Origin of the sequence: Kitasatospora sp. NPDC059408 (assembly GCF_042751525.1) — a bacterium.
In the GTDB taxonomy this organism is placed as follows: Bacteria; Actinomycetota; Actinomycetes; order Streptomycetales; family Streptomycetaceae; genus Kitasatospora.
The window spans coordinates 19,503-60,035 of the sequence record NZ_JBHYWI010000054.1; the positions used below are offsets into that span (position 1 = coordinate 19,503).

24 protein-coding genes and 1 pseudogene are annotated in these 40,533 nt (G+C 74.1%); 12 read left to right on the forward strand and 13 right to left on the reverse strand.

The window, feature by feature from the left end; all coding sequences use genetic code 11:
• Window positions 1-204: 204 nt before the first annotated feature.
• Window positions 205-3,480, forward strand: a complete 3,276-nt coding sequence (locus ACFXDE_RS29805) for a hypothetical protein (RefSeq protein WP_380497776.1) — start codon at window positions 205-207, stop codon at window positions 3,478-3,480.
• A 231-nt stretch (window positions 3,481-3,711) separates the two neighbouring features.
• Entirely contained in the window at window positions 3,712-11,277 is a 7,566-nt protein-coding gene (locus ACFXDE_RS29810; protein ID WP_380497778.1) for a LamG-like jellyroll fold domain-containing protein, read from the forward strand.
• 141 nt (window positions 11,278-11,418) lie between these two features.
• Here the strand turns inward: ACFXDE_RS29810 and ACFXDE_RS29815 are convergent, their stop codons facing one another.
• From ACFXDE_RS29815 to ACFXDE_RS29830, 4 genes are all read right to left on the reverse strand, one after another.
• The gene (locus tag ACFXDE_RS29815) at window positions 11,419-12,882 is read right to left on the reverse strand and encodes a SulP family inorganic anion transporter (RefSeq protein WP_380497779.1); all 1,464 of its coding nucleotides are present in this window, start codon (window positions 12,880-12,882) and stop codon (window positions 11,419-11,421) included.
• A gap of 44 nt (window positions 12,883-12,926) precedes the next feature.
• Complete coding sequence (locus tag ACFXDE_RS29820; protein WP_380497781.1) at window positions 12,927-13,517, reverse strand: carbonic anhydrase; 591 nt, start codon at window positions 13,515-13,517, stop codon at window positions 12,927-12,929.
• A gap of 217 nt (window positions 13,518-13,734) precedes the next feature.
• Entirely contained in the window at window positions 13,735-14,085 is a 351-nt protein-coding gene (locus ACFXDE_RS29825; RefSeq protein ID WP_380497783.1) for a hypothetical protein, read from the reverse strand.
• A 321-nt stretch (window positions 14,086-14,406) separates the two neighbouring features.
• The gene (locus ACFXDE_RS29830) at window positions 14,407-14,679 is read right to left on the reverse strand and encodes an HPr family phosphocarrier protein (RefSeq protein WP_380497785.1); all 273 of its coding nucleotides are present in this window, start codon (window positions 14,677-14,679) and stop codon (window positions 14,407-14,409) included.
• 357 nt (window positions 14,680-15,036) lie between these two features.
• On the opposite strand from ACFXDE_RS29830, the gene ACFXDE_RS29835 reads away from it, so the two are divergent.
• The 4 genes from ACFXDE_RS29835 to ACFXDE_RS29850 all read left to right on the forward strand — a co-directional run bounded on the left by ACFXDE_RS29835 (window position 15,037) and on the right by ACFXDE_RS29850 (window position 19,715).
• Complete coding sequence (locus ACFXDE_RS29835) at window positions 15,037-15,798, forward strand: DeoR/GlpR family DNA-binding transcription regulator (RefSeq protein WP_380497787.1); 762 nt, start codon at window positions 15,037-15,039, stop codon at window positions 15,796-15,798.
• Entirely contained in the window at window positions 15,795-16,739 is a 945-nt protein-coding gene (gene pfkB, locus ACFXDE_RS29840) for a 1-phosphofructokinase (protein ID WP_380497789.1), read from the forward strand. The genes ACFXDE_RS29835 and pfkB overlap by 4 nt, the downstream gene beginning before the upstream one ends.
• Before the next feature lie 154 nt (window positions 16,740-16,893).
• Window positions 16,894-18,942 (forward strand): fructose-specific PTS transporter subunit EIIC, encoded by a 2,049-nt coding sequence (locus ACFXDE_RS29845; protein ID WP_380497791.1) that lies wholly within the window; start codon window positions 16,894-16,896, stop codon window positions 18,940-18,942.
• Window positions 18,943-19,040: 98 nt separating this feature from the next.
• The gene (locus tag ACFXDE_RS29850; protein WP_380497793.1) at window positions 19,041-19,715 is read left to right on the forward strand and encodes a hypothetical protein; all 675 of its coding nucleotides are present in this window, start codon (window positions 19,041-19,043) and stop codon (window positions 19,713-19,715) included.
• Between the two features lie 109 nt (window positions 19,716-19,824).
• On the opposite strand, the gene htpG is transcribed toward ACFXDE_RS29850, so the two are convergent.
• Both htpG and ACFXDE_RS29860 read right to left on the reverse strand, forming a co-directional pair.
• A complete protein-coding gene (gene htpG, locus ACFXDE_RS29855) occupies window positions 19,825-21,768 on the reverse strand; it encodes a molecular chaperone HtpG (protein WP_380497795.1) in 1,944 nt (647 codons plus the stop codon).
• A gap of 145 nt (window positions 21,769-21,913) precedes the next feature.
• Entirely contained in the window at window positions 21,914-22,528 is a 615-nt protein-coding gene (locus tag ACFXDE_RS29860) for a hypothetical protein (protein WP_380497796.1), read from the reverse strand.
• A 209-nt stretch (window positions 22,529-22,737) separates the two neighbouring features.
• On the opposite strand from ACFXDE_RS29860, the gene ACFXDE_RS29865 reads away from it, so the two are divergent.
• The 5 genes from ACFXDE_RS29865 to ACFXDE_RS29885 all read left to right on the forward strand — a co-directional run bounded on the left by ACFXDE_RS29865 (window position 22,738) and on the right by ACFXDE_RS29885 (window position 27,924).
• Window positions 22,738-23,511, forward strand: a complete 774-nt coding sequence (locus tag ACFXDE_RS29865; protein ID WP_380497798.1) for a glycosyltransferase family 2 protein — start codon at window positions 22,738-22,740, stop codon at window positions 23,509-23,511.
• Between the two features lie 295 nt (window positions 23,512-23,806).
• Entirely contained in the window at window positions 23,807-24,175 is a 369-nt protein-coding gene (locus ACFXDE_RS29870; protein WP_380447741.1) for a hypothetical protein, read from the forward strand.
• Between the two features lie 299 nt (window positions 24,176-24,474).
• Complete coding sequence (locus ACFXDE_RS29875; protein ID WP_380497800.1) at window positions 24,475-25,506, forward strand: SDR family NAD(P)-dependent oxidoreductase; 1,032 nt, start codon at window positions 24,475-24,477, stop codon at window positions 25,504-25,506.
• Window positions 25,507-25,621: 115 nt separating this feature from the next.
• Window positions 25,622-27,415 carry an FAD-dependent oxidoreductase gene (locus tag ACFXDE_RS29880; RefSeq protein ID WP_380497802.1) on the forward strand — a complete coding sequence of 598 codons (1,794 nt, stop codon included), beginning with the start codon at window positions 25,622-25,624 and terminating at the stop codon, window positions 27,413-27,415.
• Between the two features lie 158 nt (window positions 27,416-27,573).
• Window positions 27,574-27,924 carry a hypothetical protein gene (locus tag ACFXDE_RS29885; protein WP_380497804.1) on the forward strand — a complete coding sequence of 117 codons (351 nt, stop codon included), beginning with the start codon at window positions 27,574-27,576 and terminating at the stop codon, window positions 27,922-27,924.
• Between the two features lie 96 nt (window positions 27,925-28,020).
• Here the strand turns inward: ACFXDE_RS29885 and ACFXDE_RS29890 are convergent, their stop codons facing one another.
• Window positions 28,021-32,346, reverse strand: a complete 4,326-nt coding sequence (locus tag ACFXDE_RS29890) for a tetratricopeptide repeat protein (RefSeq protein ID WP_380497806.1) — start codon at window positions 32,344-32,346, stop codon at window positions 28,021-28,023.
• 3 nt (window positions 32,347-32,349) lie between these two features.
• The gene (locus ACFXDE_RS29895; protein WP_380497807.1) at window positions 32,350-32,676 is read right to left on the reverse strand and encodes a CU044_2847 family protein; all 327 of its coding nucleotides are present in this window, start codon (window positions 32,674-32,676) and stop codon (window positions 32,350-32,352) included.
• A gap of 348 nt (window positions 32,677-33,024) precedes the next feature.
• Between ACFXDE_RS29895 and ACFXDE_RS29900 the strand changes: the two genes are divergently transcribed.
• The gene (locus ACFXDE_RS29900) at window positions 33,025-33,999 is read left to right on the forward strand and encodes a hypothetical protein (protein ID WP_380497808.1); all 975 of its coding nucleotides are present in this window, start codon (window positions 33,025-33,027) and stop codon (window positions 33,997-33,999) included.
• 1 nt (window position 34,000) lies between these two features.
• Here the strand turns inward: ACFXDE_RS29900 and ACFXDE_RS29905 are convergent, their stop codons facing one another.
• The 5 genes and pseudogenes from ACFXDE_RS29905 to ACFXDE_RS29925 form a co-directional block, all read right to left on the reverse strand.
• On the reverse strand, window positions 34,001-36,517 hold the full coding sequence (locus tag ACFXDE_RS29905; RefSeq protein WP_380497809.1) for an AAA family ATPase: 2,517 nt from the start codon (window positions 36,515-36,517) through the stop codon (window positions 34,001-34,003).
• Window positions 36,514-37,893, reverse strand: a complete 1,380-nt coding sequence (locus ACFXDE_RS29910) for a hypothetical protein (RefSeq protein ID WP_380497810.1) — start codon at window positions 37,891-37,893, stop codon at window positions 36,514-36,516. The genes ACFXDE_RS29905 and ACFXDE_RS29910 overlap by 4 nt, the downstream gene beginning before the upstream one ends.
• Entirely contained in the window at window positions 37,890-38,540 is a 651-nt protein-coding gene (locus tag ACFXDE_RS29915) for a 4Fe-4S single cluster domain-containing protein (protein ID WP_380497811.1), read from the reverse strand. The genes ACFXDE_RS29910 and ACFXDE_RS29915 overlap by 4 nt, the downstream gene beginning before the upstream one ends.
• Window positions 38,537-40,093, reverse strand: a complete 1,557-nt coding sequence (locus ACFXDE_RS29920) for a vWA domain-containing protein (RefSeq protein ID WP_380497812.1) — start codon at window positions 40,091-40,093, stop codon at window positions 38,537-38,539. Before ACFXDE_RS29920 ends, ACFXDE_RS29915 begins: the two co-directional genes overlap by 4 nt.
• Window positions 40,090-40,533, reverse strand: a pseudogene (locus tag ACFXDE_RS29925) (hypothetical protein); the annotation flags it as partial. The gene ACFXDE_RS29920 and the pseudogene ACFXDE_RS29925, both read right to left, overlap by 4 nt.

Here is a 40,533-nt window from a genome sequence, read left to right on the forward strand (position 1 = left end):
GTCCGGATCCCCCTGGCGAAGCGCCGTAGACGCCGCCGACCGCAACCCGGTCGGGGGGGCGGCGCGCCGCCCCCCCCCGACCCCCGGCCCCCGCAGACCACGTCCCTCCTCGCGACCATCCCTTGCCGGCCTGCGGAGCCGCAGCAAAGTGCGCCGCGGAAAACCGGGTGCCCGCGCGGTGTCCGCCGGGCACAATCGTCGGCGATGCCTCAGCTGACTGCCGACCGGCTGCTCGCCGCCGTCGAACCGTTGCCTCACCCGCTCCGGCTGCGCGAGGTGGCCCGCACCGCCGCCTCCCTCGCCTCCTCCGAACTGCTGTCACTGATCGCCGAGTTGGACGGCCGTGGGCCGTACGAACGTCGGCTCGCCGCGTTGGCCGCCCTCGCCGGACGGCAGGCGCGCCATCTGATCGACCGGATCGACGACCCCGACCCGGTGGTGCGCCGCTACGCGCTCCGGGCGGTCGGGAAACTGCCCGTCCCGGGCGACGACCTCGAGTTCGCGATGCTCACCGCCTCGAAGGCGGTCCGTGCGGAGGTGGCCCGCGCCATCCTGCGGGCCGGGCGTACGGCGGTGGCCGACCGGCTGGTGCCGGTCGTGCGCAGGCGCTGGGGCGTGGCCGAGGCGGCGCGGCTGCTGCCGGTCTGCTCGGCCGAGGTCGTTGCCGCCGAACTGCCGCTGCTGGCGCATGCGATCACCCTCTCCACCTCGCTCGGCCGCCGCCACCCGGTCGTCGTGCTGGACGAGTCCGGGCGTCAACTCGCCGACTTGCCATACGGGTTGAGGCAGGGCTTCTGGGAGCGGAACGCCCTCGGCCTGGCGGCTGCCGCCACCCGCGAACCGGCCCGGGTGCTGGAGCTGCTGGAGCGCCACCCCGTGGGCGCCCTCCCCCATCCACTGCGGGACCGGCTCGCCGACCTCGCCGCCGTCTCCACCGCCGCCGCCGAACGGACCGTCCGCCTTCTGCTCGCGATCGGCCGTCAGCGCTACGACCCGCCGCTGCGGGCGGACTTGGCCCGCCGACTGGCCGCCGCCCGGCCGCACGGCCTCGCCGCGCTCGCGCACCGAGACGGCAGGGACCACCTGACGTTGCTGCGCCTGATGCCCCCGGCCCGACGGGCCGCCTTCTACGACGAGGTGGCGGCGCTGCCGGGCCCGAACCGCGCCTGGGACTCCGTCGACGTCCTCGCCGTGCTGCCCGCGAAGGAGCGGCACGCGCGGGCGCGGGCCCGGCTGGCCGCGGACAGCCAGGACGTCGGCCGGCTCGTCCTGCTGCCGGTCGCCGAGGCACGGGCGGCGCTGCTGGCCGAGACCCGCACAGCCGATGTCCTGGACCGCGGCTGGGCCTGGGCGCAGCTGGTCCGCCAGGCGGAACTCTCCGGGGAGCCGGGCGCGTTGTACGAAGCGCTCGAACTGCTCGTACGACTGCGCAACGAGCAGGACCTGGTCCGCCGTGAGGCGCTGGACGCGGTCGCGGCCGTCCCGCCGCGGCTCTTCGACGATGCCACCGCCGGGCCTCTGGAGCGGCTCACCGACGACGCCTTGACGGCGCGCGACTGCTCGGCGGTCACCCGCGCCGCCCTCGTGCGGCTCGCGGGGGCCGTCCTCGGCGAGCACGCGGGCGGGCCGGCCCGCGAGCTGGTCGCCTGGGCCGTCCGCACCGTCGAACGGACCGGCGGCATCGGCCTGACCCTCCCGCCACGGCGCGAAGGGGCGGCGGTCGACGAGCTGTGGGAGGCCTTGGAACGCTCGGCCCGGACCCGGGACGCCGCACTGCTGCTCACGCTGGCCGAGACGCTCGGCGCCCGGTCACGACGAGTCCCCGCGCTCGGCGAGCTCCTGGAACGCGTCCTGCACGCGGGCGGCGACACCGCCGTCGAAAGGGCCGTCGCACAGCTGCTGCGCAACCCCGCCGCCGGCCCCGAACTCGTGGCCCGGCTGCTGGCGCTGAGGCCGTCGGCCATCACCCTGGCCCCGGTCCGGGCCGCACTGGCCAGGGTCCGCACCGATCTGCTCGACCTCCTGCTCGCGACTCCCCTGACCGAGGGGGACCTCGCCGACGCCGGCCGCTGGCTCCCCGCCCACCAGCACGCGGCCGTCGAACAGCTCACCCGTACGGTCGACGACCCCGCGCGGACCCTGGACGAGCGCGCCGCAGCCCTGCGCGCCGCCGCCCGGATCCCCGTCCACGGCGAAGCCCTGCTGTATCGGTACGCGGACTCCGCCGAGACCGTCCTGGCCGAGGCCGCGCTCGCCGCGCTGCCCTGGACGGAACGTCCAGCCGGTGCGCTGCCCGAGTTGCTCTCCCACGCCGCGGACGACCGGGCCCGGGTCGCCCTGTACGCGGCGGGCCGCGCCGCCCGGTTCGCGCCGAGCGCCGGACTCCTCCCGGGGCTGCGCCGCATCGCGCTCGACCCGGGGACGAAGGCGACCAGCCGCAAGCAGGCCGTCCGGCTCGCCGCCGCACACCTGGTCCTGTCCGACGCGGCCGCCCTGCTGCGCGAGGCGTACGCCGCGCCCGAGCAGCACCCGGACGTCCGTGCCGCCGTCCTGGCGACGATCGGCGAACGGATCGCCGACCTGCCGTTGTGGGACGTGCTCGATGACGCGGCCGACGGACCGCCGGATCTGCACACGATGCTCGTCCAGCACCTGCGCCCGCACGAGGTGCCCGCCGGGCAGCGCCCCGAATTCGCGCGCCTGATGGCCCGGTTGGCTACTGGCGACGGCCTCTTCACCGCCGTACCCGCGCAAGGACACCTCGTCTCCTGGGGACGGTACGCGCCGGAGGCCGTGCGGGCACTCGTCCCTCTCGTGACCGATCTTGCCGAGCGGGACCGCTGGCAGGGGGCGGCCCGGACGCTGACCGGGATGGCGTTGTCGGACGCCCCGCACCCGCTCGGCGGCTGCGCGCCGGGCAGCGTCCTGGCGGACGCGCTGAGCGCGCTGATGGAGTCCGTGCACGCCGGGGACCCGGCCCTCCCCGGCCGCGACCAGCCGGCCCGGCAGCGGATCGCCAAGCTCACCGGCTCGCTCTGGAGCAACGACGCCCCCGCGGAAACCTTCCGGGCCACCGTGCGCGAGGTCGCCGCACTCCTGCTGACCGAACCCGCGCTCCTGCCCGAGGCCACTGCCCAACTGGTCACGGCGCTCGACCTGGACGCCCCCGACACGGGCGAGCGCCTCGCCGAACTGGCCGCGCTCGTCGCCGACCGCCCGGCGCTCGCCGTGACCACCGCCGAGGCGGTGCGCCGACGCGGCTACGGACGACCCGAGGCTCCCGAGCACGCCTTGGCGGCCGCCCGCCGGCTGGCCGCCGAGGACGGACTCGCTCCCGGCCTGTTCGCCGTCGCACTGACGACGGTGGGGGCGCAGCTCGGCTGGCCCGCTGCCTGGCGGGAGGTGCTGCACGGCCTGCGCCGCCACCCGCGGCCGGACGTCCGCGACGCCGCGCGGGCGGTGTTCACCGATCCGGCGTGAGCGGACGTCGTGGGGACGCGCGGCGCGGAGGGCGCCCGAGCCGGACTGCGAGCGATGACCCGGCGACCGACTCGCCGTCCCGTGGTGTCCGGGGCGGATGGCGTGATCGGTCATGTGCCGTGGCCCGAAAGTGTCTTGATGGACAGTCACATCCGGTGAAAGCGTGGACACGTTCCGTGTTGATCGCGTGGCCGACGGCAGCCCTTCGGTCACCCGGCATGAGGTGGCAGCTTGAGGGAGACGCAGCACCTGGCGAAGGTCTACAGCGACCGGGCCTACGTGCACACCACGACCGTGCGGCACCAGGGCAGCACGGTCGCGTTCGCGATGGACGACCAACGGCGCATCGTCTACAGCGTCCTGGACCTGTCACAGCACGACGAGGCGAAGGGGGAGGCGGACGCGGCCTACTGGTCGGAAGACCCGTTGCCGCTGCGCTTCCCCTCCGAGGTGGCGCGGGTCGGCTACGCGGTGGCGGGGACCGTGCGGATGCCCGTCGTCAAGCGCGGCGGGCGGGTCGAGGCGGACGCGGCGGAGCGGCTGGACGACCAGGAGCTGGACCGGTTCCTGTCCAGCACGGCACGGCTCGGCGCCGCCGCCCCCTTCCACGTCCTCTCCGACGGCACCCACCTGTACGTGCTGCGCCAGTCGGTGCGCGCCGACCACCCGGACGCGGTGTTCCGGCTCACCGACGGCACCCGCTCCTCCGGCGACCCGGCGCGCACCGACTACCTGGCCACGGGCGGTCGGGCCAAGGTCCCGGCGGTCGACGCCACCCTGCTGTGCGACCGGTTCGTGCTGGCCGGCGGCGAGTTGAAGCCGGTGCTGGAGGTCCGCTACCGGCGCAGCCGGCACAAGGGCCGCCCGGACTCCGCCAAGGACAGCCTCGGCACGCAGGACATGGAGGGCCGGCCGTTCGTCGAACCGACCCAGGAGCTGTCCTTCGTCCGCAACCTCTCCGAGGGCCGGTTCACCGCCCTGCTGGTACCCACCGCCGTGCACGGCCGGGAGCGCTGGCAGATCTTCGCGCACAACGACGCCACGGGCCGGATCGACGGCTTCAGCGTCGAGCGCGGCCGGGACGGCCTGTTCAACACCCAGGGCGCCCAGGCCTGGACCAGCCCCGACCCGCGCCACCGGGACGCCGTCTACGAGAGCTCGCCCGGCACGTGCCCGTTCACCGGCCGGCCGCTGGTCCCGGCGGCGAGCGAGAACGGCCGGGCCGGGACGGCCCTGCGCTTCGACGGCGTCGACGACGTGGCCGAACTGCCGAGCAGCGCCCTCGACCTGGCCGACTCCGACTTCACCGTGGAGTTCTGGGCCCGGCGCACCGCCACCGGCGGCCGCGAGGACTTCCTGATCGGCCACGGCGCCTCCAAGGGCGTCCGGCTGCGGACCCTGCACATCGGCTTCCGGGGTGACGACACCTTCACGTTCGCCTTCTACGGCGACGACCTGAACATCCCGCAGCGCACCGCGGACACCGACTGGCACCACTGGGCCTGTGTCTTCGTCCGGGACACCCGCGAGCAGATCGTCTACCGCGACGGCGTCGAACTCGGCCGCCGCACCACGGACATGCCGTACGCCGGCCTCGGCGGACTCACCCTGGGGCGCGGCATCCGCTCGTACGGGCGCGGCGAGCTCGACGAGGTCCGGATCTGGCTCCGCCCGCGCGGCGGCGCCGAGATCGCCGCCGACCGCGGCCGCCGGCTGATCGGCAACGAACCCGGGCTGGCCGTCTACTACCGCTTCGACGAGGGCGCCGGCACCACGCTGCACGACCAGACCGACCACGCCCGGCACGCCGCGTTGAGCGGCGGCCCCGCCTGGGTCACGTCGGAGGCCCCCGTCGGCGAGGACTCCGGGGTGAGCCGCAGCAGCTTCGCCTTCACCGGGCGCCGGGTGGTCTCCGGCCTGTCCGCGCTGCTGCACCACCAGCAGGAGGCCGCGCCCGCCGGCTACGACCAGACGTCCAAGCCGGTCAAGCGCCAGGCCAGGGTGCTGCTCGCCTGCACCACCGGCGGGCCCGACCCGGTGACCGGCCAGGCCACCGACGAGGCCCACGTCGCCACCGTGGACCTCGGCGTCGGCCGGGACGGCCGGCTGGCGCAGGTCCCGGAGGAGCTGGCCCTGCCGCTGCTGGCCGCGCCGGAGTCCAGCGGGAACGTGGAGGCGGCCGGCGACTTGGACGCGCAGGTGGCCCGGCTGAGCCAGGACATCGCCGCCACGGAGGCCGAGATCACCCGCCTCCAGCTGGAGACCGCCGAGGCCCCCGACGTCGAACGGCAACGCGCCGAGGCGCGCACCGCGTTGGAGAGCGACGTCACCTACTGGCGCTACCGGCTGCGGTTCAAGCTGCAGAAGGACGGCAAGGACCAGTACCTCGCGGTGCAGGGCGACCGCAAGGACAGCATCACCCCGCTGGTGCGCACCGCCGACCGGCAGGCCGCGTCAACGATCTGGACCTTCGAACCGACCGGCACCACGCTCAACGGCTACCCCTGCTACTTCGTCAGGAACGCCAACTCCGGACTCGACATGAACGTCGACAACCGGAGGACCGGCAACGACATCCCCCTGATCCAGTACCCCCGGGAGACCGACAACGCCGCCACCCACTTCGCGCTCGACGGCTGGAACGGCAACAGCCTGGTGGCCCGGCACAGCTACCAGCTGGTCGCGGCCCGGGACAGCCAGGGCGACCGCATCGTTCAGTACGACTACGCGACGGCGAAGGCTTCCGGCGAGGGCGTCCTGGTCCCGGAGCGGATCGACAACTCGCTGAAGACCAACCCCACCACCGACCGGCTGAACCGGCAGATCTCCGAGCTCACCCAGCGCCTGGAACTCCTCGGCATCAAGCAGGACCGGCTCGCCCAGCTGCGCCGCGACCTGGCCGCCCAGCAGGCCGGCCTGGTCGCCAAGCAGGAGGAGCTGGGCCGGCTCACCGGCGGGGTGCGCGGCTCCGACGACATCGCCCTGCCCGTGCCGCAGCTGACCGTCGACCGCACCGGGCTGAGCGCGTCCGGGGCACTGCTGGGCTTCGCCCGCGCCGCCGACCGCCCGTTCCTGCTGGACAGCGCCACCGGCAACGTCGTGCTCTACTTCCGGGGCGGCAACGGCCAGTTCTTCGCCGCGTACTACGACAGCCAGGTGCTGCGTCCCTCCCGGCAGCTGGCCGCCGGCGGGCGGACGGTCTCCTTCACGGCCCGGGACGCGAACACCGACCTCACCGGGACCGGGATCACCGTCGAGGCCGGGGACAGCCCGATGCAGGTCACCCTCACCATCCGGCACGACGGCCGGACCGAGAAGTGGTCGCACCTGCCCCGCCGGGCCGAGGACTTCGCCGCCGTGGTCAACGGCGCGGCCGAGCAGCCCGTCACGATCGGCACAGTGCTGCGGATCGACGGAGACGTGGTGCAGTTCACCGAGGGCACCCTCGCGCCGCTGGCCGGGCCCGGCTTCGTGACCGTCGGCGGCCACGGCTTCCGCTTCGAGGGCAGCCACCCCGCCGGGTCGAAGTCGCTGCGTCTGGGCGCGGGCGCGGACCGGACCCTGCTGAAGCCCGGGATGAGCGTGCAGCGGGTGCGCTACGACCACCGCTGGTCCGAGTCCTCGCAGCCCGGTACCACTCTCGCGGAGGGCTCCCGGCTGATCACCGTCGACCCCGGGGGCCTGGCCGAACTGCCACTGGGCAGCGCGGACGGCCTGGTGCGCGGCCACGGCGGGCGCTGGCGGGCCGACATGCCGGGCCGGGCCTACGCCTTCGACGGCAAGGGCCGGTTCCTGGCCCTGCCCGCCGGGCAGTTGCCCCGGGCCGCGACCCCGGGCGACCTCACCCTGGAGACCTGGGTCAACCCGGAGCGGGTCGAAGGGCCGGTGCGGCTGCTGCATGCCAACGCCGGGGACACCCCGTACGGCCTCGGCCTGCTCGGTACCCAGGCGACCTCCGGGCTGGTCTTCGACGGCGTGGACGACGCCGCCGTGGTGCCCGGCGCCTTCGGCTTCGGCGACGGCGACTTCACGGTGGAGTTCTGGGCCCAGCGAACCGCGATCGACAGCCGGTCGCACTACGTGCTCGGCCACAGCGGCGACCAGGGCCGGGCCGGCGAGAGCCTGCACATCGGCTTCCGCTCGAACGGCTTCTTCACCTTCGGCTTCTACGGCGACGACCTGGACACCACCCAGCGGTTCTCCGACACCAAGTGGCACCACTGGGCGTGCGTCTTCCAGCGCGAGACCCGCCGACAGGTGATCTACCTGGACGGCCAGGAGATCGCCCGCCGCACCGCCGACGCCCCGTACCGCGGACAGGGCCGGTTCTCGTTGGGCTCGGTGGCCTGCTGGCCCCGCGAGTTCGCCGCCGTCCGGCTGGACGAGGTGCGGCTCTGGTCCAAGGCGCGTGGCGGCGACGAGCTGCGGGCCGACCAGGGGCGGCGGCTGAACGGCAACGAGGCGGGGCTGCTCGGCTACTGGACGTACTCGGCGCCGGCACCCGGCGCGCAGGCCGTGCTGGCCGACCGCTCCGGCAACAACCGGCACGCCGAACTGCGCGGCATGCCCACCCCCGTCCCGGCCCGCGCACCGATCGCCGCCGGCGGCTACCGGGCCGTCGCGGCGGTCGGCGACCGCCGGGTGGTCAGCCGGGAGTCCTTCCCGCTGCGCGAGTGGAGCCACCTCGCCCTGGCCTACCAGCAGTCCTGGGCAGTGGAGTTGACCGGCGACGCCTACCTCGAAGTCCCGGACGACGACGCGCTGGACATCGCCGACGACCTGACCCTGGAGGTGTTCGCCCGCGTCGACCGCCTCGGCGAGACCCAGGGCCTGCTCTCCAAGGGCCGCACCGCCGACGGCGTCGGCGGCAGCGTGCCGTACCGGCTGGCCGTCCTCCCGGACGGGCGACTGGAGTTCGCCTTCGAGGAGCCCGACGGCCGGGCCGTGCGCTTCACCTCCACCGAGGGCGTGCGGGCCGGGCAGTTCCACCGCATCGCCGTGGTCCGCAAGGGCGGCCGCTCGATGCAGGAGCAGAAGGGCACCAAGCAGATCACCGCCACCGGCGCCGACGGCAAGCCGGTCACTCAGAGCGTCGAGCTGGTGGAGTCGCTCGCCGTGCGCGAGTGGCAGGACATCCGCTTCCACCTGGACGGCCGGGAGATCGGGGCCGGCCGCTACGAGGGCCCCGGGCCGCGCGGCAACGACGCGCCGCTGGAGCTCGGCCGGGCTCGCGAGGGCGCCACCGTCCAGCAGCTGACCGGGGTGCTCGCCGAGGTCCGGATCTGGGGCACCGCCCGGGACGCCGCCCGGCTCGCCACCGCCGTCACCGCCCGCGACCGCGGCCTGGTCGCGCACTGGCGCTTCGAGGAGAACGCGGGCAGCACCACGGCCGACGCCACCGGCTCGCACCCGGCCCGGCTGCGCGGCGCCCGCTGGGTGCGCAACCCCGACCCGCGCGGCAGCGTCTTCCGCCTGTACCGCAACGGCGTCGCCGTCGCCTGCGATCCGGCCGGCACCCCGGGCCTGCCCGACACCGCCGCCTTCGCGGAGAACGGCGACGCGCAGCTGACCCTGGGCGCGGTGCTCAAGGGCGGCAAACCCGCCGAGGCGTTCGACGGCGTGCTGGAGGAAGTGCGGATCTGGCGCACCGCCCGCACCCACGAGCAACTGCTGGACAACCTGTTCACCCGGCTCAAGGGCGAGAAGGAGGACCTGGTCGCCTACTGGCCGTTCGACCGGGACTCCACCGAGGCGAGCGCCGCCCAGGTCCGCGACGAGGGCCTGCGCGGCAACCACCTGGAGTTCGGCCCGGAAGCCACCCGCCCGCGCACGGTGCTGTCCAGCGCACCGGTCTCCAACGACGCCGCCCAGGTGCGTTCGGCCCTGGCCGGCCTGCGCACCCCGTTCCACCAGAGCGTCTCCGCCGCCCCGGCGGTCGCCGAGTACGCCGACATGCAGTACGGCTCGCGCGGCGAGGCGTTCGGCGTCCTCAAGCGCGCCTACAGCTACCTCCAGGACGGCCGCTGGCACCTGATCACCGGCTACAAGGTCGGCGAGCTGGTCAGCGAGTGGGTCAGCCAGGTCCAGTTCGACCCGCAGCTGATCGGCTACGTCGAGGGTGCCCCGCCGATCCCCTCGGAGAACCTCACCGCGGGCCTGACCGACCCGGGCAGCGACACCTTCGAGGGCGCCTCCACGGTCAAGCTCACCGAGGCCGAACAGGTCGTCCGCTCGTTGTCCTCCGCCAAGGAGCGCAGCGTGGACGCCGCCTTCGGCTTCGCGCTCTCCAACGAGGTGGACGTCGACGTCTGGATGATCACCGCTCCGCTGGGCTTCGGCATCGCCAAGTCCATCGCCAAGGGCGGGGTCTCGGCGAGCGTGCGGGGCAACCTGGAGTTCTCCAACAGCTGGGCCGAGGACACCTCCGTCTCCCAGGGCGAGAACACCGCCCGGACCACCAAGGTCACGCTCACCGGCCACTGGGAGGACCCGGGCCGGGTGCTCAACCCCACCGCCGGCCGGCGGTACGTTCCGGCCAACACCGGCTTCGCCGTCGTCCAGTCGCAGACCGCCGACGTCTTCGCGCTGCGCCTGGCGCACAGCGGCGCACTGGTGGCCTACCGCATCCAGCCTAACCCGGACATCCCCAAGGACTGGAACGTCGTCCCCTTCCCGATCAACCCGCGCTACACCAAGCAGGGCACCCTGGACGGCACCGTCGGCTTCGACGAGCGCGGCAAGGTCGCCGACCCCGACTACCAGGGGGCCCGCGACCGGGGCGAGTACAGCTACTTCAAGCCTCGCGAGGCGTACGCGCTCAAGCGCCGCATCCAGCGCGACCAACAGCGCCTGCACAGCTACTACGACAGCGTCTCCACCGAGACCCACGCCCCCGACCCGCTCGCCCAGCGGGCCGGCCGGGTGCTCGGCGGCGCGATCGGCGCGGACGCCTCGCCGGCCCGCGGCCGGGACGCCACCGACAGCGCGACGGGGCAGGGATTCTCCCGCCGAGACCTGGTCAACACCTACGTGTGGACGGCCGCCGGGGGCTTCTTCGCCGAGACCACCGAGACCACCGACGTGGTCAGCGAGACCACGGCCGGCTCGTACTCGCTCTCCGGGTCGGTGGGCACCTCGATCGGCACGTCGTTCCAGATCGCCGGCATCGGCGTCGGCGCCCAGCTCGACGCCTCGGTGGGCGGCGGGATGACCAGCACCCGGGCCCGCGGCAAGGAGGCCACCCGCTCCTTCGGCCTGGAGGTCGAGGTCGCACCCAGCAGCAACCTGCAGAGCTACGACGGCGACCGCAACCCGGTCTTCGACCGTGACGGACAGCCCGTCAAGGTGCCCGGAAAGGTCGACGCCTACCGCTTCCTCAGCTTCTACCTCGGGGAGGACAGCGAGCACTTCGACACCTTCTTCCACAAGGTCGTCGACCCCCTCTGGCTGGAGAACGGGCACGACCCCAACGCGGCGGCGCTGCGCCAGGCCCGCCAGTCGGACCGCAAGCCGCCGTGCTGGCGGGTCCTGCACCGGGTCACCTTCGTCAGCCGGGTCCTGCCCGACATCCCCCCGGCCGACGCGCCCCCGCTGGAGAAGGCGATGCGGCAGCTGGACGTGGAGAGCAACTACGAACTCGTCCGCCGCCTCGACCCGTACGTGAAGTCCGCCGCCACCGGCCTGCCCGAACTGGCCGACGCCACCCGCACCACGCTCGCCCGGGAACTGCCGGAGCTGCTCCCGCACGCCGACGACGTGATCGGCTTCCTCGCCCAGTACTACGGCGTCGAGGCCTGAGCCCCGGGTCCTGGTGCGGGTCCGCCCGCGCCAGGGCCCGGATCCGACGTCCGACCGGTCCCCGTCGGGACCGTAGGTTGTCGAACGCCGCGCCGCCGCACCGGAATCCCGGCGCGGCGGCGCGGCGTTCCTACCCGGCTGTCACGCCGGGCCGGCCAGGGCGGGGATCAGCCGGACGGCTTCGGGGGCGTGGGCGTTGTGGTGCTCGGCCCAGGTGGTCAGGGCGCTCTGGCAGGCGTGGTCGAGGTGCCGGAGTCCGGTGAGGTCCAGTTCGACGACGCGGTCGGCGGGCAGGGCCTCCAGGGCGTCCAGGAGCTTGGGCAGCCGGAGGAACGTGGCGTTGCCGGTCAGGCGGACCCGGACGACGCCGTCGGGACGCTCGTCCGTCTCCACGTGCAGGCGGGACGTCTCCCAGGCGCTCTTGAGGATCGACAGGCCCAGGCCGATCAGCACGCCTTCGAACATGTTGACCGTGACGATGGCGACGGCGGTGGCGGCGAGGACGAGTGCCTCCGGGCGGTGCTCGCGCCACAGCGGTCCGAGCTGCTTGAACGGCAGCAGCTTGAACCCGGCGTGGACGAGCACACCGGCGAGGGCCGCGACGGGGATGACGGCGAGGGCCGCCGGGAGCAGCGCGGCGAAGAGCAGCAGCCACACGCCGTGCAGCACGCGGGACGCCTTGGTCCGGGCGCCGGCCTGGACGTTGGTCGCGCTGCGGACGATGACCGCGGTCATCGGCAGGGCGCCGAGGGCGCCGCAGAGCGCGTTGCCCGCTCCCTGGGCCATGAGCTCCTTGTCGTAGTCGGTGCGCGGCCCGTCGTGGATCCGGTCGACGGCGGCCGCGCTGAAGAGGCTCTCGGCGGAGGCGACGAGCGTGAAGGCCACGATCGTGACGATCAGGGCGGGGGTGAACTGGCCGAGCACGCCGGCGTCGGGCGGCTGGATGGCGTCCAGGAGGCCCTTGACCTCGACCTTCTTCACCGGGCCGTCGAGCAGCCAGGCGGCGCCGGTGGCGAGCAGGACGGCCACGAGCGCGCCCGGGACGACCCGTACCCTGGCCGGCAGCCGTTGCCACAGGACGATCACGGCGATGGTGCCCGCGCCGATCGCGAAGGACTGGCGGGCGGCGGGTGAGGAGACGAGCTGGGACAGGAGGCCGGGCAGGCCGAGGAGCTTGTCGACGCCGCTCGCGGGGGCGGGCCTGTCGGCCATCGCGTAGAGCTGGCCGGCGATGATGACCAGGCCGATGCCGGCCAGCATGCCCTCGACCACGGCGACGGAGATCGCGCGGAACCACCGGCCCCAGCGCAATGCGCCGAGCAGCAGCTGGAGCAGGCCGGTCGCGGCGACGACGACGCCGAGCGCGGGCAGGCCGAAGCGCTGCACGGTCTCGGCGACCAGGACGGTCAACCCGGCCGCCGGGCCGCTGACCTGGAGACTGCTGCCGGGCAGCATGCCGGTGACCAGGCCGCCGACGATGCCGGTGATGAGGCCGAGTTCGGCGGGCACGCCCGAGGCGACGGCGACGCCCACGCACAGCGGCAGGGCGACGAGGAACACGACGAGCGAAGCGGTGACGTCGTACTTGAGAGTGGGAAAGCGCATGGGAGCCCTCATCCGTGGAGGTTCGTCGGTGGTGGGCCGCGGCATCACAGCGGCAGGAAGGCGTCGGTGCCGGGGCGGTGGGTGAGGACCGCGCCGGTGTGCACCTCGTAGAACCAGCCGTGCAGCGCGAGGCGGCCCGCGTCGACGCGGCGGGCGACGCTCGGATGGGTGTGCAGCCTCGCCAGCTGGTCCAGGACGTGGCGCTGCACGGGGCCGGCGAGGTCCTGGTCCGGCTCCTGGCCGGGTGTCAGTTCGGCGCCCTCGGCGAGCCAGTCCCGCACCGCGGGCACGCCGGTGAGGTCGTCGCCGCGCACGACGGCGCCCACGGCGCCGCAGTGGGAGTGGCCGCACACCACGACGTCCGCGACGCCCAGGACCTCGACCGCGTACTCGATGGTCGCGGCCTCGGCCGACGGCACGCGCGGCCGGTACGGCGGGACGATGTTGCCGGCGGTCCGCATCTCGAAGAGGTCGCCGGGGCGGGCGCCGGTGACGGCGGAGGGGATGATGCGGGAGTCGGAGCAGGTGATGAACAGGGCCTGCGGGTGCTGGCCGGCCGCGAGCCGCTCGAAGTCGTCGGCGGTCTGTGCGGCGCGGCGGTGGAAGGTGCGGGCGTGGTCGATGAATGCTTGCATGTCGGTGCCTCGGGCCCTTCGGAAGTCTTGTGGGGATGGAGACTTCGGGACCGTGCCCGCTCGGTACGGAGGCAGGTTGCAGCGCGACGGTGACGGCAGGGGCAGCACTGCCGTGGACCGTCGCGAACCGCCGTGACGCGCGGTGGCGTGGACGTGTGGGTGTCCGTGCCACCGGTGAGCGCGCCACCGGTGAGCGTGCGGGCGCGGTCGGCGCCGATCAGCAGCGGAACACCTGGAGGACCGCCGCTCTGGGCTGTCTGCGGGCCCAGTACGGCGCGTCGGGGCCACCGGCCGGCGACGCGATCCCGGGGGAGGGCGCTTCGTCGGCGAGGACGGAGGTCAACTCGGGTCGGCGCTCCTGGACTTCGACGTTCCGGGGCCGGGTCCAGCAGAGGCCGGGCAGGTTCTTGGGAGCCGGCGCGTCCTCGGCGAGTTTCGCCTGTGCGACGACCCGTGGGCAGCCGTCCTCCCGGAGGAGCGCGGCCGTGGACTGGGAGAGCATCAGTACGCCGAGCACGGCCAGGAGGGCCACGGCGACGGCACCGACGACCCTCCCGACCAGAGACATTGCCGATTCCTTCCGCACCCTTGGCTTTTTCTTGAACTCCTGTCGAGGATGACGAGCGTGAAAGGGAGTCAGTTCCGATAGGCCGGTGAACAATGCGTGAATCAGTATTGCCGGATGAGTGAGAACGGGGCGCGGCCGGGGTGGTATTCGGCATGGCCCATCACGAATTCATCACCCTTTTCTGATCGGAATCCGATGGTCCGGGTATTCGCAATTGCCGCCCTGTCGGACGGGGAGTCGGGGCCGGCGTCACCTCATGGACGACCGCGCCGAGGGCCGTCGCCCGTGCGCGCCTGTTCATGACTCGTTCGCCGTGCTCGCTCATGCCGCCGCGTCGAGGTCGGAGGCGAGCAGGTCGGCGAGCTCCTTGAGCGCGTCCTGGGCGCCGTCGCCGACCGCGGCGAGCTCCAGGGTCTCGCCGCAGCCGGCGGCCAGGGCGAGGACGGACAGCAGGCTGCGGGCGTCGACCGGCGGCCGGCCCGGCCGGCCGACGGTGACCTTGACCGCCTGGCGGGCCGCGGCCTGGACGAGCAGGGACGCCGGGCGGGCGTGCAGGCCGCTCCGGGAGCCGACGGTGACCTGGATCGAGTGCATGGGAGTCCTTGGAGGAGGTGGAGGAGGTGGAGGAAGTGACCGCCGACCCGGGTGGGAACCGGGTCGGCAGCGGAGTGGGGCACGGTGGCCCGCGCACGGGGTGAAGCGCGGGCCACCGTGTTCGCGCCGGGTCTTCGCGGTACGGGGGCAGTGACGGAGACCGGGCGGTCGGTGGTTTCACGCCCGTTAGCGTGTTGTTTTGTTTGGTTCTACGCCCGGACATCGAGGGATGTCAACACATTCGGGCAATCGGGGTTCGCGGGCCCAGAGCTGGCGCGATCGCTTGCTTTTTCGGCCGGAGCGCGTATGGTCGGGCCTCATCAGGCGTAAACGGACATGAAACGGACCCGATCCCACATGTATGCACCCGAGCGGCAGCAACAGATCCTCCGCCTGGCCCAGGAGCAGGGCAGGGTGGACGTGCCGACGCTGGCCGAGGACTTCGGCGTCACGCAGGAGACCATCCGGCGTGACCTGAGCGCCATGGACCGGGCCGGACTGCTGCACCGGGTGCACGGCGGCGCCCTGCCCGCCGGCGCACTGCACCTGGAACCCGGCCTGGCCGAACGGGACTCCACCGCCGCCGCCGAGAAGGAGCGCATCGCCAAGGCGGCCCTGGCCCTCCTGCCCGCGGAGGGCAGCGTGATCCTGGACGCGGGGACGACCGTCTCCCGGCTGGCCGGCCTGCTGCCCGCCGACTGCGCCCTCACCGTCGTCACCAACGCCCTCCCCGTCGCCGCCAGGCTCGCCGACCACCCGGCGCTCGCCCTCCACCTGGTCGGCGGGCGGCTGCGCCACCGCACCCAGGCCGCCGTCGACGCCTGGGCGCTGCGCGACCTGGCCGACGTCCACGCGGACGTCGCGGTCGTCGCCACCAACGGCTTCTCCCCGGAGGGCGGGCTGTCCACCCCGGACCTCGCCGAGGCGGCCGTCAAACGCGCCATGCTCACCGGCGCCCGCCGCGTGGTGCTGGTCGCCGACTCCTCCAAGTACGGCGTCCGCCACTTCGCCCGGTTCGGCTCGCTGGACCAGGTCGACGTGCTCGTCACGGACACTGGACTGACCGACGAGCAGACCGCAGAGATCGAGAACCTCGGACCGGAAGTCATCCGCGCATGATCGTCACCATCACCCCGAACCCCAGCCTCGACCGCACCTACGAGCTGGGAACGCTCACCCCGGGCGAGGTCAACCGGGCCGCGCACGACCGGCTCGACCCCGGCGGCAAGGGCGTCAACGTCTCCCGCGCGCTCGCGGCCGCCGGCCACCGCACCACCGCCCTCCTGCCGCTGGGCGGCCCCTCCGGGCACCTGCTCGCCGACCTGCTGCGCCGCCAGGGCATCGACGTCGCGGCGGTCGCGATCTCGGGCGACACCCGCATCAACGTCTCGATCGCCGAGGACGGCGGCAGCCTCACGAAGGTCAACGCGGTGGGCCCCGAGCTCAGCGCCGCCGAGTCGGCCGCGCTGCTGGCGCTGGTCCGCCAGGACCACCTGGGGAACGACGTCGACTGGCTGGCCTGCTGCGGCAGCCTGCCGCGCGGACTGGCACCGGAGTGGTACGCGGAACTGGTCGCCCAGGTGCACTCGGGGGGCGCCCGGATCGCCCTGGACACCTCCGGCCCCGCGCTGCTCGCCGCGCTGTCGGCCCGTCCCGACGTGGTCAAGCCCAACCGCGAGGAACTCGCGGAGGCCGTGGGCCGCCCGGTCGCCACCGTCGGCGACGCCGTCGACGCGGCCGGGGAACTGCGCAAGCGCGGCGCCCAGCAGGTCCTCGCCAGCCTCGGTGCGGACGGGATGCTGCTGATCGCCGACGAGGGCAGCTGGTACGGCAGCGCACCGGTCGCCGCCGTCCGCAGCGACGTGGGAGCGGGCGACGCCTCGCTCGCGGGCTTCCTCGGAGCCGGTGGCACCGGCCCCGGGGCACTCGCGGCGGCCCTGGCGCACGGGGCCGCCGCCGTACAACTGCCGGGGAGCGTCATGCCGACCCCGGCCGATCTGGACCCGGCCGCGGTGGTCGTGACGGCGGACATCCCGCTCGAACGGCCGCTCCGCGGTTGAGCCCGCGGCTGAGTCCGCGGTTGAGCCCGCGGCTGAGTCCGCGGTTGAGAACGGCCTCTGCCTTGAGGCACCACGCCCGACCGTGTGGGACGGAACGGCGACCATTCCCGGGGGCAAGGGAACACTGTCAGGCACCAGTCGAAGGACCGACACGATGAGCGACACCAGCGGACTGATCACACCCGCACTCGTTGATCTCCACCTCGCCCCCCAGGACAAGAGCGAAGCCCTCCGCGCCCTCGCCCAGCGGCTGGTCGCCGAGGGCCGGGTCACCGACCTCGACGGCTTCCTCGCCGACGTCGCCGCCCGCGAGGCCCAGGCCCCGACCGGGATGGGCGACGGGATCGGCATCCCGCACTGCAGATCGCCCCACGTCACGCGGCCGAGCGTGGCCTTCGGCCGGAGCGCCAGGGGAGTGGACTTCGACGCCCCGGACGGGCGGCCCGCCGACCTGATCTTCATGATCGCGGCACCGGCGGGCGCGGACGACGCCCACCTGCGGATCCTCGCCGCGCTGGCCGGCCGGCTGATGGATCCCGCGTTCACCGGCGCCCTGCGCGATGCCGAGAGCCCGGGCGCCGTCGCGGCCCTGGTCAACGGCGAGGAGCCGCCGGCCGCTGCTGCTCCGGAGCCCGCCGCCGTCGCGGAGTCGCCCGCTCCGGCAACGGCCGCTCCGGAGACGGCGGACGCCGACGCCGGGCTTCGGCTGGTCGCGGTGACCTCGTGCCCGACCGGCATTGCTCACACCTACATGGCCGCCAAGGCGCTCGAACTGGCCGCCGCGCGGGCGGGTGTGCGGATCCAGGTCGAGACCCAGGGGTCCGCCGGGACGACGCCGCTGGCTCCCGAGGTGATCGCGGCGGCCGACGCGGTGATCTTCGCCCATGACGTCGAGGTCCGCGACCGCGCCCGCTTCGCCGGCAAGCCGACCGTGGACGTGGGCGTGAAGGCCGCCGTCAACCGGGCCGACGACCTGATCGCCCAGGCCGCCGGGCTGGTCACCGAGACCGGCAGCGGCGCCCGTGCAGCCGCCGCCCCGCTCGCCGCACCGAACGCGCCGAGCGCACCGAGCGGGACGACGGGCGAACACTGGGCCCAGCGGCTGCGCAAGTACCTGATGACGGGCGTCAGTTACATGATCCCGTTCGTCGCGGCCGGCGGCCTGCTGATCGCCCTCGCCTTCGCGATCGGCGGGTACCGGATCGCCTCCGCCCCGTCCGTGCTGGGCCATTTCGACTGGACCTCCTCGCACAGCTGGGCGGCGATGCTGTTCCAGACCGGCAAGACGTCCTTCGGCTTCCTGGTCCCGGTCCTCTCCGGATACATCGCCTGGGCGATCGCGGACCGGGCGGCGCTGGCCGCCGGCATCGCCGGTGGTGCCGTCTCGGTGGCGGTCGGCGCCGGCTTCCTCGGCGGCATCGTGTCCGGCCTGGCCGCGGGCTTCCTGGTGCTGTGGATGATCCGGTGGAACGTGCCGCGGGCGATCCGGGGCATCATGCCGGTGGTGGTGATCCCGCTCCTGTCGGTGGCGGCGGTCGGCTTCCTGATGTTCGTGGTGGTGGGCTCGCCGATCGCCTCGGCGATGAGCGGCCTGACCGACTGGCTGAACGGCCTCTCCGGCTCCAACGCGATCCTCCTCGGCGTGCTGCTCGGCGCGATGATGGCCTTCGACATGGGCGGCCCGCTCAACAAGGTCGCCTACACCTTCGCGGCCGGTGCGCTCACCGCCGCGGGCACCACCCCGGACGCCGGCAGCCTGAAGGTGATGGCCGCCGTGATGGCCGCGGGCATGACCCCGCCGCTGGGCATGGCGCTGGCGACCGTCGTCCGGCGCCGGCTGTTCACCCCCGAGGAGCGCGAGAACGGCAAGGCGGCCTGGGTGCTCGGAGCGTCGTTCATCACCGAAGGCGCCATCCCCTTCGCGGCGGCCGATCCGCTGCGGGTCATCCCGGCGAACATGGTGGGCAGCATGACCGCCGGCGGCCTGGTGATGGCCTTCGGCTCCACCCTGCGGGCCCCGCACGGCGGAATCTGGGTGCTCCCGCTGATCGGCAGCCCCTTCCTGTACCTGGTCGCGGTCGTGGCCGGCACGGTGGTCACCACGGGAGTGGTCGTCGTGCTCAAGGGGATGCGCAGGCCCGCCGTCCCGGCGGCCCCGGACGCCGTGCGGTCGGGCGCCGAGCAGGAGCTGGTCGGCGCCTGACCGGACGGCCCGCGAGGTGCGTCCGGGGTGATCCGGCAGTCGGCAGCGGAACATATCGTTGTGGCGATCACCATCGGAGCACACACACGGGGGCACACATGACCGTTCATCGGCCAGGACTGCCGGAGGACCTTCCGCCGGCCGAGGAACTGTGGGCGCGCTGGGCGCTTCTCGCCGCCCTTGAGGCGACCACCGAGTACGAGGAGCGCCCGCCGCGTCACCGGACGGGCCGGTGGATCGATGACGACGGCCTCCACTGGGACGACTGCGGCTGCACCTGGTGGGTCATGTCGAAGGAGGGCGAGGGCCGGTTCGTGCTCTACGGCGAGGACGAGGCGAGCCGCGTCAAGTGGCACGAGCCGGCGATCGACGTGCTGGCTGGCGGCCCGGACTGGCTGCCCTACGAGGAACTGCGGGACCGGCTCGAAGGCCACGAGATCGGCTGCGTCTACTGGTACGAGAACGGCGCCTGGGCCCGGGCGCCGTACCCGGACGACCTCGGCGACGACGGCCTGGACTGCGGCATGAGCTGCTTCGTCGAACGCGGCGAGGTCCTGGGCGAGCTGACGGACAACCTGGACGACACGGTCGACGGGCCGAGCGCGGACAGCCTCCTGGCCGACGCGGAAGCGTACCGGCTGGATCCGCGCAGGCTGCTGGAACGGCTGGCCGAGACCAACCAGTACGACGATCCATTGGACCGGCCGGCCATCGTCCGGGCGCTGGTCCGCGCAGGTCTGACGGGGGAGTTCGCGGCGCCCGTCACGCCCTGACGGGCAGGACGGCGGTGGCTGTCACGCCCTGACGGGCGGTGCGGGGTGCGGCCGGCCAGGCCGGTCGGCGTCGGCCGATCGGCGTCCGGCGGGCCGCACCCGGCGGGGGTTACAGGGTGCGGGTGAGGCGATCGGTCAGCAGGCGGGTGAAGCGGGCCGGGTCGGGCAGGTCGCCGCCTTCCGCCAGCAGGGCACTGCCGTGGACGAGTTCGGCGAGGTCGGCGAGTGCCGGGTCGTCCGCGTTCGTCTCGTGTGCCCCGCGCAGGGCGGTGATGAGCGGGTGGGTGGGGTTGAGTTCGAGGATCCGCTTGACGGCGGGGAGTTCCTGGCCCATCGCCCGGTACATCTTCTCCAGGGTGGGGGTCAGGTCCTGCGCGTCGCCGACCAGGCACGCCGCGGAGGTGGTCAGGCGGGTGGAGAGGCGGACCTGCTTGACGTGCTCGGCCAGGGTGGTTTGGAGCCAGCCGAGGAGGGCGGCGAAGTCCTGTTCGCGCCGGGCCTTCTCGGTCTTCGCCTCGTCGCTGCCGTCGCCGTCGGAGTCGTCGTCGAGGTCGACCTGGCCCTTGGCGATCGACTGGAAGCGGTGGCCGTCGAAGGAGGGGATCTGGTCGGTCCAGATCTCGTCGATGGGGTCGGTGAGGATCAGGACCTCGTAGCCCTTGGCGGTGAAGGCCTCCATGTGCGGGGAGTTCTCCACCATCGCCCGGTTCTCGCCGGTCAGGTAGTAGATGGTGTCCTGGCCGTCCTTCATCCGCGCGACGTACTCGCGCAGCGCGGTCGGCTCCTGCGGATCGTTGGTCGAGGCGACGCTGACCAGCTCCAGCAGGGCGTCGGTGTTGTCGCGGTCCTCGATCAGGCCTTCCTTGAGGACGCGGCCGAACTGGTCCCACAGCTTGAGGTAGGCCCCGGTGTCGGTGGCCCGCGTGCTCTTGAGGGCGCCGAGGACCTTCTTGACCAGGCGCCGGCGCACGGCGGTGATCTGGCGGTCGTGCTGCAGGATCTCGCGGGAGACGTTGAGGGAGAGGTCGTGGGCGTCGACGACGCCCTTGACGAACCGCAGGTAGTTCGGCATCAGCGCGTCGCAGTCGTCCATGATGAACACGCGCTTGACGTACAGCTGCACACCCCGCTTGGTGTCGCGGGAGAACAGGTCGAACGGGGCGTGGGCGGGGATGAACAGCAGCGCCTCGTACTCGAAGGTGCCCTCGGCGCGCATGTGGATCGTCTCGGCCGGGTCCTGCCAGTCGTGGCTGATCTGCTGGTAGAACTCGTTGTACTCGGCCTCGGTCACCTCGCTGCGCGGGCGGGCCCACAGCGCCTTCATCGAGTTCAGCGTCTCCGGCTCGCCCGGGCGCTCGGTCCCGTCCTGGTCCCCGGCGGCGGTCTCGGCGGCGGTCTCGGCGGCCATGCGGATGGGCCAGCGGATGAAGTCCGAGTACTGCTTGACGATCTGGCGGACCTTCCACGCGGCCAGGTAGTCGCCCAGCCCGTCCTCGCCGTCCGCCGGCTTGAGGTGCAGCGTGACCGACGTGCCCACCGGCAGGTCGCCGGCCTCCGCGATCGTGTAGGTCCCCTCGCCGTCGGACTCCCACACGGTGCCCTGCTCGGAGCCGGCCCGGCGCGTCCGCAGGGTGACCTTGTCGGCGACCATGAACGCCGAGTAGAAGCCGACCCCGAACTGGCCGATCAGGCTCTGTGCGGCGGCCGCGTCCTTGGTCTCCTTGATCTTCGCCAGCAGGCTCGCGGTGCCGGACTTGGCGATGGTGCCGATCAGGTCGACGACGTCGTCGCGGGTCATGCCGATGCCGTTGTCCCGCACCGTCAGGGTGCGGGCGTCCCGGTCGATGTCCAGCGTGATGTGCAGGTCGGAGGTGTCGGCGTCGAGGCCGGTGTCGGTGAGGGACTCCAGGCGGAGCTTGTCGAGGGCGTCGGAGGCGTTGGAGATCAGCTCGCGCAGGAAGATGTCCTTGTTCGAGTAGATCGAGTGGATCACCAGCTGCAGCAGCTGGCGGGTCTCCGCCTGGAACTCCAGCGTCTGGGTCGGGCTGGCCACGGGGGGCGTCTCCTTCGAGAAGTGGAATGGGTTCGGAACGGTGGGGAAGGCAGGGGCGGCCCGCACGCCGAGAGCCGTCGGAGCATCAACTCGCGCTCCCCGCACGAGCGGTGCTCCTGCGGGTCGGCGGGTCACGGCGTGGGGGTCACGGCCCGGCCGGTGGTCTGTGGCGCTGCCGGCCGCTGGCGGCGCGCAACTGGTCTGTACGGGCGGCGAGTTGATCGAGCCGGTCGGCGATCTTCGGGTGGCTCGCTCCCAGGAGGGGGCGGGCTGCGGCGAGCGGGGCGAGCAGGCGGACGGGGTCGTCGTGGCCGAGTGCCACCAGGAGGCGTTCCACGGCGGGGGCCGCCTGGGGGGCGAGGTCGTCCAGGGCGCCGATCTGACCCGCGAGGCGGCGCAGGTCGGCGGCGTTCTCGCGCGCCCAGCCGGTCACCGCGCGGTCGGCCGCGCGCTGGTCGCGGGTGGCCTGGACGCGCTGCTCGCCGGTGCTGCCCGCCCGGGTGCCCGCCTCGGCGTCGGGACGCAGGCGCAGGTAGCGCCGCTCGGCGGCCTGGCGGCTCCGGACCCCCATGGGCTCGGCGAGGTCGGCCCAGGTCGCGCCGGCGCCGCGGGCGGTCTCGATCAGGCCGGTCTCCCAGCCGGCGAGCTCCTCGCGCAGGTGGCGCAGCAGAAGCAGCGCGGACAGGGCCTCCCGCGGGTCGTCCTGGCCCGCGTCGTCCGCGGGTGCGTGGCGGGCGGTGCGGGCGGCGGCGTCCATCATGCCCAGCGCGGTGGCGGCAGCGAGGAACGAGGCCGGGCTCAGCCCGGCCGCGCCGGTGTTCTGCGTGTTCAGTGCCGTCGCCCTTTCGCTGACCAGAGAACTGTCATCGCATGGATGACAGGCTACGCGAACGCCGTCGCGTGACACCAGTAGCCTTGACCGGCGACAACGACATCCGTGACGACTCCGAACTCGGTAAGGAGCACCCCGTGCCACTCGTTTCCGTGGTGATGCCGGTACACAATTCGGCGGCCACTCTCGGCGCGTCGGTACGTTCCGTGCTTGCGCAGACGCACGCCGACGTCGAGCTGCTGATCACCGACGACGCGTCCACCGACGACTCCATGGACCTGCTGCAGGACTTGGCCCGCCGCGACGAGCGCGTGCGCCCGCAGGCGGCACCCGAGCAGGGCGGCGCGGCCAGGGCCCGCAACCTCGCCATGGCGCGGGCGCGGGGAGAGTACGTGGCGCTGCTGGACAGCGACGACATGTGGCTCCCGGAGAAGCTGGAGCGGCAGCTCGCGTTCGCCGCCGAGGGCGATGCCCCGCTGACGTTCACCTCGTACTACAAGGTCGCCGGCGACTACACGGGCGAGGCCTGCGACTTCACGCCGAACGGGCGGGTGGTCGCGGCGCGGGAGCGCGTGACGTACCGGGACATGCTGGTGCAGGACCACATCGGGGCCCTGACCGCCATGTACGACCGGACGGTGCTGGGCACGAGGCTGATGCCGGACATGCCGAAGCGGCAGGACTACGCGCTGTGGCTGGCGATCATGCGGGACGGGCACCCCGCCCGGGGCCTCCAGGAACCGCTGGCGGTCTACCGGGCCGGCCGGGCGGGGTCGCTGTCCTCGAACAAGCTGGCGCTGGTCGAGCACAACTGGGCGCTGTACCGCGACCACGAGCGGCTGTCGGTCCTCCGCTCGGTCGGGGCGCTGGCCGGGGCGACGTGGCACTCCGTGCGGAAGTCGCGGATCTAGCGCCGCGGCCCGGGCACGTCCGGCTGGTACGGCTGCGCCTCCCGGGGGCCGGCGGCAGGTACAGGCGGCGGTCCGTGAAGGTGAGGTGGGCGGCGCCGGGGACGCTGAGCCGGTGGCTCGTCGCGGAGTCGGCGGCCGGCGATGTCCACGGCCGACCACGTCGGTGCCTGGCCGTGAAGCCCAGCCGGGCGATGGATCTTTAGGCCGGAAAGTCGCTATCCGAAACCGGTGTTCGAACCGTAGGAATGGCTTCACGGCCCGACCGGCCGCCCCCGAACAGAAGGAGCCATCACCCATGATCCGCCTCCGCACCACCTGTATGGCCATCGCCGGCACCGCGGCGATGTTCGCCCTGACCGCGGCGCCCGCCCAGGCCGCCCCGGGCGACGTCACGACCACGTGCGGAAGCACTCTCACCCCGGCCGGCTACGTCGATGTGAGTTGGGGTTACAGCAGCAGTTGCGGTACGCAGAGCTTCAGCCCGAACATCAAGCAGATAAAGCAGCTCACCGGACTGCCCGTCGGCACCGTGGTCCAGGCCTGCTCCACCACCTACCCGCCCGCGGGCTGGGTCCAGACCGGCTCGTACTACACCAGCAGCTGCGTCGCCTGGTCGAACCCGAGCTTCAACAACAACGCCTGGCAGCTGAAGCGCGTCTCCTGATCCGGCGACTCCGGCTGCATCCCGGCCCCTGCCCCTGCCCCTGACCGGCCTCAAGGAGGAGGCGCTCGGCCGCGCCGGGTGGCGGGACACCGCCGAGCGGGTGCTGCTCCTGATTGTCGGGAGACACGGCGGCCCTTGCTGCGTTGGGCCCGCGCGATGTCGGTCGGCTGTCAGCGGGGACGGTGTCCTGTCGGTGGGATGTGAGTGGCCTCCGGGACCGTTGGGAAGCGGGCGTGGCCGGCTGTGAAGGCGCGGCCACGCTCTCCTCCAGATCCCATTCGAGCTTCCGGGAGCGCGCCATGTCCTCCGTACCTCACGTCCCGCGCTGGGACGTCCACCGCCTGCCTCGCGCCGGGGGAAAGTGCTTCCTCGTCACCGGCGGCAACGCGGGCATCGGGTACTTCGTCGCCGAGCAGCTGGCCGGCACCGGGGCCACGGTCGTCCTCGGCAGCCGGGACCGGGCCAAGTCCGAAGCCGCGATCGGCTCCATCGGTTCGCGCGTGCCCGGCGCCGATGTGAAGCACGTGCTCCTGGACCTGGCCGACCTCGCCTCGCTCAAGGCGTCGGTGGACGCGCTCGGGCTGGACCGCCTCGACGCGGTCGTCCACAACGCCGGTGTGGCGCTCGACCATCCGCCGCGCCGTGAAACGGCGGACGGACACGAGCTGATGTTCGCGACCAACCACCTGGGGCACTTCGCGCTGACCCACCACCTGGCCCCGCTGCTCACGGCGACACCGGGGAGCCGGGTCGTCACCACCGGCAGCTTCGCCGCCAAGTCCGAACGCCTGGACCTCGACGACCTCCAGAGCGCGCACGACTACCGGCCCAAGCGCGCCTATGCGCGCTCCAAGCTGGCCCAGATGCTCTTCGCCCTCGAACTCGACCGCCGCCTGCGCGCCGCCGACAGCACGACGGTGAGCGTGCTCGTCCACCCCGGTGGCGCGCTCGACTCCCTCACGCCCTCCCGCCCGCCGGTCCACGTCCGCACCACCGGCGAGCGGCTGAGCCGGCTGCCGCTCGGACTCGTCGTCCAGGGCAAAGATGCCGCCGCATGGCCCGCCGTCCGGGCCGTACTCGACCCGGCCGTGCGGGGCGGCCGGATGCTGAGTCCCCGGGCGTTCGGACTGCGCGGTACGCCCAGGACCGAACCCCTCTGGAACCACCTGGCCGACACCGTGACCGCGGCACGCCTCTGGACGGCCAGCCGCGACCTGACCGGCACCGACCCGACGTTCAGTACGGCGGACACCGCCGTCCTCTCCAGGGATCCGGGTGGGCCGACGGGCGCTCGGGAGCGCTCCCCGGGCCAGGTGAACAGGTCCCGCTGAGGGCTCGGGGTCGGCAGGCCCGCACACCTCGCCGCCCACTCCCGTCCGCGCGCCCTGCTCGGCCCCCGCGGTGGGGCCGACCGTGCCTCCCACGTGTGCAACTCGTTGACCGGGCATGCGAACGATCACAGCAGCCGCACACACCCGGCGCGCTCTGCTCGCCACGGGGGCCGGGGCGGCCACCGGCCTCGCGCTGACCGCCACCGGGCAGGCGCGGGCGGCGCGACCGTTCGACGGGCGGCCGGGACGGCGGGTCGCCGTGCTCGGCGGCGGGGTCGCCGGTCTGAGCGCGGCGCAGGAACTGGCCGAACGCGGCTACCGGGTGACGGTCTACGAGCGCAACGCGGTGCTGGGCGGCAAGGCCCGCAGCATGGACGTGCCCGGCACCGCCCGGAGCGGCCGGCGCCCGCTGCCCGGCGAACACGGATTCCGCTTCTTCCCCGGCTTCTACCGCAACCTGCCCGACACCCTGCGCCGGATCCCGGTGTCCGGCGGGCCGCTCGGCCGCACCGTCCACGACAACCTGGTGAACGCCACCGAGGAGCTGTTCCCCCGAGCCGGAGGACGCCCGGCGCTGCGGCTGCCGTTCCGCACCGTGACCACGCTCCCGGTGCTCGGCGAACTGCTGCCCGACGCACTGCTCCAGACGCTGACGGGGCTGCTGGACACCGCCCTGCACCTGCCGGCCACCGAGGTGGCGTACTTCGCCAACCGGCTGCTGGTCCACTTCACCAGCTGCGAACTGCGCCGCTACGAGCAGTGGGAGCGCGTGCCGTGGTGGCGGTTCATCCGGGCCGGCGAGATGTCCTACGACTACCAGCGGCTGCTCGGCGTCGGCATCACCCGCAACGTCGTCGCGACCAGGGCCGAGGAGGCCAGCACCCGCTCCGTCGCCCGGATCCTCCAGGCGTTCGTCTACAACATCCTGGGCCAGGGCAACGACGGCGAGCCGGACCGCGTCCTCAACGCCCCGACCGGCGAGGCCTGGATCGGCCCCTGGGAGGCCCACCTGCGCTCCCTCGGCGTCCGGTTCGAACTCGGCGCCGAGGTGGAGGAGTTGACGTACCGGGACGGCCGGATCGCCGGCGTTCGGCTGCGGGATGCGAACACCCCCGTACTCGCCGACCACTACCTCAGCGCGATGCCGGTCGAACACGCCCGCGCCACCTGGGGCCCCGGGCTGCGCGCCGCCGACCCGCAACTCGCCCGCTGCGACCGGCTCCGCACCGACTGGATGGTCGGCGTCCAGTTCTACCTGCGCCGCCGCACCCCGATCGTGCACGGCCACGTCGATCTGGTCGACTCGCCCTGGGCCGTCACCTGCATCGGCCAGGCCCAGTTCTGGCCCGACCGGGACTTCCGCCGGGACTACGGCGACGGTCAGGTGGCCGACTGCCTCTCGGCGATCGTCTCGCAGTGGGACACGCCGGGGATCGTCTACGGCAAGCCCGCGCTCAAGTGCTCCCGCGAGGAGGTGGTGCGCGAGACCTGGGCGCAGCTCAAGGACTCCCTCAACAGCGGCGGCCGGCGCGTCCTGGACGACGCGGACCTGGTCACCTGGTTCATCGACCCGGCCGTCACCGGCCTCGGCGGCCCGGAGCCGGCCAACCGCGAGCAGCTGCTCATCCACCCGGCGGGCACGGTGTACAACCGTCCGTCCGCCGCGACCGCCGTCCCCAACCTCTTCCTGGCCGGCGACTACGTCGCCACCGACATCGACCTGGCCACCATGGAGGGCGCCAACGAATCCGCCCGCCGGGCCGTCAACGCCCTGCTCGACACCGACGGTTCACCGGCCCCGCGCTGCCAGGTGTGGCCGCTGTACCGGCCGCCGGAACTGGCCGCCCTCCAACAGCAGGACGAGGCCCGCTACCGCCGGGGCCTGCCGAACGCCCTCGACCTGGGCTGACGCCCGGCTGCCGGGCGTCCGAGGGCCGAGGCCGGTGGAGGAAAGCGGCGGGGGAGCCGTCCGGCCACGTCGAACCGTAATTCCCCAGGGTTCTGTGCCGCCGGACGGCGGCTCGCGCAGTCGGGAACCAGTGCGGTCAGTCTGATCGTTCCATCGGCATGCCATCCGTTCTCATCCTTGGAATCGACCCGCATGCCGTGCAGGGCATGGACGGGGACGTCATCCGCGCGGCCCTCGACCGGGAGCTGGCACGCTTTGGCGAGCACGACATCGATGCGTCCATGGCGCTGGTCGCGTTGGATGAGTCCGCGGAGTCCACGATGGTGTCAGCACTGTCCGAGAGCGACTGGGACGTTGTCGTCGTCGGGGGTGGGATCCGCAAGCCGGAACCGCTCTTGCCGCTCTTCGAGCAGGTCGTGAACCTGGTCCGGCGGTATGCACCGAACGCGGCAATCGCCTTCAACACCAGCGGCGGTGACAGCGTGGAAGCAGCCAAGCGGTGGCTTTGAACCCGGGCTGCCGGGCTGGTTGATCCGCGATATGGGTCCCGCGGCGGGGCCAGTGGGTGTGAATCGGGGCTCCTTGTCGGGTGGCGACGGGGAGCGTCAGCGGTCGGTGGCGTCGGTGGCGCGGGTGCGCCAGTAGGTGGCTTCGGCGGGTTCGTCTTCGGCGTCGGCGAGTTCGGCCAGGAGTAGGAGTACGGCTGCGGGGAGGCCGTCGGGGGCGGGTGGGGGTGGGGTGGGGAGTTCGCGGGGTGCCGAGGCCGAGGGGCCGCTGGGCATGGCCAGGACTTCGCGGGCGCGGGCCTCGTCGCCCAGGCGTTGGAGGAGGGACGTGTAGTGGACGCGGGCCCGGGCGGCGATGTCGGGGTCCTCGGCGTGGATGGCGGTCTCGAACCAGGTGGCGGCGTCCTGTTCGCGGTCGGGCATGCTGTCGACGACCAGGGCCAGCAGGAGGACCGCCTCCGGGTGGTGCGGGCTCTGCGCGTCCTCGGCGACCGGGCGCAGCACCTCCTCGGCGCGGGCGAAGTCGCGTAGACGGAACAGGGTGCTGCCGAGGTAGCGGCGGACGAGGTGGTGGAGGTCGGGCCCGGTGGTCTCCAGCGCTTCGGTCAGGGCGTCGCGGGCGCGGGGGAAGTCGTTGCGGGCGCGCAGGGCGATGCCGAGGAGGGCCGTGGCGCGCGGGGTGTCGGGGCTCGCCGGGAGCTCCCGTGCGGCTTCCATGAGGCGGACGGCGGCGTCGAGTTCGCCGACTTCCAGGAGGTCCTCGCCGGCGGCGACGTAGGCGGGAACGGGGTCGTCGTCGGTGGCCAGGAGGTCGGCGACGCCCTGCGTGTCGTCGCGGTCCAGCAGGAGGGCGGCGAGCATGGCCCGGGCGACCCCGGTGACGTCGGAGGGCTCGTCGGCGAGCACCGCGCGCAGCAACTCCTCGGCACGGCCCTCCTCTTCGGTGCCCAGGAGCTGTGTGGCCAGGTGGAAACGGGCGAGCTGCAGGGCCGGGCCGCCGGCGGTGTCGACGGCGGTGCGCAGGTGGGTGAGGCCCTCCGCCTCGCGGCCCGGGGTGAGGACGAGGAGCACGCCCAGCAGGGCGACGCCGGTGCCCGCCGCGACGGCGTGGCCGGAGGCCATGAGTTCGCGCAGGAGCGCCTCGGCCTCGTCGGGGCGGTCGAGGTCCACCAGGAGGGTGGCGAGGTCGATCCGGGCGACCAGTGACCATTCGGGGTGGCCGGAGGCGACGGCCCGGCGGTAGGCGTCGACGGCCTCGTCGGGGCGGCCGACGGCGACCATCAGGTCGCCGAGGAGGTCGGCCGCGCGGGGGCCGAGGTCGGGGTGCGGGGAGCGGGCCGTCTCGGTCAGGAGGGCGGCCGCCTCGTCGGCGTCGTCGAACGCGGCGGCCGACCGCGGGTCGGGGACGGCGCCGACGAGCAGGAGGGCCAGGTCGACCCGGGCCTGCCAGGACCACACGTGGTGCCCGTGGGCGATGGCCCGGCGGTAGGCGTCGACGGCCTCCTCGGGCCGGCCCCGCAGCACGTGGACGTCGCCGAGCAGGTCGGCCGCGCGCGGCGCCTCGAAGCGGTGGCCGGAGGCGGAGACCTCGGCCAGCAGCGCGCACGTGCCGGTGTCGTCCCCGTCGCGGCTGTAGAGGACGCAGGCCAGGCCGTTGCGGCTGGTCATGGACCAGTCCCGGTGGTCGGTGGACATGGCACGGCGGAACCACTCCTCGGCCTCGGCGTACCGACCCTCGCCCAGGTGCCAGTGGCCGAGGACGGACATCGCCTCGGGGCTGCGGTCGGGGTGGCCGAGGTCGACGACCTGCCGCAGGTGGGCGATGCCCTCGTCGGTGTCGCCGAGGAAGACCCGGGCGACGCCCAGGCACAGCCTGGCCCCGACCTCCACCCACGGCCCGCCGTTGGCGACGGCGAGCTCCAGCAGTTCCGCCGCCTCGCCGTAGCGGGACCGTACGATCAGCAGCTCGCCGAGCGCGCCCTGGGCGATCGGGCGCGCCTCGGGGTCACCGTCCGCCAGGACCGAGCGCAACAGCTCCTCCGCCCGGCCGAGTTCGCCCCGTCCGACCAGGAGCCCGCCGAGGCCGGCGCGGGCCATGCCGGAGATCGAGGAGGCGGCGGACGTGCCGACCGCCCGGGACAGGGTCCACGGCTGGTCGGCCGGCGGGTCGGCGGCGGCCGGCGCGGAGCGCAGCGCCGGGACGCGCTTGCCCTGATCCGCTCCGCCGATGCCCGGTGTCCCGGCGAGCACGGCCGTGCTGCCCTGGCCGCTGAGGGCCTGGCCGAGCCGGGCGGTGGCGGACGGCGGCATCTGCTCGACGCCGTGCGCGAGCACCGCGGTGAGCAGCCGCTCGGCCTGCTCGGCCTCGCCGAGCTGCCAGAGCACGCCGGCGAGTGCGATCTGGGCCAGCAGCGAGATCTCCGGGTCCGGCGCACCGACCGCCCGCTCCAGGAGGGCGCGGGCGGACTCGTGCTCGCCGCGGCCGGAGAGCAGGCTCCCGAGTTCGGCCTGGGCCAGCTCCGCGACGTCGTCGACGCCGGAGTCGGCGGCGCGCCGGAGGAGCGTCTCGGCCTCGGCGAACTCGCGGCGGTAGACGAGGATCGTGCTGAGGACCAGGGCGGCGCCGGCGGTGAGGTCGTCGTCCGTGTCCTCGGCGACGACCCGGCGCAGCTGCTGCTCGGCGATGTCGGCGCGGTCGTGCAGGACGGCCACCATGCCGAGGGTGGCCAGGTCGGCGCCGTCCAGCAGTTGGGCGGCGAGCTCCCAGGCCGCGTCGTCGACCGCCTCGGCGTCAACGGCGGTGTCGAGGTACTCGGCGACGTAGGGGAAGACCTCGTAGCCGGGCCGCCCGGCGTCGTCGCGCGCGCGGACGAGCAGGGCGATGCCCGCCTGCGCGCGGTCGCGGGCCCAGGCGAGCGCGGTGCGGTACGGCTCGTCGCCGGGGTCCAGGTCGAGCTCGACGAAGCGCAGCCGGTAGCGGTCGAACAGCTCACGCAGGGTCGGTTCGTCGAGCAGGACGGGGGAGCCGATGCGCGCCCAGTCGGCGGCGGCGCGGACCAGCAGGCGGCCCTCGGGGCAGCTCTCCGGCCCGGCCTCCAGGCGGGTCTCCAGGGCGGGCGCGGCGACGAGCATCTCGCCGAGGCCGCGCAGCGAGAGGTCCTCCTGCGGGTAGAGGTCGGCGGCGGCCTCGCGCTCCTCGTCGGTGAGGGTGTGCGGCAGGTGCACGACGGTGGCGCGGCGCAGCACCTCGCGGGTGGCGCGGCCGACCTCGTTCTCCAGGCCGGCGAGCTCCTCGCGGTGGCGGTGGGTCAGGGTGCCGACGACCAGGCAGGGCGGGTCGTGCTGGAGCAGGAGGTCCAGCGCGTGGGCGTCGAGCGCACCGGAGAGCAGGTAGTGGTGCAGGTCGTCGAGCCAGACGACGACCTGGCCGGGGGAGTGCGGCAGGCCGGCCCGGGCGAGCTCCTCCAGGTCGCGCCGGCCGCGCCGGGGGACGACGAGCCGGGCGGCGCCGTGGGCGCGGCTCAGACGCTCGTGCAGGGTGCGGGACTTGCCCGCCTTGGACCGGCCGGCCACCAGGACGAAGCCGCCGGCGGCGAGGGCGGTGTCCACCTCGCGGTCGGCGGCCGGTCGGTCGAGGTAGGGCTCGTAACCCCTCGCGGTGTAGGTGGACTCGCTGACGCCCAGGTCGTGCGGGTCGACCTGGTCGAGCCGGGGCAGCTCGCCGGACGGCGCGAGGGGCACGGCGAGCAGCCGGGCCAGGCGGTCGCGGCGCTCCTGCTCGGTGATGTCGTGGACGAGCGCGGCGAGCGGCGGCCAGAGCCGGGCGATCGGGTCGAGCGACAGCGCGAAGCCCACCCGGCGGTCGGCGCGGCCCGGCTTCTGCCGGCGCCCGAGGACGCCGATCACGGCGTGCAGGGTGTTGTTCCACACCGGTGCGCCGGAGAAGCCGGGTTCGGTGGCCCAGCCGGTCTGCGCGGTCGACTCCAGCTGGAGCCAGTCGCCCTCGGCGTACCCGACGATCTCGCCGCGGATCGGCACGCCGCCGGTCTTGTGCTCGGCGGGGAAGCCGTGGGCGCGGAAGGTGTGGCCGAACACGTCGGCGTCGGTGCGGCGCAGCGGCGCCGGCTCGGCCCCGGGCGGCGCCGGGGCGTCGAGCTCCAGGATCGCGACGTCGCCGGCCCACTCCTTGGGCGGGTGCCAGCCGCCGGGGAGGACGCGGGCGGGGACGGGCTCGTGCGCGGGCAGGAACGGGAAGCGGACGAGCACCGGGCCGTCCGGCGGCTCGGCGGGGGTGCCCGGGTCGACGACGTGGGCGCAGGTGAGGACGAGGCGCTCGGAGATGAGCGTGCCGCCGCCCTCGGGCAGGGGACGCCCGTGCGGCTGGATGCTGACGACCCAGGGCGCGCGGGCCGGGTTGGGCGCCACCGGTCAGCTCGCGGCGGCCGGACCGGTCTTCCAGCTGAGTTTGACGTCGAAGTGGCCCTCGGTGGCGGTCTTGGCGATGACGACGCCGGCCTCGGCGTTGAGCTTGATGCCGAAGGACACCTCGATCTCCTCGGGCTTGAGGTGCCGCAGCACCGCGAGGACGGATTCGAGCGTGGGGCGGCACGCGGTGAGCGCGGCGTCGAGGCGGTGCGCGGCCTCGGCGATGCCCTCGTCGCTGCGGGAGACGAGCTGGATGCCGGGGGAGTCGTCGTCGACCTCGACCACGAGGGAGGAGTCGTCCGGTCCCTGGAAGCGCAGCAACTCCGGCATGGTGACCCCCACTTGGTGACGTCGTGCGGTGGTGCGACGGTCGCAGGATAGCGGTCGGCGGGGGTGTGGCGGGGGTGTTCGGCGGAGCCGGGGTGCCGCAGGGGTGGGCGGCGGGGCCGCGAGGGGGGGAGGGGGTGCGCGTGGGGTCGTGCGGTGGTGCGACGGTCGCAGGATAGCGGTCGGCGGGGGTGTGGCGGGGGTGTTCGGCGGAGCCGGGCCCGCCGGCTCCGACTCGCTGCCTGAACGGTCCCCGGGAGCTTGGTCGTTGCGGGTGTCGGGTGGGCGTTTCGCGGTTACCATCGGGGCCCGGACGTGGGTGCGGCTGCGGGTACGGCTGGGGGTGGCGGCGTGGAGCGGGCCAGGCGGGAGATCGCGGCGGCGCTGGAGGCGGTGGGCGACGGCGAGGTCGTCGCGTCGCTGCGGGTGCTGGGGGCCGCATTGCAATGGGTGTGCGCCGAACTGCGCGGGATCGACGGCGGGCCCGGCGGCGCGTCCGCGCTTGAAGCGCTGTACGAGCTCGACGACGCCCTGACGGCCGGGGAGGGCCTGCGCGACGCGGTCGACGTGCTGTTCGACGCGGTGCTCGCCGGGGCGGCCGTCCGGCGCGACGTCGGCGACCTCGCGGACCGGCTGCGGGCGGCCAAGCGGGCCGTGCAGGCCGAACGGGAGGCGCTCGACGAACTGGAGCAGCGCGAGCACGAGTTGCGCCGCCGCCTCGCCGAGCTCACCGAACTGCGCCGACAGGTCGACGACTTGCGGCGCCTGGAGCGGATCGTCTCGGCGCTCGACGGGCTCGCCCGCCAGCAGGAGGTCATCACCGCCCGCCTGCTGGCCCTGCGCGGCAAGGACACCGGCGTGGAGGACGTCCTGCGCACGAGCGCCGACCGGCTCGTGCGGCTCTCCGAGGAGCAGCTCGCCGCGCTCTCGCCGCAGACCCGCGACCGGCTCGCCCGCGCCCAGGACGTGGACGACCAACTCACCGTCGAGCAGCGGCGGTTCGAGGAGAGCAGTGCTCGCCTGGCCGAGGTGCGGGACCGCCTGGACAGCGTGCGCACCCGGCGCGTCGAGCAGCTAGCCTCGCTGCGCCTGCACGCCCACGCGGACGCCGAACTGGCCCGGGCGCTCGCGCCGGAGAGCGTGGAGGCGGACGGCTCGGACGGTTCCGACGGCGGGGCCCGCTCGGCGCTGGTCGAGGCCGAGGCGCTGGCGGCCTCGCTGGAGACGAGGCTCACCCGGGTCGACGAGATCCTCGCCGGGCTGCTGGAGCGCCGTGAGCAGGCGGACGACGGTACGCACGCCGCCCTGTCCTGGGCGGACCAGTAGTTCAGGAGAGCGGCGGCACGTCCTCCCCCGCGAAGGTGATCGGCTCCTCGGCGGGCCCGTCCCAGCCGTCCGGTCCGAGACGGCGCGCCAGCCTGGTCTCCATCGTCTGGAGCAGGCCGCCCACCGCCCGCGCGTTGCCGAAGTCGTGCGGGCGCGCCGCGCGTTGGGCGTCGAACCAGGCGGCGGCGCGGCGCGCGGCGTCGTCGGAGAGCCGGTAGCGCTGGGCCGCCGCCTGGTTGCGCAGGATCTGCACGAGGTCGGCGGTCGGGTAGTGGGCGAAGTGCAGGGTCTCGCCGAAGCGGGAGCGCAGGCCGCTGTTGGCGTCGAGGAAGCGCTGCATCTCGCGCGGGTAGCCGGCCGCGATGACGACGAGCCGGCCCGGGTTCTCCATCATCTCGCGCAGGAGGGTGTCGACGGCCTCCTCGCCGAAGTCGTTGCGGCCGTCGCCGGAGGCCAGGCTGTAGGCCTCGTCGATGAACAGGACCTTGTCGAGCGCGGAGCGGACCACCTCGCGCGTGCGCGGCGCGGTCTGGCCGACGTACTGGCCGACCAGGTCGGCGCGCGTCACCTCGACGACCTCGTCGGTGTGCAGGAGCCCGAGGGCGTGGCAGATGCGGCCGACCAGGCGGGCGACGGTGGTCTTGCCGGTGCCGGGCGGGCCGAGGAAGAGCATGTGCGGGACGGCGGTGCCGGGCAGGCCGCGGGCCTGGCGCAGGGCGAGGCGTTCGGTGAGGCCGGTGAGGAACTCGCGGACCTCGCGCAGGCCGACCAGGTGGTCGAGTTCGGCGAGCAGGTCGGCCGCGGCCGGGACGGGCTTCGGCGGGTAGGAGCGGTACCGTTCGGGCAGGTCGGCGGGGAGCAGCGGCAGGTGCACCTGCCGCTGGACGCGGCCCGCCCACGTGTCGAACAGGTCGTCGGCGAGCAGGCGCATCGCCCCGGCGTTGCCGAAGCCCTCGCGGGCGACGCGGTGCATGCCGGTCACGACCTGTTCCAGCAGCTCGCGGGTCTCCTTGGTCGGCGTGAGCTGACGTTCCGTCAGCATGCCGAGCAGGATGGTGAGGAGGGTCTCCGGGTCGTAGTCGGGGAACTCGATGTGGGCCCGGATCCGGCGGTCGAGGCCCGGGTCGGCGGCGAGGAACTCGCGCATCTTGTCCGGGTAGCCGGCGAGCACCACGACCAGCCGGTGGCGGTCGTTCTCCATGCGGGCCAGCAGTGCGGTGATCGCCTGCCCGCCGAAGCCGTCGCGCTGGTCGCTGAGCGCGTAGGCCTCGTCGAGGAAGAGGACGCCGTCGAGGGCGCGGTCGATCAGGGCGTTGGTCCGCTCGGCGGTCTGGCCGACGTAGCCCGCCACGAGGTCGGAGGCGTCGGCCTCGATCAGGTGGCCGCGGCGCAGCAGCCCGAGGTCGCGGTAGATCTCGCCGATCAGCCGGGCGACGGTGGTCTTGCCGGTGCCGGGGTTGCCGGTGAAGAGGAGGTGCTGGGTGGCGGCGTCGCGCCGGGCGGGCAGGGCGCGTTCGGCCTCGATGCGGTTGCGCAGGCGGTGGAGGTGGCGTTTGACGGGCGCCAGGCCCGGCATGGCCTCCAGGCGCGCCCAGGGGCTCTCGTCGTGCGGGGTGACGGTGGTGACCAGGCGCCGTTCGAGGACGGTGCGCCGGTCGAGCGGGGCGCCGTCGGAGATGAGCAGACGCAGGTCCTCGCGCCAGGCGGAGGCGCGGCGCGGGGTGCTCGCGAAGGAGCGCACGAGCGGCGCGAGTTCCCGCCAGTCGCCGATGCGCAGGTGTTCGCGGAGGCGCAACTGCTGGACCATGCGGTCGAGTTCGGACTCGTCCGGGTAGCCGACCCGGAACGCCCCGCCCCGGGCGGGCTGGTCGATCTCGGTGCGCAGGAAGGCGGCGAGGGCGGGGTAGACGCGCCGGTCGGCGACCACCCGCTCGACCTCCTCCAGCGTGGAGCGGCGGAAGACGAAGATCCACCGGTTGCGGCCGAGCCGGTCCTGGGCCCGGTCGGCGAGGGCGCCGGCCAGCTGCCGGGAGGCCTCGTTGTGGACGAGGGTCTCCTCGGCCTGGATGTAGACGACGGCGGTGGGCACCTCGCGCTGCCGCAGCTGGCCGAGGTGCGTCATGACCGCGAAGGGGTCGGCGACGCCGGTGACGGGGGCGGGCACCGCGGCCGGGGCCGGGGCCGGCGGCGCGTCGGGGGCGAGCCGGAGGGAGCCGAGGGGCCCGCGCAGCCGCCGCATCGCGCCGGCCGGCCGCGCGGGCGCGGGCTCCCCGCCCGGCCGGCTCAGCCGCCGCGACTCCGGGTCACGGAAGTACAGCGGGCGGCTGAGCGAGGAGTAGACGATGCGCTGGTAGCCCTCGGCGTGGAGCAGCTCCCAGAGGGTCTCCTCCAGGGTGCGCACCCGGTAGTCCGGGTCGACGAAGACGTCGTCCACGCCGGGGCCGTACAGGACGGTGAAGGGCTCGTCGGTGCTCAGGCGCAGGTCGCGGAAGCGTTCGCCGCGCGCGAGTGTGGTCATGCGCCCTCGCCCCGGGGCTTGGGCCGCAGGTCGTAGCGGGGGTCGTCGGTCCTGAGGTCGGGGGTGCCGGGTTCGAGGCGCGGCATCGGGACGGGGGCGTGCGCCTGGTGGCCGCCGGCCTCCAGCATCCGCCGGACCGCCTCGGCGCGGGCCCGCTGGTCGGCCTCCGCCTCGGTGTCGCGGTCGGAGGAGATCACCCGGATCACGTTGCGGCCCGAGGCCGGGTCGGCGGTGTCGATGTCGATGACGATCTCGCTGCCGGTCTCGTGCCGGAGCCGGGTGATGTGGGCGCCGCGCTGGTCGGAGCCGACGAAGTCGTCCTCGACGTAGGCGTAGAACGCGGTCTCGGCCAGCGCCTGGACCACCTCGTCGGCGAGGTTGACGCGGATCTGCGAGGCGAGCTGGCACAGGCGTGCCTGCCGCACGGTGTCGGCCAGTTGCGCCTCCAGGGCCGGCGCCTCCTCCCGGCAGATGCGCTCCAGCTCCTCGGTCGTGGTGGCCTCGTCGCGCGAGCGCGCCAGCAACTCGTCGAGGTGGTCGCGGAGTTCGTCCAGGGCGCCGGCCGACCAGAAGCCGACGTCGAGCGAGTAGCCGGGGATCTCCCGCTGATCCGGTCCGACGACCGGCAGCTGCGCGCTGCGCCGAACCTGCTGCTCGACCAGCAGCACCGCCTGGACGGCCGCGGACTGCCAGGACCGGCGCAGCAGTTCGGCCTGCTCGATGCGGACGCGGAGCTCGCTGAGGGTGTAGTAGCCCTCCTGGGCCACCGCGAGCGCGGCGTCGTAGCGGCCGAGGTCGTGGTTGCCGCGCGCCTGGCCGAGGCGCAGTCGGACGGCGTCCAACTCGCCCGGGGCGTAGCGCTCGTGGGGGAGGGTGTCGGTGATGAGATCGGCCATGGAGCCGGCGTCGGCGAGCCAGGTGGCGGAGAGCTGTTCGGCCCTGATGCGGTCGTGCTGCAACTCCTTGACGTCGGCGGTGAGTCCGGCGATCTCGGCGCGGCGCTCGCGGCGTTCCTCGGCGAGATCGGTCTCGAACTTCCGCCGCTGCTCGTCGAGTTGCGTTCGCGTCTCGGCGCGCAGCTCTCCGGCCGTATGGGTCAGCCGCTGGTGGAGGTCGGCGGCCTGCTGGTGGAGGCGCCGGTTGGTCTCCTCCTCCAGCGCGCGGTTCTGGTCGCTGAGCCGGCGGACGGCCTCCTCGCTCTGCTGCTGGCGGCGCCGCACGGCCTCGAACTCGCCGGCCATGTCGGCGCGGGCCTGCTCGCGCACGCCCTGGATGAGCTTGGGGAGGTCCCGGCGGACCGTCTTCAGCTCGTCGGCGCTCTTCAGCAGGCGGTACCACTGGGACTCGTCCACCTGGATCTGCTTGCGGCCGCTCATCGTGCCCTCCCTGGGTCTGCTTGCGCGATCCGGTTCCGTACGGTGGTGACGGCCGTGTCGAAGGCCTCCAGGAGGCCCGTGGGCGGCACGCCGACGAGCAGGGCCTCGGGCCCGTCGAGGGCGATCTCGGCGCTGCGCGGGCCGTTCTCGTAGTCGTGGTCCTCGGCCCGGGAACGGCTGCTGAGCCGGTGCACCCGTTGGTTGGTGCTGCCGCGCAGGCCGCGTCCGGTGTTGTGCCCGGCCACGTAGAGGCCGTCCACGAGCACGTCGACGAGGGCGAGCAGGCGGGGGACGCCCGGGTGCGGCGGATGCTCGCGGAGGCGTTCCAGGCGGTGGCCGGTGAAGCAGAGGACGGAGACGTCCCGCCGGGCGCGCGCCAGTTCGACGGTCTCGGCCAGGGCGGTGGCCTGGGCCATCGGCTCGCCGCCGGAGAGCGTCAGGCCGGTGACCCGCTCGTTCGCGAGCAACTCGGCGGCGAGCGCCTCCGGGGCGACGAGCCGGGCGGGCCGGTCCGGGATCCAGTCCGGGGACATGCAGCCGCGGCACGTGAACGGGCAGCCCTGCACCCACACGACCGAGCGCAGCCCCGGGCCGAGCGCCCGGGTGCCGACGTGCGTCGCGGCGACGTTCACCGCAGTGGCGGTCACGACGGCCGCCCCGGCGGTTCGGCCGGCACCGGCTGGTAGACGAACGCCGTGCCCGCGGCCACCACCCGGCTGCCGGGTGCGCAGGTGACGGAGCTCGCGCGGGCCTGAGAGCCGTCCGGGCTGTAGCGGATGCGCAGGTCGATCCGGGCGCCGCGCTCCGACACCCGGCGCCGGCCGCGCACCCGCCCGGCCCCGCCCAGCGCCGGGCGAAGCTGCACCCGGCGGCCGGTGAGCGGGACGTGTTCGGGGATCTGCTCGCCGAAGGCCGGCTCGATGAGCAGCACGCCGTTCAGCGCGGGCCGGTACACCCGCAGCCACGCGAGGACGAGCACCAGCAGGACCAGCAGCGGCAGGCCGATCAGGAGCGGCAGGGTCGCCGCCGAGCCGACCCGCCCGGAGACGTCCACCGGGAGCCCGGCCGGCTGGAGCGCCGGCGGGATGTCGAGCTGGAGGTCCGGCGTGAGGGCGGGCTGCCACGGCGAGCCGACCGTCCCCGTGACCTTCAGGGTGGAGCTCGTGTGCTCCACGTGCTGCGGGGTCAGCAGTCCGCCGTCGAGCCGGCCGGTGATCCGCACCGGGATGTCCTGGGTGGAGCGGGGGGAGAGGATCAGCGAGGACGGCAGCCCCGACACCTCGAAGGGGTGGCCGGCGACGGACACGGCGATGCCGTCGACCGAGAGGGGCAGGCGGGCGGCGTGCGAGGTGAACGAGAGCGTGCCCGTCGCCTCGCCCTTGCCCAGGTCGAGCGTCGGCGGCCCCGACCAGGACACGGTGACGCCCTGTCCGTGGTCCGGCGCGAGCATCGCGCGGGCCTGCCGGAGGCGGGTGTCCTCGCCCGCGCGCTGGAGGTAGGAGCCGAGGTCCTGGATGCTGCCGGGCACGAGCTCCCGGGTGTCGGCGACGACCTGGCGCAGCAGCTCCGCGCCGGTCGCGCCCGTCGCCAGGGGCAGGGCGTAGCCGACGAGGTCGGTGTGCCCGGCGAGCTTGGCGGCGCGCGCGTGCAGGGCGGCCGTCCAGGTGGAGGTGGCGGCGACGGGGTAGGCACTGCCGGCCGCCGGGGCGTTCTCGCCGTCCGTCATCAGCACCACGGAGGCGATCGGCAGGGCGTCGCTGCGCTCCAGCTCGCCGAGCGCGGCGTTGAGGGCCGCGCCGATGTCGGTGTCGCCGTTGGCACTCGGGGCGGCGGGCAGGCGGGACAGGATGTCCGTCGGGTTCCCGGCGGCGCCGATGTAGCGGGCGACGACGGTGGTGTCGAAGGTGTACAGGGCGACGTGGTCCGCGCCGGTGAGCCCCGAGAGGAAGGTCTGGAGCGTCTGGCGGACCGTCCCGTAGCGGCCCTGCTGCGTCATCGACGGGGACGTGTCGACGAGGACGACGTAGTCGGCGGGCTGGTGTTCGAGACCGAGGGCCTGGTAGACCTCGGCGCGCGTGGGACGGTTCGGGTCGGCCGCGTGCGCGGCACCGGGCCGGAGCAGGCCCGGCAGGAGGATGGCCAGCAGGAGGATGGGCAGCAGGAGCGCGGCCGGCGGCCGGGCCGTGCGCGACGGATTCATCGGTGGTCTCCCTCAAGGACGCCCGGCAGTTCGCCGAGCGGGTACTCGTGCGGCTCGCCGGAGCCGCCCGCGGGCCGCAGCACGAGCCGGGTCGGGCCGGCCGCCGCCATCGCGATCCCGATGTGGAAGCGTTCGCCCGCCCGGCTCGCCGGCAGGGTGACCGCCCCGACCCGGACGGCGGGCCCGCCGGCCCCGTCCCGGACCCGCACCTCGGCCTCGCGCGGCCGCTCGCCGGCGCCCCCGACGGCGATCCGGCGCCCGGCCCGCTCGGCGAACACGGTGGCGCCGCCCGGCACCAGGCGGCCCGGCCCGCACAGCGTCAGCTCGGTCTCGGCGAGCCGCCCGCGGTGGACCCGCCGCGCGCCGATCAGCACCTCGTACGGGTACCGGTCGGCCGGGTCGACGAGCCCGGCCGCCACCAGGGCGGCGCCCAGGACGGC

What these genes read in the sequence shown, in the direction of transcription:
- ACFXDE_RS29860 (WP_380497796.1), bottom strand. Translation starts at nt 22,528, where the DNA reads ATGATGGACGCCGCCGCCCGCACCGCCCGCCACGCACCCGCGGACGAC.
- ACFXDE_RS29805 (WP_380497776.1), top strand. Translation starts at nt 205, where the DNA reads ATGCCTCAGCTGACTGCCGACCGGCTGCTCGCCGCCGTCGAACCGTTG.
- ACFXDE_RS29820 (WP_380497781.1), bottom strand. Translation starts at nt 13,517, where the DNA reads ATGCAAGCATTCATCGACCACGCCCGCACCTTCCACCGCCGCGCCGCA.
- ACFXDE_RS29910 (WP_380497810.1), bottom strand. Translation starts at nt 37,893, where the DNA reads ATGAGCGGCCGCAAGCAGATCCAGGTGGACGAGTCCCAGTGGTACCGC.
- ACFXDE_RS29830 (WP_380497785.1), bottom strand. Translation starts at nt 14,679, where the DNA reads ATGCACTCGATCCAGGTCACCGTCGGCTCCCGGAGCGGCCTGCACGCC.
- ACFXDE_RS29835 (WP_380497787.1), top strand. Translation starts at nt 15,037, where the DNA reads ATGTATGCACCCGAGCGGCAGCAACAGATCCTCCGCCTGGCCCAGGAG.
- pfkB (WP_380497789.1), top strand. Translation starts at nt 15,795, where the DNA reads ATGATCGTCACCATCACCCCGAACCCCAGCCTCGACCGCACCTACGAG.
- ACFXDE_RS29825 (WP_380497783.1), bottom strand. Translation starts at nt 14,085, where the DNA reads ATGTCTCTGGTCGGGAGGGTCGTCGGTGCCGTCGCCGTGGCCCTCCTG.
- ACFXDE_RS29880 (WP_380497802.1), top strand. Translation starts at nt 25,622, where the DNA reads ATGCGAACGATCACAGCAGCCGCACACACCCGGCGCGCTCTGCTCGCC.
- ACFXDE_RS29905 (WP_380497809.1), bottom strand. Translation starts at nt 36,517, where the DNA reads ATGACCACACTCGCGCGCGGCGAACGCTTCCGCGACCTGCGCCTGAGC.
- ACFXDE_RS29845 (WP_380497791.1), top strand. Translation starts at nt 16,894, where the DNA reads ATGAGCGACACCAGCGGACTGATCACACCCGCACTCGTTGATCTCCAC.
- ACFXDE_RS29920 (WP_380497812.1), bottom strand. Translation starts at nt 40,093, where the DNA reads ATGAATCCGTCGCGCACGGCCCGGCCGCCGGCCGCGCTCCTGCTGCCC.
- ACFXDE_RS29850 (WP_380497793.1), top strand. Translation starts at nt 19,041, where the DNA reads ATGACCGTTCATCGGCCAGGACTGCCGGAGGACCTTCCGCCGGCCGAG.
- ACFXDE_RS29885 (WP_380497804.1), top strand. Translation starts at nt 27,574, where the DNA reads ATGCCATCCGTTCTCATCCTTGGAATCGACCCGCATGCCGTGCAGGGC.
- ACFXDE_RS29895 (WP_380497807.1), bottom strand. Translation starts at nt 32,676, where the DNA reads ATGCCGGAGTTGCTGCGCTTCCAGGGACCGGACGACTCCTCCCTCGTG.
- ACFXDE_RS29875 (WP_380497800.1), top strand. Translation starts at nt 24,475, where the DNA reads ATGTCCTCCGTACCTCACGTCCCGCGCTGGGACGTCCACCGCCTGCCT.
- ACFXDE_RS29870 (WP_380447741.1), top strand. Translation starts at nt 23,807, where the DNA reads ATGATCCGCCTCCGCACCACCTGTATGGCCATCGCCGGCACCGCGGCG.
- ACFXDE_RS29815 (WP_380497779.1), bottom strand. Translation starts at nt 12,882, where the DNA reads ATGCGCTTTCCCACTCTCAAGTACGACGTCACCGCTTCGCTCGTCGTG.